The organism is Peribacillus sp. FSL E2-0218 (assembly GCF_037992945.1).
Classification (GTDB): domain Bacteria; phylum Bacillota; class Bacilli; order Bacillales; family DSM-1321; genus Peribacillus; species Peribacillus simplex_B.
In genome coordinates this window covers 3,317,999-3,375,669 of record NZ_CP150304.1, presented here as the reverse complement: position 1 = coordinate 3,375,669, position 57,671 = coordinate 3,317,999, and the positions used below count along the sequence as shown (strand labels likewise).

58 protein-coding genes, 1 pseudogene and 1 other annotated feature (1 of these 60 cut by a window edge) are annotated in these 57,671 nt (G+C 44.1%); of the genes and pseudogenes, 48 read left to right on the top strand and 11 right to left on the bottom strand.

The genetic code is table 11. The annotated features are described in order from the left end of the window. Positions 1–306 precede the first annotated feature (306 nt). Complete coding sequence (gene rpsT / locus MHI53_RS16255) at positions 307–573, bottom strand: 30S ribosomal protein S20 (RefSeq protein ID WP_061144543.1); 267 nt, start codon at positions 571–573, stop codon at positions 307–309. Between the two features lie 275 nt (positions 574–848). Between rpsT and gpr the strand changes: the two genes are divergently transcribed. The 3 genes from gpr to MHI53_RS16240 all read left to right on the top strand — a co-directional run bounded on the left by gpr (position 849) and on the right by MHI53_RS16240 (position 3,599). After that, the gene (gpr, locus tag MHI53_RS16250) at positions 849–1,967 is read left to right on the top strand and encodes a GPR endopeptidase (RefSeq protein WP_340371734.1); all 1,119 of its coding nucleotides are present in this window, start codon (positions 849–851) and stop codon (positions 1,965–1,967) included. 87 nt (positions 1,968–2,054) lie between these two features. Then, entirely contained in the window at positions 2,055–3,254 is a 1,200-nt protein-coding gene (locus tag MHI53_RS16245; RefSeq protein WP_340371733.1) for a stage II sporulation protein P, read from the top strand. A gap of 21 nt (positions 3,255–3,275) precedes the next feature. Continuing rightward, positions 3,276–3,599 carry a YqxA family protein gene (locus tag MHI53_RS16240; protein ID WP_061144546.1) on the top strand — a complete coding sequence of 108 codons (324 nt, stop codon included), beginning with the start codon at positions 3,276–3,278 and terminating at the stop codon, positions 3,597–3,599. Positions 3,600–3,762: 163 nt separating this feature from the next. Here MHI53_RS16240 and MHI53_RS16235 read toward each other — a convergent pair whose 3' ends face one another. Continuing rightward, positions 3,763–5,121 (bottom strand): IS1182 family transposase, encoded by a 1,359-nt coding sequence (locus MHI53_RS16235; protein WP_340371732.1) that lies wholly within the window; start codon positions 5,119–5,121, stop codon positions 3,763–3,765. Between the two features lie 398 nt (positions 5,122–5,519). Here MHI53_RS16235 and lepA point away from each other — a divergent pair, with 398 nt between their 5' ends. The 11 genes and pseudogenes from lepA (at position 5,520) to deoC (ending at position 19,452) form a co-directional block, all read left to right on the top strand. Further along, entirely contained in the window at positions 5,520–7,355 is a 1,836-nt protein-coding gene (gene lepA / locus MHI53_RS16230; protein WP_061144001.1) for a translation elongation factor 4, read from the top strand. 87 nt (positions 7,356–7,442) lie between these two features. Beyond that, complete coding sequence (gene hemW, locus MHI53_RS16225; RefSeq protein ID WP_340371731.1) at positions 7,443–8,594, top strand: radical SAM family heme chaperone HemW; 1,152 nt, start codon at positions 7,443–7,445, stop codon at positions 8,592–8,594. 125 nt (positions 8,595–8,719) lie between these two features. Continuing rightward, a pseudogene (hrcA, locus tag MHI53_RS16220) lies at positions 8,720–9,747 on the top strand (heat-inducible transcriptional repressor HrcA). Between the two features lie 99 nt (positions 9,748–9,846). Then, the gene (gene grpE / locus MHI53_RS16215) at positions 9,847–10,437 is read left to right on the top strand and encodes a nucleotide exchange factor GrpE (protein ID WP_061143998.1); all 591 of its coding nucleotides are present in this window, start codon (positions 9,847–9,849) and stop codon (positions 10,435–10,437) included. Positions 10,438–10,473: 36 nt separating this feature from the next. Continuing rightward, positions 10,474–12,309 (top strand): molecular chaperone DnaK, encoded by a 1,836-nt coding sequence (gene dnaK / locus MHI53_RS16210; RefSeq protein WP_061143997.1) that lies wholly within the window; start codon positions 10,474–10,476, stop codon positions 12,307–12,309. A 291-nt stretch (positions 12,310–12,600) separates the two neighbouring features. Next, entirely contained in the window at positions 12,601–13,722 is a 1,122-nt protein-coding gene (dnaJ, locus tag MHI53_RS16205) for a molecular chaperone DnaJ (protein WP_061143996.1), read from the top strand. Between the two features lie 36 nt (positions 13,723–13,758). Then, positions 13,759–14,700, top strand: a complete 942-nt coding sequence (prmA, locus tag MHI53_RS16200; protein ID WP_061143995.1) for a 50S ribosomal protein L11 methyltransferase — start codon at positions 13,759–13,761, stop codon at positions 14,698–14,700. Positions 14,701–14,838: 138 nt separating this feature from the next. Next, positions 14,839–15,591 carry a 16S rRNA (uracil(1498)-N(3))-methyltransferase gene (locus tag MHI53_RS16195; protein ID WP_340371730.1) on the top strand — a complete coding sequence of 251 codons (753 nt, stop codon included), beginning with the start codon at positions 14,839–14,841 and terminating at the stop codon, positions 15,589–15,591. Positions 15,592–15,597: 6 nt separating this feature from the next. Further along, complete coding sequence (gene mtaB / locus MHI53_RS16190; protein WP_061143993.1) at positions 15,598–16,935, top strand: tRNA (N(6)-L-threonylcarbamoyladenosine(37)-C(2))-methylthiotransferase MtaB; 1,338 nt, start codon at positions 15,598–15,600, stop codon at positions 16,933–16,935. A 293-nt stretch (positions 16,936–17,228) separates the two neighbouring features. After that, positions 17,229–18,587, top strand: a complete 1,359-nt coding sequence (locus tag MHI53_RS16185) for an IS1182 family transposase (protein WP_340371729.1) — start codon at positions 17,229–17,231, stop codon at positions 18,585–18,587. Between the two features lie 193 nt (positions 18,588–18,780). Next, on the top strand, positions 18,781–19,452 hold the full coding sequence (gene deoC / locus MHI53_RS16180; RefSeq protein ID WP_061140688.1) for a deoxyribose-phosphate aldolase: 672 nt from the start codon (positions 18,781–18,783) through the stop codon (positions 19,450–19,452). Positions 19,453–20,112: 660 nt separating this feature from the next. Here the strand turns inward: deoC and MHI53_RS16175 are convergent. Continuing rightward, complete coding sequence (locus tag MHI53_RS16175; RefSeq protein ID WP_340371728.1) at positions 20,113–21,045, bottom strand: Na/Pi symporter; 933 nt, start codon at positions 21,043–21,045, stop codon at positions 20,113–20,115. A 235-nt stretch (positions 21,046–21,280) separates the two neighbouring features. Here MHI53_RS16175 and rpsU point away from each other — a divergent pair, with 235 nt between their 5' ends. The 26 genes from rpsU (at position 21,281) to MHI53_RS16045 (ending at position 45,480) form a co-directional block, all read left to right on the top strand. Further along, a complete protein-coding gene (gene rpsU, locus MHI53_RS16170; RefSeq protein WP_028391853.1) occupies positions 21,281–21,454 on the top strand; it encodes a 30S ribosomal protein S21 in 174 nt (57 codons plus the stop codon). A 14-nt stretch (positions 21,455–21,468) separates the two neighbouring features. Then, on the top strand, positions 21,469–21,912 hold the full coding sequence (locus MHI53_RS16165) for a GatB/YqeY domain-containing protein (protein WP_061140686.1): 444 nt from the start codon (positions 21,469–21,471) through the stop codon (positions 21,910–21,912). Positions 21,913–22,263: 351 nt separating this feature from the next. Next, positions 22,264–23,538 carry a nodulation protein NfeD gene (locus MHI53_RS16160; protein ID WP_081092278.1) on the top strand — a complete coding sequence of 425 codons (1,275 nt, stop codon included), beginning with the start codon at positions 22,264–22,266 and terminating at the stop codon, positions 23,536–23,538. A gap of 21 nt (positions 23,539–23,559) precedes the next feature. Beyond that, the gene (gene floA, locus MHI53_RS16155) at positions 23,560–24,579 is read left to right on the top strand and encodes a flotillin-like protein FloA (protein ID WP_100530832.1); all 1,020 of its coding nucleotides are present in this window, start codon (positions 23,560–23,562) and stop codon (positions 24,577–24,579) included. Positions 24,580–24,601: 22 nt separating this feature from the next. Then, positions 24,602–25,102: a hypothetical protein gene (locus tag MHI53_RS16150; RefSeq protein WP_061140685.1), complete on the top strand. Its 501-nt coding sequence runs from the start codon at positions 24,602–24,604 to the stop codon at positions 25,100–25,102. 111 nt (positions 25,103–25,213) lie between these two features. Further along, positions 25,214–25,498, top strand: coding sequence for a sporulation protein YqfC (gene yqfC, locus MHI53_RS16145; RefSeq protein ID WP_061140684.1), 285 nt, complete (start codon positions 25,214–25,216; stop codon positions 25,496–25,498). Between the two features lie 15 nt (positions 25,499–25,513). After that, on the top strand, positions 25,514–26,701 hold the full coding sequence (gene yqfD, locus MHI53_RS16140) for a sporulation protein YqfD (RefSeq protein ID WP_061140683.1): 1,188 nt from the start codon (positions 25,514–25,516) through the stop codon (positions 26,699–26,701). A 3-nt stretch (positions 26,702–26,704) separates the two neighbouring features. Further along, positions 26,705–27,667 (top strand): PhoH family protein, encoded by a 963-nt coding sequence (locus tag MHI53_RS16135; protein ID WP_061140682.1) that lies wholly within the window; start codon positions 26,705–26,707, stop codon positions 27,665–27,667. Positions 27,668–27,858: 191 nt separating this feature from the next. After that, positions 27,859–30,033 (top strand): HD family phosphohydrolase, encoded by a 2,175-nt coding sequence (locus MHI53_RS16130; RefSeq protein WP_340371727.1) that lies wholly within the window; start codon positions 27,859–27,861, stop codon positions 30,031–30,033. Continuing rightward, positions 30,030–30,506, top strand: coding sequence for an rRNA maturation RNase YbeY (gene ybeY, locus MHI53_RS16125; RefSeq protein ID WP_061140680.1), 477 nt, complete (start codon positions 30,030–30,032; stop codon positions 30,504–30,506). The genes MHI53_RS16130 and ybeY overlap by 4 nt, the downstream gene beginning before the upstream one ends. After that, complete coding sequence (locus MHI53_RS16120; protein ID WP_061140679.1) at positions 30,484–30,861, top strand: diacylglycerol kinase family protein; 378 nt, start codon at positions 30,484–30,486, stop codon at positions 30,859–30,861. The genes ybeY and MHI53_RS16120 overlap by 23 nt, the downstream gene beginning before the upstream one ends. Positions 30,862–30,899: 38 nt before the next feature. Continuing rightward, positions 30,900–31,298, top strand: a complete 399-nt coding sequence (locus tag MHI53_RS16115; protein ID WP_061140678.1) for a cytidine deaminase — start codon at positions 30,900–30,902, stop codon at positions 31,296–31,298. Further along, a complete protein-coding gene (gene era, locus MHI53_RS16110; protein ID WP_061140677.1) occupies positions 31,291–32,220 on the top strand; it encodes a GTPase Era in 930 nt (309 codons plus the stop codon). Before MHI53_RS16115 ends, era begins: the two co-directional genes overlap by 8 nt. A gap of 99 nt (positions 32,221–32,319) precedes the next feature. After that, on the top strand, positions 32,320–32,463 hold the full coding sequence (locus MHI53_RS16105; protein WP_081092277.1) for a YqzL family protein: 144 nt from the start codon (positions 32,320–32,322) through the stop codon (positions 32,461–32,463). 33 nt (positions 32,464–32,496) lie between these two features. Next, the gene (gene recO, locus MHI53_RS16100) at positions 32,497–33,249 is read left to right on the top strand and encodes a DNA repair protein RecO (protein ID WP_061140676.1); all 753 of its coding nucleotides are present in this window, start codon (positions 32,497–32,499) and stop codon (positions 33,247–33,249) included. Positions 33,250–33,306: 57 nt separating this feature from the next. After that, positions 33,307–33,482, top strand: a binding site (T-box leader). Between the two features lie 101 nt (positions 33,483–33,583). Beyond that, positions 33,584–34,480 (top strand): glycine--tRNA ligase subunit alpha, encoded by an 897-nt coding sequence (glyQ, locus tag MHI53_RS16095; protein WP_061140675.1) that lies wholly within the window; start codon positions 33,584–33,586, stop codon positions 34,478–34,480. Beyond that, positions 34,467–36,533, top strand: a complete 2,067-nt coding sequence (gene glyS / locus MHI53_RS16090) for a glycine--tRNA ligase subunit beta (RefSeq protein WP_340371726.1) — start codon at positions 34,467–34,469, stop codon at positions 36,531–36,533. The genes glyQ and glyS overlap by 14 nt, the downstream gene beginning before the upstream one ends. 156 nt (positions 36,534–36,689) lie before the next feature. After that, positions 36,690–37,328 carry a helix-turn-helix transcriptional regulator gene (locus tag MHI53_RS16085; protein ID WP_061141029.1) on the top strand — a complete coding sequence of 213 codons (639 nt, stop codon included), beginning with the start codon at positions 36,690–36,692 and terminating at the stop codon, positions 37,326–37,328. A gap of 28 nt (positions 37,329–37,356) precedes the next feature. After that, a complete protein-coding gene (locus MHI53_RS16080; RefSeq protein WP_061141028.1) occupies positions 37,357–38,166 on the top strand; it encodes a pyruvate, water dikinase regulatory protein in 810 nt (269 codons plus the stop codon). Positions 38,167–38,670: 504 nt separating this feature from the next. After that, on the top strand, positions 38,671–39,126 hold the full coding sequence (locus MHI53_RS16075; protein ID WP_061141027.1) for a YaiI/YqxD family protein: 456 nt from the start codon (positions 38,671–38,673) through the stop codon (positions 39,124–39,126). Between the two features lie 51 nt (positions 39,127–39,177). Further along, positions 39,178–40,983, top strand: coding sequence for a DNA primase (dnaG, locus tag MHI53_RS16070; RefSeq protein ID WP_155645384.1), 1,806 nt, complete (start codon positions 39,178–39,180; stop codon positions 40,981–40,983). A gap of 35 nt (positions 40,984–41,018) precedes the next feature. Continuing rightward, on the top strand, positions 41,019–42,152 hold the full coding sequence (gene rpoD / locus MHI53_RS16065; RefSeq protein ID WP_061140672.1) for an RNA polymerase sigma factor RpoD: 1,134 nt from the start codon (positions 41,019–41,021) through the stop codon (positions 42,150–42,152). A 155-nt stretch (positions 42,153–42,307) separates the two neighbouring features. After that, positions 42,308–42,838: a hypothetical protein gene (locus MHI53_RS16060; RefSeq protein WP_185113013.1), complete on the top strand. Its 531-nt coding sequence runs from the start codon at positions 42,308–42,310 to the stop codon at positions 42,836–42,838. Positions 42,839–43,072: 234 nt separating this feature from the next. After that, positions 43,073–43,441: a cytochrome c550 gene (cccA, locus tag MHI53_RS16055; RefSeq protein ID WP_061140670.1), complete on the top strand. Its 369-nt coding sequence runs from the start codon at positions 43,073–43,075 to the stop codon at positions 43,439–43,441. Between the two features lie 216 nt (positions 43,442–43,657). Then, positions 43,658–44,365 carry a tRNA (adenine(22)-N(1))-methyltransferase TrmK gene (locus MHI53_RS16050; RefSeq protein ID WP_061140669.1) on the top strand — a complete coding sequence of 236 codons (708 nt, stop codon included), beginning with the start codon at positions 43,658–43,660 and terminating at the stop codon, positions 44,363–44,365. Then, entirely contained in the window at positions 44,362–45,480 is a 1,119-nt protein-coding gene (locus tag MHI53_RS16045; RefSeq protein WP_061140668.1) for a Nif3-like dinuclear metal center hexameric protein, read from the top strand. The genes MHI53_RS16050 and MHI53_RS16045 overlap by 4 nt, the downstream gene beginning before the upstream one ends. Before the next feature lie 47 nt (positions 45,481–45,527). On the opposite strand, the gene MHI53_RS16040 is transcribed toward MHI53_RS16045, so the two are convergent. Both MHI53_RS16040 and vrrA read right to left on the bottom strand, forming a co-directional pair. After that, positions 45,528–46,472, bottom strand: coding sequence for a 4-hydroxy-3-methylbut-2-enyl diphosphate reductase (locus MHI53_RS16040; protein WP_061140667.1), 945 nt, complete (start codon positions 46,470–46,472; stop codon positions 45,528–45,530). Between the two features lie 127 nt (positions 46,473–46,599). Next, the gene (gene vrrA, locus MHI53_RS16035; protein WP_061140666.1) at positions 46,600–47,286 is read right to left on the bottom strand and encodes a VrrA/YqfQ family protein; all 687 of its coding nucleotides are present in this window, start codon (positions 47,284–47,286) and stop codon (positions 46,600–46,602) included. A 457-nt stretch (positions 47,287–47,743) separates the two neighbouring features. Between vrrA and MHI53_RS16030 the strand changes: the two genes are divergently transcribed. After that, a complete protein-coding gene (locus MHI53_RS16030; RefSeq protein WP_061140665.1) occupies positions 47,744–49,057 on the top strand; it encodes a DEAD/DEAH box helicase in 1,314 nt (437 codons plus the stop codon). A gap of 12 nt (positions 49,058–49,069) precedes the next feature. Next, on the top strand, positions 49,070–49,963 hold the full coding sequence (locus MHI53_RS16025) for a deoxyribonuclease IV (RefSeq protein ID WP_340371725.1): 894 nt from the start codon (positions 49,070–49,072) through the stop codon (positions 49,961–49,963). A gap of 67 nt (positions 49,964–50,030) precedes the next feature. Here MHI53_RS16025 and MHI53_RS16020 read toward each other — a convergent pair whose 3' ends face one another. Next, positions 50,031–50,291 (bottom strand): DUF2624 family protein, encoded by a 261-nt coding sequence (locus tag MHI53_RS16020; RefSeq protein ID WP_061140663.1) that lies wholly within the window; start codon positions 50,289–50,291, stop codon positions 50,031–50,033. Positions 50,292–50,505: 214 nt separating this feature from the next. Here MHI53_RS16020 and MHI53_RS16015 point away from each other — a divergent pair, with 214 nt between their 5' ends. From MHI53_RS16015 to MHI53_RS16005, 3 genes are read left to right on the top strand one after another with little or no spacing between them, the layout of a single operon-like run. Then, positions 50,506–51,270: a metal ABC transporter ATP-binding protein gene (locus tag MHI53_RS16015; RefSeq protein ID WP_340371724.1), complete on the top strand. Its 765-nt coding sequence runs from the start codon at positions 50,506–50,508 to the stop codon at positions 51,268–51,270. Positions 51,271–51,291: 21 nt separating this feature from the next. Next, positions 51,292–52,125: a metal ABC transporter permease gene (locus MHI53_RS16010; RefSeq protein ID WP_061140661.1), complete on the top strand. Its 834-nt coding sequence runs from the start codon at positions 51,292–51,294 to the stop codon at positions 52,123–52,125. Positions 52,126–52,140: 15 nt separating this feature from the next. Next, positions 52,141–52,566: a Fur family transcriptional regulator gene (locus MHI53_RS16005; RefSeq protein WP_061140660.1), complete on the top strand. Its 426-nt coding sequence runs from the start codon at positions 52,141–52,143 to the stop codon at positions 52,564–52,566. Positions 52,567–52,601: 35 nt separating this feature from the next. On the opposite strand, the gene MHI53_RS16000 is transcribed toward MHI53_RS16005, so the two are convergent. Continuing rightward, positions 52,602–53,186: a hypothetical protein gene (locus MHI53_RS16000; RefSeq protein ID WP_061140659.1), complete on the bottom strand. Its 585-nt coding sequence runs from the start codon at positions 53,184–53,186 to the stop codon at positions 52,602–52,604. 169 nt (positions 53,187–53,355) lie between these two features. On the opposite strand from MHI53_RS16000, the gene MHI53_RS15995 reads away from it, so the two are divergent. Beyond that, positions 53,356–53,826 carry a DUF308 domain-containing protein gene (locus tag MHI53_RS15995; protein WP_260320091.1) on the top strand — a complete coding sequence of 157 codons (471 nt, stop codon included), beginning with the start codon at positions 53,356–53,358 and terminating at the stop codon, positions 53,824–53,826. 43 nt (positions 53,827–53,869) lie between these two features. On the opposite strand, the gene ispG is transcribed toward MHI53_RS15995, so the two are convergent. From ispG to MHI53_RS15975, 4 genes are all read right to left on the bottom strand, one after another. Continuing rightward, the gene (ispG, locus tag MHI53_RS15990; protein ID WP_185113029.1) at positions 53,870–54,982 is read right to left on the bottom strand and encodes a flavodoxin-dependent (E)-4-hydroxy-3-methylbut-2-enyl-diphosphate synthase; all 1,113 of its coding nucleotides are present in this window, start codon (positions 54,980–54,982) and stop codon (positions 53,870–53,872) included. Positions 54,983–55,185: 203 nt separating this feature from the next. After that, entirely contained in the window at positions 55,186–55,518 is a 333-nt protein-coding gene (locus MHI53_RS15985; protein WP_061140657.1) for a hypothetical protein, read from the bottom strand. Positions 55,519–55,600: 82 nt separating this feature from the next. Next, entirely contained in the window at positions 55,601–55,744 is a 144-nt protein-coding gene (locus tag MHI53_RS15980; protein ID WP_340371723.1) for an anti-repressor SinI family protein, read from the bottom strand. A 200-nt stretch (positions 55,745–55,944) separates the two neighbouring features. Continuing rightward, on the bottom strand, positions 55,945–56,712 hold the full coding sequence (locus tag MHI53_RS15975; RefSeq protein WP_185113012.1) for a DUF1189 domain-containing protein: 768 nt from the start codon (positions 56,710–56,712) through the stop codon (positions 55,945–55,947). Positions 56,713–56,873: 161 nt separating this feature from the next. On the opposite strand from MHI53_RS15975, the gene MHI53_RS15970 reads away from it, so the two are divergent. Together MHI53_RS15970 and MHI53_RS15965 are read left to right on the top strand one after the other, a co-directional pair. Next, positions 56,874–57,359: a DUF456 domain-containing protein gene (locus MHI53_RS15970; RefSeq protein ID WP_061141025.1), complete on the top strand. Its 486-nt coding sequence runs from the start codon at positions 56,874–56,876 to the stop codon at positions 57,357–57,359. 133 nt (positions 57,360–57,492) lie between these two features. Continuing rightward, a protein-coding gene (locus MHI53_RS15965) for a superoxide dismutase (protein WP_061140655.1) crosses the window boundary here: on the top strand, positions 57,493–57,671 show its beginning. 430 nt of this gene lie beyond the right edge of the window; only the first 179 of its 609 coding nucleotides appear in the window; its start codon is at positions 57,493–57,495; its stop codon lies beyond the right edge, outside the window.

The window sequence follows — 57,671 nt, the reverse complement described above, 5'->3', positions numbered from 1 at the left end:
CTTCTCTTTTCATGCCATTTTGAGTGAAAGGAAAGATGGATTTTCCATTGCTCCCAGTTTTGCAGGTTTGTATCCGTTCCATTCCCTGTAGGCACGGGGGAGAGGTGAATATACGAAGGGGGAAAGAAAATTGTTCGTAAATGAAAAAACAAGCGGAGGTAAGGACGTTCAATTGAAGGCAGCTGGACTGGGAGGAATGCTTCAAATCCGATGAAAAATAATGATGCCAAAGCGCCGCTGACTTATTTTTGTTCTAAAAATGGGCACAAAAAAAACGATCCGGTTGGATCGTTTAATTTTTTGTCATTATGCGTTAAGAGCGTTAAGTCTTTTCGCTAAACGAGATTTTTTACGGGCTGCCGCATTTTTATGGATTAATCCTTTAGATGCAGCTTTGTCTAATTTCACAGCAGCTGTTAAAAGAGCTTCTTTAGCAGCTTCAACGTTTTCACCAGCTAATGCAGCTTCAGCGTTTTTCACTGTAGTACGCATAGTAGATCGAACTGTAATGTTTTGTACGCGTTTTTTGTCGTTGATTTTCACACGTTTAATAGCAGATTTAATGTTTGGCATTCCGTTCACCTCCTACAAAGAAATCGAGATTATATGAACTCGACTTTTCAAATCCATATCAAATAGCACAAGTGATATTCTATCAGACTGCTCATAAATATGCAATACTTCAGATTGAGAATCGAAAAGGAATTATAATTTCAATAATAAATTCATCTCGTCATATTTCATTGTACCAAAAAAATGAATAATAAAAAAGCAAAAACGACAGAATGTTTAAGAGAGACTATGCAAATTACTAGATTGGATTACAATTCGAACAGCAGGAGGGCGCTATGGAAAATCATTTGGATCTTAGGGAATTTGGAATTCGGACAGATTTGGCAATTGAAGCGAAGGAAATTGCCCTTGAACATAAAGGTGTCGTTGAGGAAGTGGATGTCTCCCATATCGAAGGGGTCATCATTAAGGAAAAAGAAGTCGATGACCTCAAGGTATCCTTGGTAGAGGTCACGGCTGCGGGAGAAAAGGAGATTGGCAAAAAAGAGGGCAGCTATTTGACCATCGAGGTCCAGGGGATCAGACAACAGGATACCGATACGCAGCATCGGGTGGAAAAGGTGTTTGCCAATGAGCTGGCTTACTTCCTGCAACGGAATAAAATCACCAGGGAAAGCAGCTGCTTGGTCGTTGGGCTTGGCAATTGGAATGTTACACCCGATGCTTTGGGGCCTGCAGTCATTGAGAATCTTGTCGTCACGAGACATTTGTTCGAGTTGCAGCCAGGGTCAGTGAAGGAAGGATATCGGCCGGTCAGTGCGATTTCCCCAGGGGTCATGGGAATTACGGGAATCGAGACGAGTGACATCATAAAAGGGGTCATCGAGAAAAGTAAACCGGATTTCCTCATTGTGGTGGATGCCTTGGCTGCCCGTTCGATCGACCGCGTGAATTCAACGATACAAATCACCGATACCGGCATTCATCCGGGTTCTGGTGTCGGGAATAAACGAAAAGAACTGAGCCAGGATACATTGGGAGTACCTGTCATAGCGATAGGGATTCCGACGGTCGTCGATGCCGTATCCATTGCCAGCGATACGATCGATTATATCTTGAAGCATTTTGGCAAGGAATTGAATGAAGGTGACAGACCTTCACGTTCATTGGCACCTGCGGGATTCAGCTTTGGCAAGCGGACGAAGCTGACTGATGAGGATATGCCCGGGGAGAAGGAACGCCAAACCTTCATGGGGATGATAGGGGTCCTTCCTGATGAAGAGAAACGGAAATTGATCTATGAAGTGCTGTCACCACTCGGTCAAAATTTAATGGTTACACCGAAGGAAGTCGATGTTTTCATTGAAGATATGGCGAATTTGATCGCGAATGGGCTGAATGCTGCTTTGCATAAATCAATCAACCAAGATAATGCGGGATACTACACTCGCTAACACCATTTTTTGTGCCCAAAAATGGTGTTCTACCCTTTCTAGCAAAGTCATACGTATTAATAGACAAGCTATAGAGAGGGTGGAAGGATGAAAAGAAGAAATTCCCCAGGGATCATAACAGCTGTTCACGGATCTACGATCATAAAAACTTTTCTAGGTATTCTCGCCTTGCTTCTTTTTGTTTTTTCAATCAGTGGGGTCATGACTTCCTTGAGACCGGAGTATCGGATATCTTCGGATTCGGTGCATACTGTAGCCAACCAATTTTCAGGGAAAATGCTGTTCTCGATGATGGCCAATGAAAACCAATATTTTTTTAACGCACTGCCGGAGGGGAAACAAGAATCAGTGATCACGGATCAATTGATAAAAGTCTCAACCAACATATCATTGGAGGACCCGCGGAGTTTACTTGGCAGGGAACTTCCTGGATTCTCGATTTTCGATAATGAGATTCTCGTGGCAGGTGAAGGGACGAATTATACGAATATGCCGTATGAATCCTCGCCGCCAGTAGATGTCCTGAATGAAGAGCGGGATGCATCCCTGCAAAACCTGGATGAGATTGAAGAACCGGAAAAAGGGGATACGAACCAGCCTCATCAAACGACGAATGGGCGGAAAGTGGTCGAGATTTACCATAGTCACAACCGGGAATCTTATCTTCCCTATTTAAAAGGGGTGACCAATCCGGATCTAGCCTACCATTCTAAAATCAATATTACGAAACTCGGGGAACGAATGGTTGAGGACCTAGCTGATAAAGGTATTGGTTCCTCGCTCGATAAAACGGATATCATGGGCAATTTGAACAATAAAGGGTTGAATTACAACAAATCCTATCAAGAATCTCGAAGGTCTGTTCAGACGGCGATGGCCACTAACCAGGATCTCGAATATCTCATTGATATCCATCGGGATTCAAAACGAAAAAAACATACGACCATTACGATCAATGGTAAACAATATGCCAAAATCGCCTTCGTGATTGGCGGTAATAATCCCAACTTTGAAAAAAATGCCGCGCTTGCCAATAAACTTCATAAATCGTTGGAGAAAAAATACCCGGGCATTTCCCGCGGGGTTATGAAACAGGGCGGATCTGCCCATAATGGTATATATAATCAAGATTTATCAGGCAACGCCATGCTCATCGAGGTTGGCGGCGTCGACAATACTTTCGAAGAAATGTTTTTAACCGTGGATGCCTTTTCCGACGTTTTCAGCGAATTTTATTGGGATGCGAAAGCGGTGGACAAGACGGCCGGGGAATCGGAAGCGAAGTAATTTGGAAAGGAGACCTCCATCATGGTTAGATTTTGGTTGAAATGTACAGGGATTGTACTCGTATTATTTTTAGGCGTTCTGATTGGGATGCAGCAGGCGAACGATGGAATGAAGAAAATGAAGGGGTATGAAGATCCTTCTTTAAATAGTGCATTCATGATCAACCAATCAGGCCAAGGGGAGATGGAGGCTGATATCCTTGGACAAAAGGTGACAAGCCATGACTTGGAGACAAAAAAAGAAAAGCTGGAAGAAATGAAGGCCTTCAATTTTTTCTCCTCAATCGGCAGAACGCTAGGGGACACGATTTCAGGGGCATTTCAAGCGCTTATCGATATGATTTAGCTGTAGTGTCGTGAATAAACCAGCAAAAGGGCTGCATCCAATCCGATGCAGCCTCAGTTTGTAGACAAAAGGGGTTCGGAATTAAAAAATTCCGAACCCCTTTTGAAATTCCTTTGAAATTTTGACCAAAGGTTACGAGATTTGGGCTCTTCGAGCCACTATGTTAAGCCGTTTTAGGACCTTGCCATGTCCAAGTGGCCATCTTCTTTACATTCATGGCAGCGAAAGTAAGCATCGCCTGCATCGACAATTTTTTAAGTCCCCTTAAAGTAGTCCAACGCATACCATGCTTTTCTTTTGCATCTGCGAATACACGCTCAATCGTTTCTTTGCGTTTCGCATATATAGGTTTTACCTCTTGATGATGCCGCAGATGATCTGCTTCTTCCACATATGCTTGCCAGATATGCCGTGTCACTACTTTTTGATGGTCTTTGCTTTCCGTACACCGTGATAAAAATGAGCATGTTGCACAAATTTGTTTGGGCGATTTGTACTCGCGATAGCCCTCTTTATTTGTTGTTGAGTACTTTAAAGTTTCTCCCGAAGGGCAAAGGTAACAATCAAAGTGTTCATCGTAAACATAGTCATGTTTGCGAAAGAATCCTTCTTTTGTACGAGGACGTGTATAGGGTAAAGCAGGTGTGATTTCTTTGTTAAATAGGTAGCTTGTAATCGCTGGTGTTTTATAAGCTGCATCTGCGGCAACTGCTTCTGGTTTTCCAACTTTCTCAATCACTTGCTCAACAAGTGGCTCCAAAATATGACTGTCATGTGTATTACCAGGTGTTACAATCGTTCCCAATACAAAACCGTTGCCGTCTGCGGCCGCATGGAATGAATAGGCAAACTGTTTTGTTCGTTCATCTTTCACATAGTAGCCACTCTCAGGATCCGTAGTACTTTCTTTAATTGCTTTGGTTTCTTCCTTATCAAATTTATCTGGTGGAAAAGGCTTCTTTCCATGGTTTTCACGATCTTGATTGATTTCTTCTTGAAGACGTCCTTGATACGCTCGTGTTTCTTTACGAACGATTTTCTTTTCAAATTTCCGTTTATTCGCACTGGCTTTCACATGGGTGGAATCCACGAAAACGTGTTCTACACTTATTACCTTTTTATTAGCAGCTGTCATTAAAATGCGACAGAAAATCTGTTCAAACAGGTCTGTATCTTTAAAGCGTCGCTCATAATTTTTTCCGAACGTAGAGAAATGAGGTACTTTATCATGGAAACCATAGCCTAAGAACCAACGGTAAGCCATATTGGTTTCAACTTCTTCAATCGTTTTACGCATGGAACGAATACCGAAGGTATATTGAATGAAAGTCAGTTTAACTAAAATAACTGGATCAATACTTGGGCGTCCTACCTCTGAGTACATATCTTTCACCAAGTCATAAATGAAAGTGAAGTCAATGGCAGCCTCCATTTTACGAACCAAATGGTTCGGTGGCACCAGTTGATCTAAAGTAATCATTTCAAGTTGATCTCGCTGAATAGAATCATGTTTAGAAAGCATCCTCATCACCTCAAGTTTTAATCCTTCAATTTTAAAACAAAAATGACTCCAGTCAAAAGTGTTCTATCTAAAAGGTAAGACAAAGTTGATTGGAACGGAAGGTACGAGACTCCTGCGGGAAAAGCGCGTCTAGGGGAGACCCCGCAGGCAAAGCCGAGGAGGCTCCCCGACCGCCCGCGGAAAGCGAGTGCCTGGAGTGGAAATCAACGCATAAAAATAGACAAACTCGATTTTCATCGAGTTTGTCTACAGTCTGGGGCTGCATCCAATCCGATGCAGCCTTTTTTTATGCTTTACCTTACAATGATGCTTCTTTTGTAACTATTCTGTTGAATCTTGCATTTTCTATTGATATAATAAAAAATAGTGTATTGTGTCGACTAGTGGGAGTGAACGTCATGAATAGAGAAGAAAAATTAAAAAGACAATCAAAGATTCGTAACTTTTCCATCATCGCTCATATTGATCATGGTAAATCTACATTGGCGGATCGCATCATTGAAAAAACGAACGCCATGACTCAACGTGAAATGAAGAGTCAACTGCTGGATTCCATGGATCTGGAACGAGAGCGTGGAATTACGATTAAATTGAATGCAATCCAATTGAAATATAATGCGAAAGATGGCGAAGAGTATATTTTCCATCTGATTGACACACCGGGACATGTCGATTTCACGTACGAGGTTTCAAGAAGCCTGGCTGCGTGTGAAGGCGCTGTCCTTGTTGTCGATGCAGCTCAGGGCATTGAAGCCCAAACGCTGGCAAATGTGTATTTGGCTTTGGATAACAACCTGGAAATCATTCCGGTCATCAACAAAATCGACTTGCCAAGTGCTGACCCGGAAAGGGTGCGTGGTGAAATCGAGGAAGTGATCGGCTTGGATGCTTCCGATGCAGTCCTTGCTTCGGCTAAAGCCGGAATCGGAATCGAGGAGATTCTCGAGCAGGTGGTTGAATTGGTGCCGCCGCCACAGGGAGATCCGGATGCCCCTTTCAAGGCCCTCATTTTCGATTCACTGTTTGATGCCTATCGCGGTGTCGTTGCCTATATCCGTGTTGTCGAAGGTTCCATAAAAGTGGGCGACAAAATCAAAATGATGTCCACTGGCAAGGAATTCGATGTAACGGAATTGGGTGTCTTCAACCCAAAACCGCAGCTGCTGGGTGAGCTGAATGTCGGCGATGTAGGGTTCCTTACGGCTGCCATTAAAAATGTCAGCGATACGACGGTGGGTGATACGATCACAAGTGCCGTCAATAGTGCGACAGAGCCGCTTCCGGGTTACCGGAAGATGAATCCGATGGTGTATTGCGGGTTATACCCAATCGATGCATCGAAGTTCAATGACCTAAGGGATGCTTTGGAAAAATTGGAATTGAACGATTCTGCGCTTCAGTTCGAGGCGGAATCATCGCAAGCGTTAGGCTTCGGCTTCCGTTGCGGATTCCTTGGACTTCTTCATATGGAAATCATCCAGGAACGGATTGAACGTGAATTCAAAATTGATTTAATCACTACTGCACCAAGTGTTATTTACGATGTTGTCCAAACGGACGGAACGGTTCTGAAGGTTGATAACCCATCCAACATGCCTGATGCCCAAAAGATTGAACGCGTCGAGGAGCCATACGTAAAAGCGACGATGATGGCACCGACGGAATTCGTCGGGACGATCATGGAAATCTGTCAAAACAAACGCGGTAACTTCATTGACATGGAATATATCGATGAGACACGTGTGAGCATTCATTATGAGATACCGTTATCGGAAATCGTGTATGATTTCTTCGATCAATTGAAATCGAATACGAGAGGCTATGCTTCATTCGATTATGAGTTGATCGGTTACAAACCGTCCAAGCTTGTGAAGATGGATATCCTGCTCAATGGCGAAACCGTCGATGCGTTGAGCTTCATCGTTCATAAGGATTTTGCCTATGAACGCGGTAAAGTCATCGTTGAAAAGTTGAAGAAATTGATTCCGAGACAACAATTCGAAGTGCCGATCCAAGCAGCTATCGGACAGAAAATCGTGGCCCGTTCCTCAATTAGTGCCATGCGCAAAAACGTATTGGCTAAATGTTACGGCGGCGATATATCTCGTAAACGTAAGTTGCTCGAAAAACAGAAAGAAGGTAAAAAGCGGATGAAACAGGTAGGATCCGTTGAAGTGCCGCAAGAAGCTTTCATGGCTGTTTTGAAAATGGATGATACGACACCGAAGAAATAAATAAAATTAACGATAGAGGGGAAAAGAGGGTAGAGTGATTCTAGCCTCTTTTTCTATCGACTCATTCGATTAAAGGTTGTGAACACGATGATTAAAAGCGCCTATCTCCATATACCGTTCTGTGAACACATTTGTCACTATTGTGATTTTAATAAAGTATTCCTGCAAGGGCAGCCTGTCGACGAATATTTACAGATGATGAAAAGGGAAATGGCCCTGCAGCTTGCCAAATACCCGACGACAGGATTGGATACCGTTTTCGTCGGCGGAGGGACACCGACCTCATTAGATGAAAAACAGCTGACATTCCTATGTGAAGCAATCAATGAAACCTTGCCATTCGAACCGAACAAAGCCGAATATACATTCGAGGCCAATCCAGGGGATCTTTCGAGGGAAAAACTCGAAATCCTGTATCAATCGGGTGTCAATCGACTTAGCTTCGGTGTGCAAAGCTTCAATGACGAATTGTTGAAACGGATAGGACGGACTCATCGGGCTTCCGAAGTGTACGAAACGATCCACCTGGCTCAGGAGGTTGGCTTCACGAATATCAGCATTGATTTGATTTATGGATTGCCTGGTCAAACGATGGCCGATTTTCAGGATACGCTGGATAAAGCCCTTGCCCTGCAATTGCCGCACTATTCCAGTTACTCATTGATCGTTGAACCGAAGACGGTTTTTTACAATCAGATGCGAAAGGGTAAATTGAACCTGCCGCCGCAGGAACTCGAGGCTTCCATGTATGAGAAGCTCATGGAAGAAATGGAGAAGCAAGGTATCCACCAGTATGAGATCAGTAATTTTGCCCGGCCTGGTTTTGAAAGCCGTCATAATCTGACATATTGGGATAATGTGGAGTATTATGGCATTGGTGCCGGCGCACATGGCTATACTGGAGGAAGGCGAGTGGCTAACCATGGCCCCGTGAAGAAATATATCACCCCTTTATTAGCAAATCAGCTGCCGGTTTTGGAGGAACATCAGGTCCCGCTCCATGAACGGATGGAGGAAGAAATGTTTTTGGGCCTCCGGAAAACAGAAGGAGTTTCAATCGAGAACTTCATGAATAAATTTTCTGTTGAAATGACCGAGATTTTCCGGAAACCGCTTCAGGAAGAAGTGGCAAAGGGCCTTCTAATGGTTGAGGACGGCTTCGTCCGCTTGACTGAACAGGGGAAACTACTCGGAAATGAAGTGTTCCAATCATTTTTAGGTGTTGCCGATTCCGAGTAAAGGAAATCGCTTGTCATTTTAACGATGAATTACGGGTTTTCTTTGTTGACATCATTGGCTGCATTTGATAATTTATTAGTATATTAGCACTCAGAGAGACAGAGTGCTAACAGAGGTGATCATACATGCTAACTGATCGTCAATTATTGATTCTACAAGTGATAATCGAGGATTTTATCCATTCAGCCCAGCCAGTCGGGTCACGAAGCTTGTCGAAGAAAGATGAAATTACGTTCAGCTCTGCCACAATCCGCAATGAAATGTCTGATCTTGAAGAAATGGGATTTATAGAAAAAACCCATACATCTTCCGGCAGGATTCCTTCTGAAAAAGGGTATAGATATTATGTGGATCATTTACTTTCTCCTCAAGCTCCGAAAAAGAATGAAATGAAATTATTGAAATCCGTTTTTGTAGAACGAATTTATGAATTGGAAAAGATCGTTCAAAAGTCAGCGAAAATTCTTTCGGAACTGACGAATTATACGGCAATAGTGCTTGGGCCGAAAGTGAATGAACATAAGCTGAAGAAAATCCAAATCATTCCCTTGAGCGCTGAAACAGCGATTGCCATCATCATTACCGATACAGGTCATGTGGAGAACCGAATGATTTCCCTTCCTCCTTCTTTCGATATAAACGAAATCGAAAAGATGGTGAACATATTAAATGCCCGATTGGTCGACGTTCCGTTAGTTGATTTAAAGGATAAGATATATAAGGAAGTGGCTGTTCTGTTAAGCCGCCATATTCAAACTACGGATCGATGGTATCCGTCCTCGCGGATACCTTGACGGATACAAACCCCGAAAAAATATTTTTCGGCGGGAAAACGAATATGCTGAGGCAGCCGGAGTTCCATGATATCGCTAAGGTCAGCACGCTTTTATCCATGATTGAGCAGGAGCAGGGGTTTTATGATCTCATTACCCAAAACCCATCTGGCATCCACGTCAGGATCGGCCGCGAAAATCAAAACACAGTGCTTGATGATTGCAGCTTGATAACCGCAACTTATTCAATCGGACAGGAGCAAGTCGGCACATTAGCCATATTGGGTCCGACGAGGATGGAATATTCGAGGGTAATCAGTTTGCTTTCGTTTTTCTCGAAGGATTTGACTGCCCTCATGACAAAACTGTATCAAAAATAGGAGCAAAGGTAATATTGTTAAGGTGGCGGAGGGCAGCATCCCGTCGCCTGGCATAATACTTTAGCATAAATTGTATAACCCTTTTAGGGAGGTGAGATTGTGACAGATAATAAAAACGAAGAACAAACATTGGAAAATGAAACAATCGAAGAAAACGCTGCAGAAGCGGTTTTCGCTGAAGAAGAAATTCCAGCGGAGCAAAACCAGGATCCGGCTGAAAAGGATGAGCTTCAGTTGGCTCAGGAAAAGATTGCCGAGCTTCAGGCAAAAATCGAAGAAATGGATAACCGTTACCTTCGTCTGCAGGCCGATTTTGATAATTCAAGACGCCGTGCCAAGCTTGATATGGAGGCGGCTCAAAAATATAGAGTTCAAAGTATTGCTGGCGATTTAGTGGAAGCCCTTGATAATTTTGAAAGAGCTACAAAAATCGAAGCGGAAAATGAACAAACGAAATCCCTGCTTTCGGGCATGGAAATGGTTTACAAGACGATTACGGACGCATTGGCCAAAGAAGGCATCGAGCCGATCAGTTCGGTTGGTGAAGAGTTCGATCCTCGTTTGCATCAAGCGGTCATGCAAGTCCAAGATGAAAACTTCGGTTCCAACATCGTCGTGGAGGAATTCCAAAAAGGATACCTGCTTAAAGACCGAGTGATTCGACCTGCAATGGTGAAAGTGAACGAATAAGCATTTTACATATAATTACTGGGAGGTAGTGAAACTATGAGCAAGATTATTGGTATTGACTTAGGTACAACAAACTCTTGTGTATCTGTACTTGAAGGCGGGGAACCAAAAGTAATCCCGAATCCAGAAGGAAACCGTACAACTCCATCCGTAGTGGCATTCAAAAATGGAGAAAGACAAGTAGGGGAAGTGGCAAAACGCCAAGCGATCACAAACCCTAACACGATCATCTCCATCAAGCGTCATATGGGTACGAACCATAAAGAAGTAATCGAAGGAAAAGAGTATTCACCTCAGGAAGTTTCTGCAATCATCCTTCAATACTTGAAATCTTATGCTGAAGAGTATCTTGGTGAGAAGGTTACAAAAGCGGTCATCACCGTACCTGCTTACTTCAATGATGCAGAACGTCAGGCAACAAAGGACGCTGGACAAATTGCCGGTCTTGAAGTGGAACGTATCATCAACGAACCGACAGCTGCAGCACTTGCATACGGCTTGGATAAAACGGAAGAAGATCAAACGATCCTTGTATTCGACCTTGGCGGCGGAACATTCGACGTTTCTGTCATGGAACTTGGCGATGGCGTATTCGAGGTTAAATCCACAGCCGGCGACAACCGTCTAGGTGGAGATGATTTCGACCAAGTCATCATCGACTACTTAGTGGAAGCATTCAAGAAAGAAAACGGAATCGACCTTTCCAAAGACAAAATGGCTGTTCAACGTTTGAAAGATGCAGCTGAAAAAGCGAAAAAAGATCTTTCCGGTGTAACGTCTACACAAATTTCATTGCCATTCATCACGGCTGGGGATGCTGGCCCGCTTCACTTGGATGTAACCATGACTAGAGCTAAATTCGATGAGCTTTCTTCAGGCCTTGTAGAACGCACAATGGGACCTACTCGTCAAGCGATGAAAGATGCGGGCCTTTCTGCTTCTGAAATCGATAAAGTCATCCTTGTTGGTGGATCTACACGTATTCCTGCGGTTGTTGAAGCAATCAAAAAGGAAATCGGACAAGAGCCAAGCAAAGGCGTTAACCCTGATGAAGTAGTGGCCATGGGTGCTGCGATTCAAGGTGGCGTATTAACAGGAGATGTTAAAGACGTCGTTCTTCTTGACGTAACTCCACTTTCACTTGGAATTGAAACGATGGGCGGAGTGTTCACGAAATTGATCGACCGCAATACAACGATTCCAACAAGTAAATCCCAAGTATTCTCGACTGCGGCTGATAACCAAACGGCTGTTGATATCCACGTTCTTCAAGGTGAGCGTCCAATGTCAGCGGATAACAAAACGCTTGGCCGCTTCCAATTGAGTGACATTCCGCCGGCACCACGTGGAGTTCCTCAAGTTGAAGTAACATTCGATATCGATAAAAATGGTATCGTGAACGTTCGTGCGAAGGATCTTGGCACAAACAAGGAACAAGCGATCACGATCAAATCATCTTCAGGCCTTTCGGATGAAGAAATCGACCGCATGGTACGAGAAGCGGAAGAAAATGCTGACAGCGATAAGCAACGTAAGGAAGAAGTGGAGCTTCGCAATGAAGCGGATCAACTAGTCTTCCAAACGGAAAAAACGCTTAAAGATCTAGAAGGCAAAGTGGACGAAGCGGAAGTGACGAAAGCGAACGAAGCGAAGGATGAACTGAAAGCTGCCATCGAGAAAAACGAGCTTGAAGAAATCCGCGTGAAGAAAGATGCACTGAACGAAATCGTTCAAGCATTGACCATGAAGCTTTATGAAGAAGCGGCAAAAGCTCAGCAAGCTGGTGAAGCTGGAGCTGGCGAAGCTGGTGCAAAAGACGATAACGTCGTCGATGCAGAGTACACAGAAGTTAACGAAGAAGAGAAAAAATAAAAAGTGACCCATCCGGGAAGCTGATATATATGGCAGTGTTTTTGGCCTGTCATTGTAGAAAAGTCAAAGTCAGGTTATCTTGGCTTTGGCTTTTTTACAATGAATGGTTTTCTCCATACAAACGCAGCCTGGGGAAATATGTGATTATGAGAAAAAAAGTGTGCAATTCGGGGCTGACGTTATCATTTGCAAAAAAGTGTCAATGCAGTTTGTACTTTTCTAGTTGATTATTATCTTCGTTCAGTGATAATATTACCTTTATGTGAATCGAATCGGGAGTGGATTTTAGATATGAGTAAACGTGATTATTATGAGGTGTTAGGCCTTTCGAAGAGTGCTTCGAAGGATGAAATCAAAAAAGCGTATCGCAAGCTCTCCAAACAATATCACCCTGATATTAATAAAGCGGACGATGCTGCGGATAAGTTCAAGGAAATCAAGGAAGCTTATGAGGTATTGAGCGACGAACAAAAAAAGTCCCATTATGATCAATTCGGACATACCGACCCGAACCAAGGATTCGGCGGCGGTCAGGACTTCGGCGGTTTCGGCGGTTTTGAAGACATTTTCAGCAGTTTTTTCGGCGGCGGCGGACGCAGGAGAGATCCTAATGCACCGCGTCAAGGAGCGGACCTACAATATACGATGACGCTTTCGTTTGAAGAGGCGGCATTCGGAAAGGATACCGAAATTGAAATTCCTCGTGAAGAGGATTGTGATACATGTAAAGGGTCAGGTGCCAAACCAGGGACTAAAGTGGAAACTTGTTCACATTGCCATGGAACTGGTCAATTGAATGTAGAGCAAAATACTGCGTTCGGCAGAATTGTGAACCGGAGAGCATGTCATCATTGTCAAGGAACAGGGAAAATCATTCCCCAAAAATGTTCAACATGTGGCGGCGACGGAAAGGTTCAAAAACGCAAAAAAATCCAAGTCAAGGTGCCGGCCGGAATTGATGATGGCCAGCAGCTGCGGGTAACCGGTCAAGGGGAACCGGGAATCAACGGCGGACCTGCTGGGGACCTATATGTGGTCTTCCATGTACGCAGCCATGAATTCTTCGAGCGGGACGGCGATGATATCTATTGTGAAATGCCGGTCACGTTTGCCCAGGCAGCATTAGGGGATGAGATCGAGGTTCCTACCCTGCATGGAAAAGTGAAGCTGAAGATTCCAGCAGGTACACAAACAAGTACCCGTTTCCGTTTAAAAGGCAAGGGTGTCCCGAATGTCAGGGGATATGGCCAAGGAGATCAGCATGTTGTCGTGTTGGTGGTCACGCCTAAAAAATTAACGGAAAAACAAAAGGACCTGCTTCGTGAATTCAGCGATATCAGCGGACAACCAGGTATAGATGAGCAAGAGGATGGCTTTTTCTCAAAAGTGAAGCGTGCTTTTAAAGATAGGTGAATTAAAGTAAAAGAAGAAATTGGGAGTTGGTAGACTATGAAGTGGTCTGAATTTGCAATCCAAACAACGAATGAAGCGGTTGAACCTGTTTCGAATATTCTTCATGAGGCAGGTGCAAGCGGTGTTGTCATTGAGGATCCTCTAGAATTAGTCAAAGAACGTGAAAACGTTTTTGGCGAAATCTATCACTTGAACCCAGATGATTATCCGGATGAAGGTGTATTGATCAAGGCGTATTTGCCCGTAAACAGCTTCCTTGGCGAAACCGTCGATGCCATTAAGGAATCAATTAATAATCTCCTTCTTTTTGATATTGACCTTGGGAAGAATATCGTTTCGATCAGTGAAGTGAATGAAGAAGAGTGGGCAACCGCTTGGAAAAAATATTATAATCCCGTCAAGATTTCCGAACGTTTTACCATCGTTCCTACATGGGAGGATTACACTCCTGTCAGCAGCGACGAACTGATCATTGAACTTGATCCAGGCATGGCCTTCGGAACAGGCACACATCCAACGACGGTCATGTGCATCCAAGCACTGGAGCGTACAGTGAGGCCAGGCGACCTAGTAGTCGATGTAGGAACCGGGTCTGGCGTATTGAGCATTGCGGCCGCATTGCTCGATGCCAAGCAGATTCAGTCCCTTGATTTGGATGAAGTGGCTGTACAATCCGCTACGCAAAATGTGCAGCTTAATAATGTACAAGATAGAGTGTCTGTTTCGCAGGGCAACTTGCTGGATGGTGTGCATGAACAAGCCGATGTCGTCGTGGCCAATATTCTTGCCGAAGTCATCATGCGCTTTACCGATGATGTAGCAAAAGTGGTTAAGCCAGGCGGATATTTCATAGCATCCGGAATCATTCAGCCGAAGAAACAAGATGTCAAGGACGCGATCACGGCATCCGGATTCACCATTGAGGAAACGGTCTTGATGGAAGATTGGGTGGCCATAATCGCAAAAAGGAATGGTTAATTGGAAAAGTTACTCTGATTATCGGGTAGTTGGATAATCAGAGTACCTTTTTTTAGCTTGAATCTTTGCATGGCTTGCACTCGGGAAACGGGATTGTTAGCCTGTAGGTTTTTTAGACTAGACGGAGTGGGTGGCAGTGTGCAACGGTATTTTCTTAACGACGAAGACATCAAAGGAAGCACGGTAACGATTTCAGGCGATGACTTTCACCATATCGCCAGGGTGATGAGGATGGCTCCGGGAGAGCGAATCATTACCGTGAAGGAAAACGGTATGGCGGCTGTCACGGAAATTTCGGAAATGACGGATGATGCGGTTATAGGAACTGTCATTGAATGGAAGAATGAAGAGAAGGAACTTCCGGTGAGGGTGGTAATCGCGAGCGGTCTGCCTAAAGGGGATAAGTTGGAATATATCGTTCAGAAGGGGACCGAACTTGGCGCCGCTGAATTTATCCCTTTTATTGCTGCTCGTTCGGTGGTAAAATGGGACCACAAAAAGGTAGGAAAGAAATTGGAGCGGCTCCAGAAGATTTCAAAAGAAGCCGCTGAGCAATCACATCGAACGGTCATCCCTGAAGTCAAGGAGCCGATGACGGCTGACCAGCTAGCTTCGCACGCTGCCGGGTTCGATCATAAATTAATCGCTTTTGAAGAAGAAGCGAAACGGGGGGAAACTTCCGTCCTTGCGTCCGTCTTGAAAGATATCACCGCAGGACAATCGATTCTTTTCGTATTTGGTCCTGAAGGTGGCTTGGCAGACAAGGAAATCGAAAAACTGTCCGCTGCCGGCTTTGTAGCTTGCGGCCTTGGACCAAGAATATTAAGAACTGAAACAGCACCTTTATATGCACTTTCCGCTGTTTCTTATCATGTAGAACTTTTGAGGTGATGAAAAATGGCAACGGTCGCTTTCCATACATTAGGCTGTAAAGTGAATCATTATGAAACAGAAGCTATTTGGCAATTATTCAAAACCGGGGGATATGATCGTGTTGAGTTTGAACATGCATCGGATGTATATGTCATCAACACATGCACCGTGACCAACACGGGCGATAAGAAGAGTCGACAGGTCATCCGCCGCGCCATTCGTAAAAATCCGAATGCCGTCATCGCGGTAACCGGATGCTACGCCCAGACTTCGCCGGCGGAGATCATGGCCATACCAGGCGTGGATATTGTCGTTGGAACACAGGATAGGGTCAAACTTCTTGATTATATCGAGCAGTTCAAGGAAGAGCGTGAACCGATCAATGCTGTCGGCAATATCATGAAAAATCGTGTTTATGAGGAACTGGACGTACCTGCTTTTACAGATCGTACCCGCGCTTCGCTGAAGATCCAGGAAGGCTGCAATAACTTCTGCACTTTCTGCATCATACCTTGGGCGCGTGGCTTGATGCGTTCCCGCGATCCAAAGGAAGTCGTACACCAAGCTAAACAGCTTGTCGAGGCAGGATATAAGGAGCTAGTCTTGACCGGAATTCACACTGGTGGATACGGTGATGACTTGAAGGACTATAACCTGGCGATGCTTCTTCGTGACTTGGAACAGGTCGATGGGTTGAAGCGCATCCGCATTTCATCCATTGAAGCGAGCCAAATCACCGATGAGATCATCGAAGTGCTGACGAATTCGAAAAAAGTGGTGCGTCATTTGCATATTCCGATTCAATCGGGCTCCGATACGGTCCTGAAACGAATGAGGCGTAAATATACGATGGATTTCTTTGGCGATCGGATTGAAAAATTGAAAATTGCACTGCCCGGTCTTGCTGTTACATCAGATGTCATCGTCGGCTTCCCAGGGGAAACGGAAGAAGAATTCATGGAGACCTATAACTTTATCGAAAAATACAAATTCTCAGAGCTTCATGTTTTCCCTTATTCAAAACGGACAGGGACACCGGCGGCACGAATGGAAGATCAAGTGGATGAAGATGTCAAAAACGAACGCGTCCACCGTCTTATCGCGTTGTCCGATCAATTGGCCAAAGAGTATGCTTCCCGTTTCGAAGGGGAAGTCCTTGAAGTCATCCCTGAGACGAAGCTGGAAAATGGCCTTTATGAAGGCTACTCCGATAATTACATGAAAATCGTTTTCCCGGCTACGGAAGAAATGGTTGGAGAAATCGTAAAAGTGAAGATTACAAAATCTGGATACCCTCATAGTGAAGGTCAATTCGTGACGGTTATGAAAGATTTTCCATTGCAGCAAGCAGCAAATATATAAGACAGCGAATTACGCTGTCTTTCAGACTGTAGACAAACTCGATGAAAATCGAGTTTGTCTATTTTTATGGCCTGTACAATTTAGACGTTGATTTCCACTCCAGGCACTCGCTTTCCGCGGGCGGTCGGGGAGCCTCCTCGGCTTTGCCTGCGGGGTCTCCCCTAGACGCGCTTTTCCCGCAGGAGTCTCGAACACCCGCTCCAATCAACTTTGTCTTACCATTTAGATAGAACACTTTTGACTGGAGTCATTTTTGTTTTAAAATTGAAGGATTAAAACTTGAGGTGATGAGGATGCTTTCTAAACATGATTCTATTCAGCGAGATCAACTTGAAATGATTACTTTAGATCAACTGGTGCCACCGAACCATTTGGTTCGTAAAATGGAGGCTGCCATTGACTTCACTTTCATTTATGACTTGGTGAAAGATATGTACTCAGAGGTAGGACGCCCAAGTATTGATCCAGTTATTTTAGTTAAACTGACTTTCATTCAATATACCTTCGGTATTCGTTCCATGCGTAAAACGATTGAAGAAGTTGAAACCAATATGGCTTATCGTTGGTTCTTAGGCTATGGTTTCCATGATAAAGTGCCTCATTTCTCTACGTTCGGAAAAAATTATGAGCGACGCTTTAAAGATACAGACCTGTTTGAACAGATTTTCTGTCGCATTTTAATGACAGCTGCTAATAAAAAGTTAATAAGTGTAGAACACGTTTTCGTGGATTCCACACATGTGAAAGCCAGTGCGAATAAACGGAAATTTGAAAAGAAAATCGTTCGTAAAGAAACACGAGCGTATCAAGGACGTCTTCAAGAAGAAATCAATCAAGATCGTGAAAACCACGGAAAGAAGCCTTTTCCACCAGATAAATTTGATAAGGAAGAAACCAAAGCAATTAAAGAAAGTACTACGGATCCTGAGAGTGGCTACTATGTGAAAGATGAACGAACAAAACAGTTTGCCTATTCATTCCATGCTGCCGCAGACGGCAACGGTTTTGTATTGGGAACGATTGTAACACCTGGTAATACACATGACAGTCATATTTTGGAGCCACTTGTTGAGCAAGTGATTGAGAAAGTTGGAAAACCAGAAGCAGTTGCCGCAGATGCAGCTTATAAAACACCAGCGATTACAAGCTACCTATTTAACAAAGAAATCACACCTGCTTTACCCTATACACGTCCTCGTACAAAAGAAGGATTCTTTCGCAAACATGACTATGTTTACGATGAACACTTTGATTGTTACCTTTGCCCTTCGGGAGAAACTTTAAAGTACTCAACAACAAATAAAGAGGGCTATCGCGAGTACAAATCGCCCAAACAAATTTGTGCAACATGCTCATTTTTATCACGGTGTACGGAAAGCAAAGACCATCAAAAAGTAGTGACACGGCATATCTGGCAAGCATATGTGGAAGAAGCAGATCATCTGCGTCATCATCAAGAGGTAAAACCTATATATGCGAAACGCAAAGAAACGATTGAGCGTGTATTCGCAGATGCAAAAGAAAAGCATGGTATGCGTTGGACTACTTTAAGGGGACTTAAAAAATTGTCGATGCAGGCGATGCTTACTTTCGCTGCCATGAATGTAAAGAAGATGGCCACTTGGACATGGCAAGGTCCTAAAATGGCTTAACATAGTGGCTCGAAGAGCCCAAATCTCGTAACCTTTTGTCTACAAACTGTAAGACAGCGAATTACGCTGTCTTTTTTTATGTGTTTTCTTTGATCATTCGGGTAAAGACTATATATATCGTCAAATTGGACAAACTGTGATATCATGAGAGGTACGTACAACTAGTTACAATATGTTTTGAGGAGGATAATATATGTCACAAAATGTAGCAGGTTTAATAGACCACACGTTATTAAAAGCAGATGCAACGAAAGAGCAAATAAAGGTATTATGCGAAGAAGCGCGCGAGTACAAGTTTGCTTCCGTTTGCGTGAATCCGACATGGGTGAAATATGCAAGCGAACTATTGGAAGGTTCAGAAGTGAAAGTGTGTACGGTCATCGGGTTCCCTCTAGGGGCAACCACACCGGAAACGAAAGCGTTTGAAACGAAGGATGCGATCTCCAATGGCGCCCACGAAGTCGATATGGTGATCAATATCGGCGCCTTGAAGGACAAGGATGATGAATTGGTAGAGCGTGATATTCGTGCTGTAGTGGCTGCCTCTACGGGTAAGGCCCTATCAAAAGTGATCATCGAAACTTCATTATTGACTGAGGAAGAAAAAGTCCGCGCTTGCGAACTGGCTGTCAAAGCGGGAACGGATTACGTGAAAACTTCAACTGGTTTCTCGACCGGAGGAGCAACTGTCGAAGATATCGCTCTGATGAGAAAAACAGTTGGACCTGATATCGGTGTCAAAGCTTCTGGCGGAGTCCGCAACACGGCTGACGCTCAGAATGTAATCGAAGCTGGAGCCACAAGAATTGGCGCCAGCGCCGGCGTTTCCATCGTAAAAGGCTTAACGGCTGATTCCGATTATTGATTTTTAATAAGACTTATAAAAAAACAGGCGGAGAAAATGAATCATTTTTCTCCGCCTGTTTTTTATTGATGTTAAAAATAAATTTGATTGTGGTCTAAGAAATACCACTTGCCAATGTGGATTGCTTCCATGTAAAAAGAGGCCTGTATCATTTTTGAATTTGTATATTTCATTATTGGAACCCATGCATTCAAAAAAAAGCTTATTGTGTATTTAGAATGGATAGTAAGGGACAAGAGGGAGTAAACGTGTTGTACTAAATTCATCAAATGGGGGGAGGAATATGAAGAAACGAGCTGGTCATTTACTTTTATAAACAACGTTAGTTTTTTCTTTAATTAGCATTTCGACTGCTGTACCTAAAAAAGCTGATGCATGTTATCCTGCATACAAATGTATGTCCAGATCAATTTTACCCACAAATTATACATGAATGCTTAGCAATGAAGATAGAACAAAAGGGGCATTCATTGGTCCGTAATTCCCTGGAGTTGGGATACCTTCTTTCCTTTCAGCCACTGCATTAGGTGTGAAAGCATAAGACTAATTATAAAAAGATTAGCTAAAATCACTCCCCCCTTAATATCTATGCGTTTAGGTTAAGTCTATCTTATATAAGGCTGTCCAGTAGATAGTGCCATTGACTTTTAGGATGAGCCTTTATTCTTTCGAGCTTGGCCGATGCACCCAAAGGATGAGGTTGGAGAAGTGGCGTGCGACTGGCAAGACAGCCAGCGAAGTCAGGATATTGAAAAGGACGCTTGCGTGAGCGAGTTGGGTCGCTTTGTTTTCGGTGAAAAAGGCAGCCGTTCGTTCCAGGATATCGACAAAGGGCAGGAAAGCGGCAACCCCGAGGACATTAAGCCAAATATGGGCATAGGCTGTAAAGGCAGCTTGTCTGCCTGAACCGATGCTGGCCATGTATCCGGTGATGCATGTGCCAATATTGGAACCGAGCATGATGATGATGGCGGAAGAGACGGATAGTTCCCCGTTCATCAAGAAACTCATCGCGATCCCGATGGTTACCGAACTGGAGTGGATGAGTGCCGTTAATGTGATTCCCGCTACTAACGCAAAACTCATATGGCTTTCTATGTAACCGATGATCGTTTGGATGGATGGGTAAGCGGCAATAGGTGTCGAGAGCGTTTTGAATCCTCCCATCGCCGCAAAGATGGCTGAGATGCCGATGAGTGACATTCCCAAGCTTCTCGGCAAAACTTTGGGCATGAAGCAAAGGAGGGCTCCGCAGATGACGCCGGGAATGATCCATCGATCTAACGTGAAGCTCATGAACTCAGCCGTGAGAGTGGAGCCTATATTCGTTCCAAGAATAATCCCGATCGTTTGCGGGAAAGTTAAACTTCCTGCAGAAACGAGCCCGACCGTCATGACCATGACGGCTGAGCTGCTCTGAAGGATGCCGGTAAATACGGTTCCGGCGACAAACCCTTTCCATGGCTTATCCGTTACCTTTGCGAGGAAAGTCTTCAGTGCGGCGCCTGACATATTGAACAGTCCGATTCGCAAGACTGACATTCCTGCAAGAAACATCGCTATGTAGAATCCGAATAAAAATAGCTCATGCATGCTCTCACCCCCTCTTAAGCATATGGTCCAGTTGGGGGAGACATGCTTTAAAAAGGGTTCTTTTTAGTGGAATGATCGTTTAGGGAAAAAAATCCTATAAGAACATGAGAATAATTCAAAATAAGTTTGATTATATTGGTTGACCTGATAAAGATGATATATTATAATTGTTTAGTACATGTATAACATGTTGACAACTTGAGTTAGTGTGTTGTTTTCGGAGGGAGGGAAAGAGATGTCTAAAACCGTCGTTCGTAAAAACGAATCGCTTGAAGATGCTCTTCGTCGTTTCAAACGTACTGTATCTAAAGCAGGATCGCTTCAGGAAGCTAGGAAGCGTGAATTTTATGAAAAGCCAAGCGTAAAACGTAAGAAAAAGTCTGAAGCTGCAAGAAAACGTAAATTCTAAGAGAGGGTGGAAAGATGAGTCTTCTCGAGCGTTTAAATAATGATATGAAACAAGCGATGAAGAACAAGGAAAAGGACAAACTATCTGTTATTCGGATGCTGAAGGCTTCTATTCAAAACGAAGCTCTTAAGCTGAGACAAGATTTAACAGATAATGAAGAATTGACAGTGCTCTCTCGCGAATTAAAACAACGCAAAGACTCCCTCCAGGAGTTTGAAAACGCAGGTCGTTCCGATCTCGTGGATAAAGTCCGCACCGAACTAGTATACGTAGAGGCATATATGCCTGAGCAACTTTCAGAAGAAGAGATTTCTGACATCGTTCAACAGACGATCGAAGAAGTCAATGCAACATCCAAAGCAGATATGGGGAGAGTTATGGGAGCTTTAATGCCTAAAGTTAAAGGTAAAGCGGATGGTTCTCTAGTTAACAAATTAGTATTACAACATCTATCTTGAACTCGAAACTTAAAACTCGAAACCTAACCGCAGGCAAATTGCCTGTGGTTTTTGTGTATTTCACGAGGTTTTTATGCGTATATTATTGTAACGGAGCTCGATGGAGTGACGGCATTTACAAATTTATTTGCTTTTTTTTGAAACCTTTTTCATATACATACGTAATAACTAAAGAACAGAGTTAAGGGTAACTTCGGGTGCCCTTATCCCGATTTTAGTTACGAATTGAATTCAGGTAAGGATCCTTCTGGAATTTGGTGGGACTTACAGCGTTTAATTAAGGGGAAGGGGGCGTTCCGCCTGAAAATTTGGCGTTGTATATCTGTACTCCTATTAGGGTTGCTGTTCACCATGTCATCGTTTGGGGGATTGGCGGCTTCTGCACAGGAGAAACTCGTTTACCATGTTCCGATTGAAGAAACGGTGGAAAAGGGACTTTCGGCTTTTTTGGAGCGCGCGCTGAACACCGCTGAAGCTGCTGATGCAGATCTTGTCATTTTCGAGGTGAATACCCCTGGCGGTGCTGTCGATGCAGCTGGGGAAATTGCCAAGCTACTGTCGGATTCTCCGGTAAAAACCGTTGCCTATGTCAATAACAGGGCTTTATCTGCGGGTGCCTACATTGCCCTTAGTGCAGATGAAATCTACATGGTCCCAAGTGCTACGATGGGATCGGCGGCCGTGATTGATTCGGCGGGGAATGCTGCAAGCAAGAAGGCGCAGTCCTATTGGCTGGCTGCGATGAAGACGGCAGCGGAACAAAACGGACGGGATCCGAAGTTCGCCCAGGCGATGGCGGATGAAGACATCAACCTTCCCGAATACGGAGCAGGAAAAGGAAAACTGCTCACATTTACAGCTGAACAGGCTAGAAAGGCTGGATATAGTGAGGGGATCGTTTCGGGAAAGGCGGAGCTATACAGCAAACTTGGGGTCGAGGATGCCGAGATCCGAACGATCGAAGAAAGCTTTCCTGAAAAACTTGCCCGTTTCTTGACCAATCCGATTGTCGTTCCGATATTATTGACGATTGCGGGCATCGGGATTGTGATTGAATTGTTTTCGCCTGGCTTTGGCATTCCGGGAGTCATTGGAGTTTCCAGCCTTGTATTGTTCTTTTATGGTCATCTTGTCGCAGGCATCACCGGCTATGAATCGTTGGCGATGTTCATCATCGGGGTCATCCTCGTGCTGGCGGAATTTTTCATCCCAGGGGGAATTATCGGACTGCTTGGATTTACGGCGATCGTGGGGAGTTTGTTCCTCGCTTCGGATGATCCGGTTCATATGACGATATCCCTGCTTATTGCGGTTACCGTATCGATTTTGGCATTCATCCTACTTGTAAAGGTGTTTGGAAAACAAATGAAATTTTTCAGAAAAATGATTTTAACCGATGCAACAAAGACGGAGCAAGGGTATGTTAGCAATCCGAATCGAGTCGATTTATTAGGTGTAAAAGGGAAGGCCCTAACCGATTTACGGCCTTCGGGAACTGCTTTGATCAATGATGAGAGAGTGGATGTCGTGACCGAGGGAAGCTTCATTTCCAGAGGATCGTCTCTCACCATCGTGAAGGTTGAAGGATCTAGGGTAGTCGTCCGGGAAATTCCGGATGCGATTTAAAAATTAAAGGAAACAGGAAGGATGAATTCTTACGTGATAACATCAGGAACAGTTTTTATTGTACTGGCAGTGATTGCTGCCATCATCGTATTATCGGTATTTTTCACATTCGTGCCAGTCATGCTCTGGATTTCCGCTTTGGCGGCAGGAGTCAAAATCAGTATATTTACATTGGTGGGGATGAGACTTCGCCGTGTTATACCAAGCAGGGTCGTCAATCCCCTCATCAAGGCACATAAGGCAGGAATCAATGTTTCGACGAATCAATTGGAGAGCCATTACCTGGCAGGAGGTAATGTAGATCGCGTCGTGAATGCATTGATCGCTGCGGAACGTGCCAATATCGTGCTGCCTTTCGAGCGTGGGGCTGCCATTGACCTTGCCGGTCGTGATGTACTGCAAGCGGTTCAAATGAGTGTTAACCCTAAAGTAATCGAAACGCCCTTCATCTCCGGTGTGGCGATGAACGGGATCGAAGTGAAAGCGAAGGCAAGGATCACGGTTCGTGCCAATATTGAACGTCTAGTCGGTGGTGCCGGTGAAGAAACGATCATTGCCCGAGTGGGTGAAGGGATCGTATCGACGATCGGTGCTTCGAAAATGCATACGGATGTCCTTGAAAATCCCGATCTGATTTCCAGAACGGTATTATCAAAGGGATTGGATTCGGGAACGGCATTTGAAATCCTTTCCATCGATATCGCTGAAGTGGATATCGGGAAAAACATCGGGGCCATCCTACAAACGGACCAAGCCGAAGCCGATAAGAAAATTGCCCAGGCCAAGGCCGAAGAGCGCCGTGCGATGGCTGTTGCCCTTGAACAGGAAATGGTTGCGCGCGTTCAGGAAATGCGTGCGAAGGTTGTCCAATCCGAAGCGGAAGTACCGCTGGCCATGGCCGATGCGCTTAAAAGCGGGAACCTTGGTGTGATGGATTATATGAACATCCAAAATATAACCGCTGATACGGATATGCGCGGTTCGATCAGCAAAATCTCCGAAAATCCAAAAGATAATAACAATAACAACCATAACAACTAGGTTAGGGAAGGGAGGTCTTTAAATGGGAGATATCATTGATTTCTTTCTCGGGAACCCATTCCTAATCATTATCTTGATCGGCATTGTATCGTCCATGTTAGGAAGAAAAAAGCAGTCTCAGCAAAGTGATGCCCCTAACGGTCCTCCTAAAAAGAAGTGGCAGGATGTCATGAGGGAGCTTCAAGGTGAAGGGCAGGGGAACCAGCAGCAAGGTCCTGCCCCTGCACCTGTAAGGAAAGTCGAACAGCAGGCACCTCAGGCTGCCGAGATAATCGATGAGACGAAGAATGAAGCGAACCAAAGGATTGCCGAGCTTAGGCGGCTTCAGCAGAAGTACGATCAGGAACGTTTATATCAGAAGGCGAAGGCAGACAATATTGCCTCAGCCATATCCGATAATAGAAGTCCCGTTTATCGCAAAGGGCCTTCTTTCGGGAAAAAGCAGCTGATTGATGGCATCATCATGTCAGAAGTGCTGGGACCGCCAAGGGCGAAGCGAAGTCTCCAGAGGTCTAGAAAATAAGCGGACATCTCTCGTGACCGATTCATGAAAAAATACACTTTCATTCCCAGATAATTTTGTGCTAGAACCCCCTTTCACCTCATACATTGAGATGAAAGGGGGTTCTTTTTTATGGCTCGCAATTGGGGAAAAAAAATGAAACAGCTTATGACCAAAACAATGGACCTTCCGCAAGATGTCATGATGGACCTGCCGCGAATTACGATGATCGGACAATTACATATTTACATTGAAAACCATCGTGGCTTATTGGCTTTTACGGACAGTGAAGTACGATTGATGTTAAAAAATGGTCAGCTGCTGATAAAGGGAAGCTCCTTTGTCATAAAGACGATCTTGCCTGAAGAAATCATGCTTGAAGGCAAGATCGACAAAGTTTATTTTATTAATGAATGATCCCGGGAGGTCTCCATGAAAAACCAATGGACAAACTATTATACAGGCTATGTAAAAGTGAAGGCACATGGAAAAGGTGCAGAACGGCTTATCAATATGTTGACACGAAGGGGGCTTCATATCTGGGATGTGAAGCGCGTCGGTAGTGAGGCCCTGATTTTCCATATGGACTTCAGGGATATCCCGAAACTTCGGCAGGTCATGCGCAAAAGCGATTGCAAGGTATCGTTCATGCAGGGGAGGGGCTTTCCTTTCCTAGTGAAGAGAGTGATGAAAAACAGCGGGTTCCTGGTCGGTCTCATTGCGTTCCTGCTTTGCATTTTCGTGCTTTCCAATATGGTGTGGGGCATCGAGGTGAAAGATGCGAAGCCGGCAACCGAGCATGCCATCCGCAAAGAATTGGACAAGATGGGCGTGAAGATTGGCAAGGTGCAATTTTTCGTTGATGATGTGGATACCATCCAGCGTAAGCTTTCGGATCGGATCGGTGCATTGACGTGGGTTGGGGTCGAGCTCAAGGGAACGACGTACCATTTCCGTGTCGTTGAAAAACGGCAGCCGAAGGAAGTCGAGAAAACATCGCCGCAAAATTTGGTGGCCTCGAAAAAGGCGGTTATTGCTGATATGTATGTAAAAAAAGGGCAATCTATAGTAAATGTGAATGATTATGTCGGAAAGGGACAGCTTCTCGTTTCAGGTTTGATTGGCAAAGAAGATAAGCAGGAAATCGTATCGGCACAGGGAGTGATCAAAGGGAAGACCTGGTACAATGCGGAGGTGAAAATTCCATTGAAAACTAAATTTTCTGTTTTGAACGGAAATGAAACGAATAAGCACTATTTAAAAATGGGCGACTTTTCCCTGCCTGTATGGGGATTCAAGGATCCGAAATATGACAAACAGGAAAAGGAAACGACGGTCAGGCCTTTTCACTTCCTGCAATGGAAACTGCCGATCTCCTATAAACAGGTAACCTTAAGAAGCAAGGAGGATATCGTCCGGAGTTATACGAGGGAAGAGGCGGTGAAGGAAGGTAGGAAAATGGCTAAAGCCGAATTGAAAAAGCATTTGGATGAGGAAGATGAAATCATCGAAGAAAAAATTTTGCACGAAAGCATGGAGAATGGTAAAGTTAAATTGTCTATACATTACCAAGTTATTGAAGATATAGCGATTGGACAACCAATCATTCAAGGAGACTAACGAATGGCAGATGATGTGAAAGTAATTAAGCTTGAAATCGAGTCACCTAATGAAGCGATCGCTTTGTTGGGCAATGGAGATTCAAATGTTAAAGTGCTTGAAGAGGAGCTGGGCATTTCCGTCATTACCCGCGGTGAAGCCGTCAGCGTCGCTGGCGCCATCGATCGGGTAACGATGGGACAGGAAATCCTGAAAGCCCTATTGACAGTGATCAGAAAAGGAATTGCAATCAGTTCTAGAGATGTGCTTTATGCCATTGAATTGGCTAGAAAAGGAACCCTTGAGTATTTCGGTGAATTGTATGATGAGGAAGTCGCCAAGACGGCCAAGGGGAAATCGATTAAAGTCAAAACGATTGGGCAGAGATATTATATCCAGGCGATAAAGAAGCACGACCTCGTTTTTGGAATCGGGCCCGCCGGAACAGGGAAGACCTATCTCGCCGTAGTGATGGCGATCAATGCGCTAAAAAATGGACAGGTTAAGCGGATCATCCTGACAAGGCCTGCCGTGGAAGCTGGCGAAAGCCTCGGTTTTCTTCCAGGCGACCTGAAGGAAAAGGTAGATCCTTATCTGCGGCCGCTTTACGATGCTCTGCATGACCTCCTGGGGATGGAGCAGACCCAGAGGATGATAGAGCGAGGGACGATTGAAATCGCTCCCTTGGCTTATATGAGGGGCCGTACGCTTGAAGATGCCTTTGTCATTTTGGATGAAGCCCAAAATACGACGGAAGCCCAGATGAAAATGTTCCTGACCCGCCTTGGCTTCGGGTCGAAGATGGTCATTACCGGGGACCGGACCCAGATTGACCTTCCTAAGGGGATGAAGTCAGGATTGGTAAGGGTAGAGGAGATTTTGAAGAATGTCAAAGGCCTTTCCTTCGTTTACTTCGAACAAAGCGATGTTGTGCGACATCCGCTTGTTGCCAAAATCATCACTGCTTACGAACAGGCAAAGGTATAAGAACGAATCCGCCATTTCAATCGGCGGATTTTTCGTGATGTGCCCAAATGTCCCGCCTTTTTCTTGAAAAAGTGGAAATGGGGCGAGAGAAGCCTTACATTTATCTAATACGCAGGTGAAAAATGATATGAAAACTGTTATGATTTTACATATCTAGAATAATAACCATCAATTTTTTAGGAGGACCTTCCTTGAATCGTATCCAGAAATTCTTCGCTAAACTTAAAGGGCTATTGGTCCATCGTTTTTTTCAAGTGCTTTTGTTCATCATTCTTGGTGTATTTGCTTATGGGTTAATGTTTTCCAACGTTAAACCGGAAAGAGTCCAAGTGGAGCTTTTTAAGCCGGCGGAACAGACGATCCGTTCAACCAAGACTGTGGAAGATACTTATAAGACGGAACAGGAAAAAGAAGAGATAGCTAAACAGGTGGCGGATGTATATTCGTTGAAAAAAGAGTATGCCAAGAATAAAGTCGACCTGATTTCATCGATTTTCGATACGGCGATCGAGGTGAAAAAGGAAACCGATCCTGATAACGAACATATAAAGGATGGGGAGAAGGAGAATAAAAAGGAAACCTTGAAGACGGATGCCCAAAAGGTTTCCATTCTAAAAGAAAAATTGACTGATGAGGTCAATAAAAATATTGAGGAATCCGTTTTCCTTGCTTTAGTTCAGGCGGATGAAGATGAGCTGAAGATTGCGAGGGACTCCACCATCACTGCCGTGAATAATGTGATGAGCAACAGGATTGCAGCGAGTGATGTCGAAAATGCGAAGAAAAAGGTCGTAGAGGAACTGGGCTATATGAGTATCAGCAGTGATATGAAAAAAGCCTCTAATTCCTTGGCGCGCACGGCGATCATCCAAAATGTTTTCTTTGACAAGGATAAAACGGAGGAACAGCGGAGGAAAGCGATTGAAAGCGTGGAGCCGATCCGAATCCTCCAAGGGCAGATCATCGTTGAGGAAAATCAGTTAGTGGACAGGGACGTATATCGGCAGCTTGAACTGGCAGGTTTTGTGAATACCGAGTCGACCATTTACCCGTATATCGGGCTGCTGTTATTCATCGTGTTGACCTTTGCTGCCTTTTATTACTTTTTCACCTTTTCCATTTCCAAACAGGAGAACAAGTACAATCAATTATTGATTTTCAGTCTTGTCTTTATCCTTTCAATGGCCATGATGAAAACGATCAGCATTCTGGCGGACATGAAAAACTCGAATTTGGAATATATTTTTCCGGTTGCCATGTCTGCGATGCTCATCAAGATATTATTGAACGATAAGCTAGCGGTGGCGATGATCATTTTATTAGGTTCTTATGGAACGATCATATTCAATGGAGATACGCCTGGAAATCTCGATATTTCGATGGGGCTTTATATTATTTTCGGTGGATTGACGGCAATACTCATCTTATCGAGGCTTAATTTTAAATCAAAAGTGCTGGTGGCGGGTCTGTTGCTGTCTTTAATCAATATGGCCTTTGTATTTTCGCTTATCTTTATGATGGACGGACATTATACTAGAATGGAGTATTTGTATTATGCTGTTGCCGCCATAGGTTCCGGTGTGGGCTCGGCTGTATTGACGATGGGCCTGCTGCCATTTTTTGAGTCAGGTTTCGGGATCCTATCATCGATGAAGCTGATCGAACTGTCAAACCCGAATCACCCCTTATTGAGGAAGATCCTGATCGAGGCGCCAGGAACCTACCATCACAGTGTGATGGTCGCCAATTTGGCGGAATCCGCTTGCGAGGCGATCGGTTCGAATGGCCTGCTCGCAAGGGTCGGCAGTTATTATCATGATATCGGCAAAACGAAAATGCCGCATTTTTTCATCGAAAATCAGATGAACGGAGATAATCCGCATGATCGGCTGCAGCCTGAAACGAGCAGGGATATCATCATTGCCCATGCCGTGGATGGCGGGGAGATGCTGCGGAGCCATAAATTCCCTAAAGAAATCGTGGATATTGCGGAGCAGCATCATGGGACCACCTTGTTGAAATTTTTCTACCACAAGGCTAAGAAACAGGATGATGCCACGCTTGAAGATGCTTACCGATATCCTGGACCGAAGGCAATCATGAAGGAAGTGGCGGTCATCGGCATTGCCGACAGTGTAGAAGCTGCCGTGAGGTCGATGCAGCATCCGACTCCGGACAAGATAGAAGAACTGGTAAGTTTCATCATTCAGGAGAGGATCCAAGATGGTCAATTTGATGAATGTGACATTACTATGAGAGAATTAAGTATCGTGAAGCATTCCTTATGTGAATCGCTGAACGGTATCTTCCACTCCAGGATTGAATATCCGGAGCTGGATAAATTAGGACAGAAGGTGAAAGAATGATTTTAGCGATCGATTTAATGGATGAAACGAATGAAGTGACGGAAGAAGCGCAACAGCTTGTTGAAAGCATTTTGCAATTTGCGGCAAAAAAAGAAAAGATCGAAGAAGATACTGAGTTGTCAGTTACATTTGTGGACAATGAGAGAATTCGTGAAATCAATAAGGAGTACCGTCATAAAGATGCAGCCACTGATGTCATTTCCTTTGCACTTGAAGAAATGGGTGAAGATGAAGTCGAGATTATTGGAGGGGAAATGCCCCGCATGTTAGGCGATATCATCATTTCCATCGAGCGGACGAAAGAGCAGGCTGAAGAATATGGGCATTCTTTCGATCGGGAGCTTGGATTTTTGGCGCTTCATGGCTTCCTTCATTTATTGGGATTCGATCACATGAATGAAGAAGAGGAAAAAGTGATGTTCACAAAACAAAAGGAGATCTTGGAAGAATATGGACTTTCAAGAGAAGGATAAAAAAAGGTATCCTTTAATTAAAAGTTTCTCTTTTGCCTGTCAGGGAATTTTGGAGGCAGTTCGAACGGAGCGCAATATCAAGATACATTTTGCGCTAACGGCAATCATCCTATTCTTTGGCTGGTTTTTCTCCTTGAATGGGATGGAATGGCTCTTCATATTGGCAGCGATAGCGGGAACGATTGCATTGGAGCTCGTCAATTCAGCGATTGAAAGGGTAGTGGACCTGGTTACAGATCAATTCCATCCATTGGCCAAGCAGGCAAAAGATATTGCAGCCGGAGCTGTATTCATATATGCTATATTTTCTATCATTGTTGGATTGATTATTTTTTTGCCTAAGCTGGGCCTTTAGCTTTCAGTGAGGCACTCAATTTGAAAGGAAGATGAGAATTGAATACGAAAGAATTGATTGAGGAAGCTAAATTAGCAAGGGAAAAAGCATATGTGCCTTATTCCAAATTCAAAGTGGGCGCAGCCCTTTTAACCGTTGATGGCAAGGTCTACCATGGTTGTAATATAGAAAACGCCGCTTATAGCATGTGCAATTGTGCCGAGAGGACCGCTTTGTTCAGCGCATATGCACATAATGATAAGGCATTCACCAAACTTGCGGTCGTGGCAGATACAGACGGCCCCGTATCTCCATGCGGAGCGTGCAGGCAGGTTATATCTGAACTGTGTGATAAGGATATGCCGGTTGTTTTGACCAATTTAAATGGTGATATAAAAGAATTAACAGTACAGGAATTGCTTCCAGGAGCTTTTTCACCGGAGGATTTAAATGGATAAATTATTTCAAGATACACAAGAAAAAGGTTACAAATCAGGTTTCATCTCGATTATCGGCCGCCCCAACGTTGGAAAGAGTACGTTCTTGAACCGCGTCATTGGTCAAAAAATCGCCATAATGAGTGACAAACCGCAAACGACTAGAAATAAGGTGCAAGGTGTCCTTACGCAAAACGACTCACAAATGATATTCATCGATACGCCTGGAATCCATAAGCCGAAGCATAAGCTTGGTGATTTTATGATGAAAGTGGCAACGAATACATTGAAAGAGGTCGACTTGATTCTTTTCATGATCAATGCGACCGAAGGATATGGCCGCGGTGATGAGTTCATCATTGAAAAACTTCAAACCGTAAAAACGCCCGTTTTCCTAGTGGTTAACAAAATCGACGCGATGCATCCGGATGAGCTGCTGCCGATCATTGAAAAATATCAACAGCTTTATCCTTTCGCGGCAGTCGTTCCGATTTCTGCACTTGAAGGGAATAACGTCGATACACTGCTTGAGCAAATCAAGGAGCACCTGCCTGAAGGTCCCCAGTTTTATCCTGCTGACCAAGTGACCGACCACCCGGAGCGTTTCATCATTTCCGAATTGGTCCGTGAAAAGGTGCTGCACCTGACGCGTGAAGAAATTCCGCATTCGGTGGCCGTTGTCATCGATTCCATTAAAAAGATGGATAACAGTGATACCATTAATGTGATGGCGACCATCGTCGTCGAACGTGATTCCCAGAAAGGCATCGTCATCGGAAAGCAAGGGAAGATGCTCAAGGAAGTCGGAAGCCGTGCGCGCGTGGACATCGAAAACCTATTGGGCTCGAAGGTATTCTTGGAACTATGGGTCAAGGTACAGAAGGATTGGCGCAATAAAGCCAGTCAGCTTCGAGATTATGGTTTCAATGAAAGCGAATATTAATTAACAAATTTTACGCTTCATGAAAGTTTGGAAAACGGTCAAGCTAATTATATGGTCGGATATTCATATTGCTAGTTAAAAATGAAAGGTGGGCTTTATATGTTGGATTTTACCTGGGAATTATTTAGTGAAACAGGTAATGTGGACACCTATTTGCTGTTTAAGGAGATAGAAGTCGAAAGACAGGAAAGACCCTTGGTACTGAAAGAAGAGCTAGCAGAATTTGATTTTCCCGTTTCATAGGTTAGTCTTGACGAGTGTGGGTGGTGTCTTGGTGTGCTCCAAAAATGTGAAGGCATTGTCATAAGGCGAACGGCATATGGAGAAAATAACAAAATCATTACTATTTATACCCGTGAGCTAGGAAAAATTGGCGTTATGGCTAGAGGGGCCAGTAAACCTAACAGTAGGCTATCGGCCGTCACCCAGCTTTTTTGCTCCGGGTATTTTCTTGTAACCACATCAACCGGACTCGGAAGTCTTCAGCAAGGGGAAATGGTCGACTCGCTCCGGTTCATCAGGGAAGACCTTTTTGCCACTGCGTATGCTTCTTACATCGTGGAGTTGCTCGATAAAAGCGTCGAGGATAAAAAACCGAACCCATATTTGTATGAATTGCTTGCGCAAACCTTGCATTACATAAACGAAGAATATGACGCAGAGGTCTTGAAGTTCATTTTTGAAATGAAGATGCTGCCAGTCAATGGGATTAACCCAGTGCTTAATCAATGTGCTGTTTGCGGGGAAACGGAAGGGGAATTCTCCTTCTCGCTCCGGGAAGCGGGGTTCATTTGCCACCGCTGTCTAGGCAAAGATCCTTATCATTATAAAATTTCACCTGCAGCCGTCAAATTGCTGCGGATATTTTATTATTTGGATTTATCCAGGCTCGGAAACATTTCCGTCAAGCCGGAAACGAAAAAGGAACTGCAGAAAATCATTGATGCTTATTATGAGGAATATTCCGGTCTTCATTTGAAATCAAAAAAGTTCCTGAAACAGATTGATACGATGAAAGATATGTTTTAAGACCTGGCCTATTGACATTCCGTGATAGTTTGTATAAAATTCTAATCATTAAAATAGAAGATTGCGTTGATGGAAAAGAGTATCTGTCATTCTCCATAAAAAGCGAGCCCGGGACGGTGGAAGCCGGGATATGGATTTACAGGGAAGGGCGTTTCCGGAGCATGTTGCTTTGAAAAGAGGCCGTTTTATGACGGCAATTAGGGTGGAACCGCGGGTAAACTCTCGTCCCTATGCATAACGCATAGGGACGGGAGTTTTTTGTTTGCAAAAAACTGTTGATGAACTCCGGTCCTGAATGTACAAAGAGCCGTTTTAAATAATTTGGAGGTGTACAATGAATATTCAAAATATGATTTTAACGCTACAAAAGCATTGGTCTGAACAGGGCTGCATATTAATGAATGCTTATGATGTCGAGAAAGGGGCAGGGACGATGAGCCCTTACACGTTCCTAAGAGCGATTGGCCCTGAGCCGTGGAGCGTTGCTTATGTCGAGCCATCACGCCGCCCGGCAGACGGCCGGTACGGCGAGAATCCCAATCGCCTGTATCAGCATCATCAATTCCAGGTGATCATGAAGCCTTCACCTGACAATATCCAAGAGTTATATTTGGATTCACTGCGGGCGTTAGGCATAAATCCGCTTGAGCATGACATTCGCTTCGTCGAGGATAATTGGGAAAACCCATCACTTGGATGTGCAGGCCTAGGTTGGGAAGTATGGCTTGATGGGATGGAAATCACCCAATTTACATATTTCCAACAAGTGGGCGGCCTTGAGTGCAAGCCGGTTTCCGTTGAAATTACGTACGGAATCGAACGCCTCGCCTCCTACATTCAAGATAAGGAAAACGTATTTGACCTTGAATGGACAGAAGGATTCACTGTTCGCGATATATTTGGTCAGCCGGAATACGAGCATTCAAAATATACCTTTGAGACCTCGGACCTTGATATGCTGTTCCAACTGTTTACGATGTATGAAAAGGAAGCACATCGCCAAATGGAAGAAGGTCTTGTTCACCCAGCCTACGATTATGTTTTGAAATGTTCACATACATTTAACCTTTTGGATGCAAAAGGGGCCATCTCGGTTACGGAAAGAACCGGATACATTGCCCGATGCCGAAACTTAGCGCGTAAGGTTGCCAAAACCTTCTATGAAGAGCGGGAAAAATTAGGCTTCCCGATTCTGAAAGTGAAAGGGGAGAATACAAATGAGCAAGCGTGATTTGTTATTGGAAATTGGTTTGGAAGAGCTGCCGGCCCGGTTCGTGACAGCGTCGATGAACCAGCTGTCGGATAAAGTGCAGAAATGGCTGACGGAAAAAGCAATTGAATTCGGAACGGTTGAAGCTTTTTCAACACCAAGACGTTTGGCCGTATTGGTGAAAGATGTGGAAGAATCCCAAAAGGATATTGAAGAAGAAGCAAAAGGACCGGCAAAGAAAATCGCCTTGGATAGTGAAGGGAACTGGTCCAAAGCAGCTTTGGGATTCGTCAGGGGTCAAGGCATGACTTCCGAGGAGATTTATTTCAAGGAACTTAAGGGTGTTGAATATGCCCATGTGAATAAATTCATCAAGGGACAGCCGACTTTACAGCTTTTATCCGAGCTTGCTGAAATCATCAGCGGGATGACGTTTCCGAAAAATATGCGATGGGCCGATCAAGAGCTACGCTTCGCCCGTCCGATTAAGTGGCTGATTGCCCTATTCGGTCATGACGTCGTGCCATTTTCAATTGCGGACGTGCAGACGGGCCGTGAAACGAAAGGTCATCGTTTCTTGGGTGAAAAAGCAATCATCGAGAACCCGGACCAGTATGAAGGAACGTTGACGGAGCAATTTGTTATGGCCGATCCTGATAAACGCCGGCAAGTCATTTTAGATCAAATTAACGGACTTGAGCAGGAAAAAGGCTGGATCATCCCCGTTGATGAATCGTTGCTGGAAGAAGTCAATAATTTAATCGAGTATCCAACGGTCCTATTTGGTCAATTCGAGGAAGAGTTCCTTGAGCTTCCAGCGGAGGTCCTGATCACTTCGATGAAGGAGCATCAGCGCTATTTCCCTGTCAAGGACCAAGAAGGCAAATTACTTCCATACTTTGTAACCGTGCGTAACGGAGATGCCAAGCACTTGGATAAGGTTTCTAAAGGCAATGAAAAAGTATTGCGGGCCCGCTTATCCGATGCAGCATTTTTCTACAAGGAAGATCAGAAAAAAGAAATTTCAGATGCTTTGAAAAAGCTGGACAGCATCGTCTATCATGAAGAAATCGGTACATTAGCCGAAAAAACTGAGCGCGTGACGGAAGTGGCGGGCAAGCTCGCGGACGTCCTGAATTTAGGGAAAGAAAAAGAATGGGCCCTCCGTGCTGCTGAAATCGCCAAGTTCGATTTGGTGAGCCATATGGTTTATGAATTCCCGGAATTGCAAGGTTATATGGGCGAAAAATACGCGCTTCTAAAAGGCGAAGCCAAAGAAGTGGCTGCGGCCATCAACGAACACTATATGCCAAGACATGCGGATGACGATGTACCGCCGTCGGTGATAGGTGCGGTTGTAAGTTTAGCGGAAAAAATGGATACGCTCGCGTCTTTCTTTGCCATTGGCGTCATTCCGACAGGGTCCCAGGATCCATATGCTTTAAGGAGGCAGGCGAGCGGGGTCGTCCAGATCCTTGCCGAGAAGAAATGGAATGTTTCACTAGAGGAGCTCATCGCTTTAAGCCTTAAAGGTCTCGAAGCAAAGGGAATCTTAAAACGAGATGTAGCGGAAGTTAAAGCGGATATGTTCACTTTCTTCAAAGCAAGGATCAAGCATCTCCTGCAAGAAGAGCAAATCCGCTACGATATGATTGATGCAGTTCTTTTCAATAAAGTCGGGTATATCCATTCCATCGTCGAGCGTGCCCACGTCCTCGAGGCGAAAAAGGAAGAAGCGGGCTTTAAAGAAAGCATCGAGGCTTTAAGCCGGGTCATGAACATCGCCGGAAAATGTGATGAAAAAGTGACCGTCGATCCAAGCGCTTTTGAAAATGATCAAGAAAAAGCACTTTATGAAAAGTATCGGCAGGCAGCAAGGCAATATACCAAATCCCAAAATGAAGATGAGCGGTTTGAATTGCTTATTTCACTGCAAACCGAAATAGAGGCGTATTTCGAAAATACGATGGTCATGGCAGAGGATGAAGCCCTCCGCACTAACCGATTATCGCTCATGAAAGATATCAGTGATTGGGTGGGAAGCTTCGCGGCAATGAATAAAATCATCCTTTGATGAAGTGGGATGCAAGGCAAAGGGAAATCCTGTTTTTGAAATGGGTTTCCGCCTTTGCCAAAAGATAAATAGGACAAACATGCCTTTATTAAATAATTTAGTATATAATTATTAAATGAATAACTTTTGTTACTTTGCTCTGCGAAACGCAGTGGGGTGGTGATTACAATCCAATTAAATAAGCGTCAGGAAACTATTTTGCAAATTGTTAAAGAAAATGGACCGATCACTGGAGAACATATTGCAGATAGATTGAATCTTACAAGAGCTACACTTCGTCCCGACCTAGCGATTTTAACGATGGCAGGTTTCCTCGATGCCAGGCCGCGTGTGGGGTATTTTTATACAGGCAGGTCGGGTACACAGCTTTTGACGGACAGCCTGAACCATCTATATGTACGAGATTACCAATCGATCCCCGTCGTTGTGGATGAGGGCATCTCCGTTTATGATGCAATCGTCATGATGTTTTTAGAAGATGTCGGGACCATGTTTGTCGTCGATAAACATGCATTGCTTGTCGGCGTCTTATCCAGAAAGGACTTGTTGCGTGCCAGTATTGGCAAACAGGAGCTTAACTCCATTCCAGTCAATATCATCATGACCAGGATGCCCAATATTACGATGTGCTCAAAAGAAGACCTTCTGATAGATGTTGCCAAAAAATTGATAGATAAACAAATCGATTCATTACCGGTCGTCAAGGACACAGATAAAGGCTATGAAGTAATTGGAAGAATTACAAAAACCAATATAACCAAAGCATTCGTAGCTTTGGCTGATGAAGGGTATTAGGGGGCTTGCAAAAGGGATGACGGAGAATATGAAGGGTTCTATTATATATGTTGTATCGGATTCAGTAGGGGAGACGGCTGAACTGGTTACCAAAGCAGCAGCCAGCCAGTTTGCTGGGTCGGCTTTTTCCATAAAGCGAATTCCGTATATTGAAGACGAACAGAACGTGGATGAAGTGATTTCACTGGCTAAGCTAGATGGGGCGATCATTGCTTATACCCTTGTGAAGCCAGCTATCAGGGCGTATATGAAGGCACAGGTCGAACGTGAAAACCTGTCTGCTTATGACATTTTAGGACCGCTCATGGACATCCTCCAGGAAAGGGCGCCAAAAGGACCGCTCAATGAACCTGGTCTTGTAAGGAAGCTGGATGATGATTATTTCAAGCGTGTTGAAGCGATTGAATTTGCCGTGAAGTATGATGATGGCCGTGATCCTCGAGGCATTTTACGCGCAGATATCGTTCTTGTCGGCGTCTCTCGCACATCAAAAACGCCGCTCTCACAATATTTAGCCCACAAACGCTATAAAGTGGCGAATGTGCCATTAGTTCCTGAGGTGGAGCCGCCAGAAGAATTGTTCCTGGTCCCCCCGGAAAAATGCATTGGTTTAAAGATCAGTCCAGAAAAGCTGAACCATATCCGCAAAGAACGGTTGAAGTCACTCGGGCTGAATGATCATGCCATTTACGCAAATGTGGAGCGCATAAAAGAAGAGTTGACATACTTTGATAAGATCATCTCAAGGCTGAACTGTCCGATCATTGATGTAACCAATAAGGCAGTGGAAGAAACAGCCAATTTGATCATCAATATCCTGCAAAACAAAAATCGCTGATCGTTACACTTTCATAAATCGGGAAAAACCAAAATGTGAGCTGGACACTTGTAGTGTCAGCTCACATTTTAATGCTAAGCCTCCTTTAGGGGATTGTGAACAAAATTAGGATAAAATTACATATTTCACTTCTTCGATTGCATGAAAATATAAACGTAATTTAAATGTTGGCATCTTCCAAACAAATAGACTATAATAAAAAATTGTGAGAAAAAAGTAATCTTAAGGTTTAGACTTAATTAATAAGGAATAAACTAAAGGTTAGTGAGATGTCAAGGTTTTTATCATAAAAATAATTCGACATGTTCCGTATAATTTTAAATGGGCCCGCTCTGCTTTTAGCGCAATGTGCGGCACATCCACTTAAATTAGCAGGTATTCCTTGAAGAATAACGTTGGCTGATTTAGAGAAGGTACTCTGAACTAATGCCGAAACATTCACTATATCTTCATAAAGTTTAGGGGAGAAAAAGGATTATGCAGAAAGATGTAGAATTAAAAGGTATGAATGATAAACCTACGATACATGTCGATGCCGATGCATGCCCGGTGAAAGACGAGATCCTCCATTGTGCCCGTTTGCACGATATTGATGTCTGTTTTGTTGCATCATATAAGAATATGATGAATGACCCTGAAGGGAAATGGGTATATGTCGATGCAGACAAGGAAGCCGCGGATCTTTATATAGTAAACTCAGTAAAAAAGGGTGATATTGTCGTTACTGCCGATATCGGATTGGCCGGGACCCTGCTTCCTAAAGGTGTTTACGTTCTTTCTCCAAGGGGAAAGGAATACACGGACGAGAATATTTTCATGCTCCTGGATATGCGGTATCAGTCGGCTAAGCTGCGCAGGCAAGGTAAGCATACGAAAGGGCCGAAACCATTCACGAAGGAAGATCGCCTTAGCTTTACAAATAAACTTTTGAAAACTTTGTCGAACTTTGCAGGGAATTAGGAATCCGTATCGAATTAGAAACTATCACCGATATGGCAAGGTGGAAAAATGATAAATGGCCGTATAGAAGATGAGAAAATTAACCAAATTCGCGAAGCTGTGGACATTGTTGATCTAATTGGGGAGTATGTCCAGCTGAAGAAGCAAGGGCGCAATTACTTTGGCCTTTGTCCTTTCCATGGTGAAAACTCGCCCTCGTTTTCCGTTTCACCGGATAAACAAATCTTTCACTGTTTCGGATGCGGGGCGGGCGGAAACATTTTCACCTTCTTGATGGACATAGAAGGCTATAATTTTGTGGAATCGGCAAAAGCTTTAGCCGAAAAAGGAAATGTTCCTTTGGATGTTGAAGTTAATAAGGATTCCAAACGTTCCAACATGCCTGCCGGCTCGCAGCAAATGGTTGAAGCCCATGACCTGCTGCGGAAGTTCTATCATCATCTCCTCGTTAACACGAATGAGGGGCAGGAAGCCCTCGAATACTTGCTTAAGCGGGGTTTTACCGAAGAGACGATAGAAAAGTTCCAAATCGGCTACTCGCTGGATTCATGGGATTTCGTGTCCAAGTTTCTTTTGAAACGTGGATTTCCGGCGGAATATATGGAGCAGGCAGGGCTTATTATTTTCAGGGAAAAAGACGAGTCATATTTTGACCGTTTCAGAAATAGAGTCATGTTTCCAATTATGGATCATCAAGGAAATACGATTGCGTTTTCAGGGAGAGCGATGGGGGACGATGAGCCCAAATATTTGAATAGTCCCGAAACGCCAATCTTTAATAAAAGTAAAACTTTATATAATTTTCATCAAGCAAGACCACATATACGAAAGAAAGAACAAGTTGTTATCTTTGAGGGCTTCGCCGATTGCATTTCAGCTGTGCGTGCAGGGGTGGAGAATTCGGTCGCAACAATGGGTACTGCCCTGACGGAGCAGCATATCCAACTGCTTAAAAGGAATACCGATCAGATACTTATCTGCTACGATTCGGACTCTGCGGGTTTGAATGCTGCCAATCGTGCAGTGAATATGTTACAGGACCAAGACTTTTCAGTGAAGGTCGCTCTCATGCCTGATAACTTGGACCCCGATGACTACATAAAGGAATTCGGTGAAAAAAGCTTTGTTTCTGAAGTAATAGGGGCCAGTTTAACCTACATGGCATTCAAAATGCATTATTTGCGTCGAGGGAAAAATGTAAATAATGAAGGAGATCGAATTCAATATATCGAAGAAGTCCTTAAGGAAATTTCACGATTGCCCAATGCAGTGGAGAGGGATCATTATCTCCGGCAAATATCCTCTGAATTTTCCCTGTCATTGGATGCGCTGGAGCAGCAGCAGCGACAAGTGTTCTTTACCGAACGGAAGAAGGGGACTTTGCCGCAGCCAGCAGCCCAAAAGAAAATGGCCCTGCAATATGAGCATAAGTTAAAGCCTGCACATCATAATGCTGAAACGAAGTTGATTGCCCATATGCTTAAAAGCAGGGATATGAGTTTCAAAATTCAGCAGTTGCTTGGCCAAACATCCTTTCATGTAGATGAACATCAGGCAATCATCACCTATTTATATGCGTTCTATGAAGATGGACACGAACCGGATACAAGCTTTTTCCTAACGTATTTACCGGATCCAAACTTGAGAAGGATCGTTTCGGAAATAGAAATGATGTCAGTGAATGAGGAAGTTACCGATAAAGAGCTGACCGATTGTATAAATCAAGTGTTGAAATATGAAAAGTTGTTAAAGATAAAAGAAAAACAAGTTGAAGAAAAAGATGCAGTCAGACGAAGCGATTATGTCACCGCTGCACAAATAGCCATGGAAATCATTAAATTGCGTAAAATGTTGTAGTTGTTTAGGTGTAAGTCCTGGAAGGAGGGGAACTAATGGCTGAAAAACCAGCACGTTCCAAACAAGTTGATAATGAGTTTAGCCTTGAGCAGGTGAAAGAAAAATTATTAGAGCTAGGAAAAAAACGAGGCTCTTTGACTTTAGAAAAAATCGCTGAAATGATTGGCGGTTTTGAATTGGATTCCGATCAAATGGATGAGTTCTATGAGGTGTTGACTGAAAATGGCGTCGAAATCCTCACTGATGGCGAGGAAGACGATGATGAAGATGATCCAGATGAAAAGAAACTCGCAAAAGAAGAAGAGTTCGATCTGAATGATTTAAGTGTTCCTCCCGGCGTTAAGATTAATGACCCAGTCCGGATGTACTTGAAGGAAATTGGCCGGGTCGACCTATTATCCGCGGAGGAGGAAATCTCCTTGGCTACGCGAATCGAAGATGGGGATGAAGAAGCGAAACGCCGTTTGGCTGAAGCTAACCTACGTCTGGTTGTCTCCATTGCCAAACGCTATGTAGGACGCGGCATGCTTTTCCTTGATTTGATTCAGGAAGGGAATATGGGTCTGATCAAAGCGGTGGAGAAATTCGATTACCGCAAGGGATTCAAGTTCAGTACGTATGCAACATGGTGGATCCGCCAAGCCATTACCCGCGCCATTGCCGACCAAGCAAGAACGATCCGGATACCGGTGCATATGGTCGAAACCATCAATAAATTGATTCGTGTTCAAAGGCAGCTCCTTCAGGATCTAGGGCGTGAGCCTTCACCGGAGGAAATTGCGGAGGATATGGACTTGACGCCTGAAAAGGTTCGCGAAATCCTGAAAATAGCTCAGGAGCCGGTTTCCTTGGAAACGCCGATAGGTGAAGAAGATGATTCGCATTTAGGTGACTTCATTGAGGATCAGGATGCGACTTCGCCATCGGAGCATGCAGCATATGAATTATTGAAAGAACAGCTTGAGGACGTATTGGACACACTGACCGATCGTGAAGAAAACGTCTTGAGACTGCGCTTTGGACTTGATGATGGCCGTACACGGACGCTTGAAGAGGTAGGTAAGGTGTTTGGAGTTACCCGCGAGCGTATCCGCCAAATCGAAGCGAAAGCGTTACGTAAGCTAAGGCACCCAAGCCGCAGCAAACGTCTGAAAGATTTCTTGGAATAATATAGGTATGCCCTTCACAGAGCCCTCTTTGAATGCCCAGCGTTCGGGAGCGGCTTTTTTTTTGCCAATTCGCGATGAATGTAAATGCACACGGATTGCCAGCCGCGGCTAAAGGCCGTTTAATAAGAACTGATGGTCATGAGGATGTGAAATTCATGGATGAGATGAGAAAGAAAATCATCATTCAAGAAATAAATGCCTGGAAGGAAAGTCGCATGCTTCCGGAGCAATATTGTAATTACCTGCTTACATTATATTCTGAAGGCGAAAGGCCCCCAGCCAATTCGTATGAAAACCGGAAGGGAAAAAAAGATCTCTCTTCCATGCTGTGGATGGGAGCGCTTTTTGCATTTATTGTATTTTTGAATTATTTTACTGAAATACCCATAAGAATGCAAATGCTTCTGACAACTATTTCAATCATTGTCTTTGGGCTGATGGTCCGCCGCTTCATTGGCAGGAAGCTCGTATTTCAGATGGCCTTGATGGGTATGGCTCTATCCTTGCTTTTATTGTCGGTCGGCCTGGCTGATTTCATGGCACCTGGAAAAGTGGGGATTCTATGCTCGTTCTTGTTTTTGAATTGCGGATTCTGGATTGCACTCGGTGTTAAATTGAAATTGCTTCATTTCTCGATCGCAGGAGGCTTGGGCGCTGCCGTCACTATTTATTTTTTGCTGTTGTAATCCAAACGGGTTTTGGCGGTTTTATATGGTGAATTCAGGGTATTATGAAATATATGTAAGTTAAAGAGAAATGTTTGGAAATATACATAAATTTTTGACAATTTTAAGAAATTATATAATATCTTCTATTTTTGGGGTTTTACTTGAAACCCTTTTCAAGTAAAATAATATATAGTTGTTTGTATATAATATTAAATATGGTAAGTTTAGGTTCTACATAGGGGAGGAAAGACAATGAATCGCAATCCAGTAATGCCTTTTATTATTATCATGGTTTTTGGTATTGGACTTATGTTTTTACTTTCGTTTAAAGGTTTGGGTGATGCCAAAGATCTTGCCAAGGAAAAAGAGGGCGGCGCAAAGACTGAAGAATCTGACAGTGCCTCTGCTTCACCCGAGGACATCTATAAGAAAAACTGTATCTCCTGTCACGGTAATGCCTATCAGGGCGGTGTCGGACCAGCTCTTAAAGGCGTGGGTGACCGTCTTTCGGTAGACCAGGTGAAAGAAGTCATCACCAATGGGCGTGGCGCCATGCCAGCAGGCTTGGTAGAAGAACAGAACATTGACGCCATGGCCAAATATATTCATGGATTGAAATAATGCACGGAAACTGACTCGAAAAAATCGTTGGAAGGCGAGGCTTTGGGTCGGTTTTTTTGTATTTATGAAAAGGGAGCCACGTACAAGAAGGTATCCTTCTATCCAGTGATGGGAAGCTTCTTTTCTCTTTCTGTAATTTTTTCATGGAACTTGTTATAATCGAATGGGAAACTAATTATCTGTAAGACATTACTAGAATTAAGAGAGTTGATGAATATGAATCATGAAAGACTATCGATGAGACTGGAACGAGTTGCCATACATATCCCTAAAGGAAGCATCCTGGCCGATATAGGCTCCGACCACGCTTACTTGCCTTGCTATGCAGTGGGTAACGGGCTGTGCGACCGTGCCATTGCCGGCGAGGTTGTGGAAGGACCCTATCAGTCAGCCCGCAAGCAAGTGGCAATGACGGGGCTTGAGGACAAGATAGAGGTGCGTAAAGGAGACGGACTGGAAGTATTGAATCCCGATGAAGCGACTTGCATTACGATTTGCGGCATGGGAGGGACTTTAATATCCAGCATATTGGAAAGCGGGAAAGAAAAACTAGGCATTGCAAAAAGGCTGATCCTTCAGCCGAATGTCGGTGCAGCGAATGTGCGCAGCTGGCTGATCGATAACGGCTGGGAGCTAAGTGGCGAAGAAATCCTAGAAGAAGATGGGAAAATTTATGAAATCTTGATTGCCGAAAAAGGGGACCCGCTTCGGCCATATCGTGTAAACAAGCAAAATGGTCTCATGTTCGGTCCCTATTTAACAGAAGAATTCAGTCCCACCTTCATCAAGAAATGGCAGTTTGAAAAAAAGCATCTGGAAAGAATCATCGAACAGCTGGATGAAAGCGGACGCAGCGGACTGGAAACGAAGCGCCATGAACTAAAATCGCAAATATCGATAATTGAGGAGGTGCTTGAACGGTGAAGACGGTAAATGGTAACCAAATCATTGAGTTGTTTGAACAATTCTCCCCAAAGCAATATGCAATGGACGGAGACCCGATCGGGCTTCATGTCGGCCAGCTCAACAAGACCGTTACGAAGGTCATGATTGCCCTTGATGTGCTCGAAGAGGTCGTGGATGAAGCGATCGAACAAGGGGTCGAACTAATCATTGCCCACCATCCGCTTATTTATAGACCATTAAAACGAATCGATACGATGGCTGCCGGAGGGCGTATCATCGAAAAACTGATTAAACATGATATCGCCGTTTATGCGGCCCATACCAATTTGGATGTTGCCAAGGGCGGCGTGAATGATTTACTTGCCGAGGCGCTTCAATTACGGGAGACACAAGTGCTGGTGCCCACTCATGAGACGCGACTGAAGAAGCTTGCCGTTTATGTTCCAATGGCCGCTGAAGAAAAACTGAGGGACGCGCTAGGCAAGGCAGGTGCAGGAGCGATCGGAAATTACAGCCATTGTTCGTTTTCCTTGGAAGGGACAGGACGCTTCCTGCCAGGTGAAGGCAGTGAACCGGTAATTGGGTCTCAAGGAAGGCTCGAAGCCGTCGCTGAAATCCGGATTGAAACAGTATTCCCGGAGAATATCGAAAAGAAAGTGCTGGCAGCCATGTTGAAGGCCCATCCATATGAGGAGGTCGCTTACGATATATACCAACTTGAGAATCAGGGTGAGTCGCTTGGATTAGGGAAGATCGGTGTTCTCGCTGAAGAAATGACACTAGAACAGTTTGCCGACCATGTGAAAGTGACACTTGATGTTGATAGGGTTCGGGTCGTCGGTGATTGGCAAAGTCCGATAAAAAAGGTGGCTGTGCTTGGCGGAGACGGCAATAAATATATTACGGCTGCCAAATTCAAGGGCGCGGATGTGTATGTTACAGGCGATATGTATTACCACACGGCGCATGACGCGATGATGCTCGGATTGAATATTGTCGATCCAGGCCATAATGTCGAAAAAGTGATGAAAAAAGGCGTGGCACGGATACTTGGGGAAATGTGCCGCGATCGGAACTTCGATGTCGAATTCATTCCATCGCAGGTGAATACAGATCCATTCCGTTTCATCTGAAACAAATGAAACAAAAAAAGGGCAGCCATTGTGGCTGCCTTTTTTGTTTATTTCTTCACTTTAATCTTAGGTAGGATTTTATGCAACGGCGTTTTCTTTTCGGTATTCCAAGTCGATTCATCATTCGGTTCATATTGCTCCAAAAATGAGATGACTTCTTTTGTGATCGGGGTCGGTGTGGAGGCCCCGGAAGTGACAGCGACCGTTTGGGCATCTTTCAGCCATTCAAGCTTCAGTTCTGAAATATCGGCGATTCTATAGGCGGTCGTACTGGCAATTTCCTCGGATACCTGTGCAAGTCGGTTCGAGTTATTGCTCTTGGGATCACCGACGACGATTAAAACATCAGCTTTGCCAGCTTGCTGGGCAACGGCTTCTTGACGTACCTGTGTCGCTAAACAAATTTCCTTATGAACCTCGGCATGCGGGAATTTTTCCTTCACTTTATCCATGATATCCAATACATCCCATTGGCTCATCGTTGTTTGATTGGTCACGATGATCTTATCACTATTCAGTGTCAAAGCTTCAACATCTTCATCTTTTTGAACCAGGTGAACGACATCGGGAGCAACTCCGACTGCACCCTCAGGCTCAGGATGGCCCTTCTTGCCGATATAGATGATTTGATAGCCTTCCGCTTCTTTCTCGCGGATCAAGTCATGAGTTGCGGTAACATCCGGACATGTTGCATCAAGCGTCACCAGCCCTTTTTCTTTAGCGATCTTCCTGATCTCAGGGGAAACGCCGTGTGCAGTAAAGATGACGGTTCCGCTGTCCACTTGTTCGATGATATCGTTGCGGTTGCTACCGTCCAATGTGATGATGCCTTCTTCTTCAAATGCATCCGTAACATGTTTGTTATGCACAATCATGCCCAAAATGTAGATCGGACGTGGCAATGTTTTATCTAAAGCCGCATTACGGGCAATGACCATGGCATCGACAACACCATAACAATAGCCGCGCGGGGAAATTTTAATCACTTTCATCTATGTGTCCTCCTTCAAAGGCAAGAAACTCTCACTTTTTATACCTTTCTATTATATAAGACCATAGATGATATTACAAAACATCCTATTTGCATAAAATCAGGTATTGGTAAAATTTTATGGGAATTCATATATATAACTTGGGTCCGGACGTTCTTTCCCTTTGGCCGTCAGGACGAACCCGTGCGGTTGGTCCAGCCCCCAGCGGTTTCTCCTTTTTACTCGGCTCCGGGGTTTCCTCCACGTTTGTTTGTGTCACGGACTCAGGCTCGCCAGCCACGGATGTTTCCTGATTCTCGGTATCGCCAGCTGATGATATGCTCCGGAATACTTTCCACATGGACGGAAGGTTTTTAATCACGGGTCCGTATTGCTGCACCATGGGGGTGAACTGTTCGGCAGCCTGGAGCACCTTTTGCGTATTGGCCAGCATATTGTTCAAGGAATCCGGGTTTTTTAATGTTTCTAGAATTCCTCCTCCGCTGCTTCTGGATGAACTTTGGTTACTGGAAGCGGCAGGTGCGAATAAGTTTGGAGGAGCACCCTTTTGTTTGGACTTGCCAAGTATTTTCGACAGCAGGCCTTCCTTCTTTGCCTGCGGCATATCCTGGCGCTGCTGTTGGCCGAATGGTGCCCGGAACCCTTGTGGGCCTTGCTGGGCCTGAGGTCCATTCGGTGCAATTGGCCGCCGCATCGGCTGAAAAGCCTGAGGCATAGGAGTCGGCTGCCTGAATGGGACAGGCGGCTGCTGCATCCTCCGCCCGCGGGGTGGCCCGAAACCGGGTCCGGGTTGACGATTTCTATCTGGGAACATAAGTTTCACCTCCTCTGATTTTCTTTGCTGATGTTTTCTTCTCTATAAAATATGCAACTCGGCAAAAAAGGTTTGAGGAAAGAGTGACTGGGCTGTTGTGAAGTGGCCGGAAAGAAGGTAAGATGGTAACGGTAGTCTTTTAGCTCCATGTCTGCGGGGGATACGCTATGACCAGGACAGGGGCTTTTCGTTTGCAAGAGTCCATTTTAAGAGAACTAGCCCCAGCGCTTGCGCTTTTTGTGTACTACACCCAAGGTGCTTGCGCTTTTTGTGGAATCCAGCTCCAGCACTTAAGCTCGCTGAGAAAAAGATGATCGCCCTCATAAGGCAAAAAGCGCCTTCTGGGTCCATCCCTATTTTCATACGCGAGCTGACCAAGGTGCTTGCGCTTTTTGTGTGAAATTTATTATAATAACAGGACATGTCTAATGACTGACAAGGATAAAGGAGTTTTTTGATGAAACAAAACCAATTTGAACGATTTAATTTGAAAAGCTACATTCTAGATGCGGTTCGTACTTTAGGGTTCGATAAGCCGACGGAGATTCAGGAACGTGTGCTTCCGTCGCTTTTAAAGGGAACTAGCTTAATTGGGCAGTCTCAGACAGGTACAGGAAAGACACATTCCTATTTGCTGCCGATTATGAATAGGCTTGATGCAGGCAAGAATGAAGTTCAAGCGATTATTTCCGCACCAACCCGTGAGTTAGCGAACCAAATCTACAAAGAAGCTTTGAAAATTGCTGACCATTTCCCTGAGGATGAGCAGATTTCCGTTCGTTGTTTTATCGGTGGCACGGATAAACAGCGGATGATTGATAAGTTGAAGACACAGCCACAGCTAGTGATCGGAACGCCAGGCCGGATCAAGGATCTTGTTGAGGCCCAGGCGCTTCAGGTTTACACGGCTAAAATGCTTGTAGTCGATGAAGCGGACCTAATGCTGGACATGGGATTCATTGAAGATGTCGATTTATTCGCATCGCGTATGGCTGAAAAAATTCAGATGCTTGTCTTCTCGGCTACCATTCCTGAAAAATTAAAGCCGTTTTTGAATAAATATATGGAAAATCCGAAGTATGTTCAAGTCAATCCGAAGCAGGCGACTGCCGCGAAGATTGAGCATGTTTTGGTACCGCTGCGCCACCGTAACAGAGAGCAGCTTCTTCATGATATCATCGTCCGTTATAATCCATATTTGGCGATCGTATTCACGAACACCAAGAAAATGGCGGATCATGTGGCTAATTCCTTGATTGAAAAAGGGCTGAATGTCGGGCGTATTCATGGGGATTTAACCCCTCGTGAGCGTAAAAAAATGATGAAGCAAATCAATGATCTGGAGTACCAGTTCATCGTTGCGACAGATTTGGCTTCCCGTGGAATTGATATTGAAGGCGTCAGTCATATCATTAACTATGAATTGCCTTCAGATCTTGATTTTTATATCCATAGGACGGGAAGGACGGCTCGTGCTGGATATTCAGGCATTGCCACTACCATTTATGATACATCGGATGAAGACTCATTGAATCGTTTGGAAAAAATGGGCATTGAATTTCGTGATGCCGATATCCAGAACGGTGAGTGGGTTGATATAGAAGAACGTAATAAAAGGAAAAACCGTAAGAAACAGAAATCTGATATCGATGTTAAAGCGAGCAGGCATGTGAAGAAGCCTACGAAAGTCAAGCCAGGTTACAAGAAGAAAATTCAACGTGATGTGGAAAACTTCAAAAAACGCGAACGTCGTATACAGAGAAAGAAATAGGGGAGTAATCAGATGCTGAAGATTGGATCACATGTTTCAATGAGCGGGAAAAACATGCTGCTTGCTGCAAGTCAAGAAGCGGTTTCATATGGCTCCAACACATTCATGATCTATACCGGAGCCCCGCAAAATACAAGACGTAAAAAAATCGAGGATTTAAATATCGAAGCTGGAAGATTGCATATGGAGGAAAATGGCATAACCGACATCGTCGTCCATGCTCCCTATATCATTAACATCGGAAATACGACCAATCCAGCCACATACGAACTGGGTGTCAGCTTCCTGCGAAGCGAAATCGATCGGACAGAAGCGATTTGTGCAAGGCAAATCGTCCTTCATCCGGGTGCGCACGTTGGGGCAGGCAGTGAACTGGGGATCAAAAGGATCATCGAAGGTTTGAATGAAGTGCTGTCAGCGGATGACAAAGTTCAGATCGCCCTGGAAACGATGGCTGGCAAAGGTACGGAATGCGGCAGGTCTTTCGAGGAGCTGGCGATGATCATCGATGGTGTTACCCATAATGAAAAATTATCGGTTTGTTTCGATACTTGCCATACTCATGATGCCGGGTATAATATCATTGAAGATTTCGATGGTGTCCTGAATGAATTCGATAAATTGGTCGGAATCGACCGCATCAAGGTGCTGCACATCAATGACAGCAAAAATGAACGCGGCATGCGCAAGGATCGCCATGAAAACATTGGATTCGGCCATATCGGGTTCAAAGCGTTGAATGATATTGTCCATCATCCACAGTTAAGTGCCGTTCCGAAAATACTGGAAACCCCTTATGTAGGGGAAGATAAAAAAGACAAAAAGGCTCCTTATAAATTTGAGATCGATATGTTTAAGGGCAGTCAATTTGACGAAGACTTACTGGAAAAGATTAAAGGCCAATAATATTATAACTAGTAAAGGGACGGTTCATCATTGGAGATGAATCGTCCTTTCATTATGGAAATGCTTGTTAAAAGTTGGAGGTGAGCGTGTTGAAGAGGGATTCTATTTCCCTGGCTGTGCTTGCCCCGGCTACTTTGTTGATTTGTCCCAATACGTTTTGCCTTTGGCGTATATCAAAAATATTGATATTTTTACCTGCTAGAAGTGCAGTGATATCCTGTGCTTGTTTTTGTGTAAGTGCAACCTTATGCTGCTTGGCAAGGGAAAGCAGTTCATCGGGGCGAATATTATTGATTTTATGATTGACCATCATTTCGAATAATTTCAAACGATCTCCTCCTTTTTTAAAACATATGAGGGAGGACGGCGTATGTGAACATGAAACTTCGTTTGATTCACCGGAATTTGCCGGGGCTGATCATTTTTGGTGATTCACGGTGGAGAGGCATATATCCTGAGGCCCTGTTTCTTTACATCTGCCCTTCTTTGTTTTATACTAACGATTGTTAATCGTAATGATTCTTAAAAAATAGGTGATCTCTTTGGATAATGTAGTAAACCCAATAGTTAAAATAGAAGATGTATCTTACAAATATACAAAAGATCTGGTGCTTGAACATGTTTCGCTTGAAATTCCCAAGGGGGCATTCCTGGCAATCGTCGGGCCGAATGGCTCCGGAAAGTCGACATTATTGAAGCTGCTGCTCGGACTGTTCAAACTCCAAAAAGGTAAAATTGAAATATTCGGGGAAGACATACGACGCTTTAAAGCTTGGCAAAAGGTTGGGTTCGTTTCCCAAAAGGCGAACTCCTTCAACTCTGGATTCCCTGCGACCGTATTTGAAGTGGTGCAAAGCGGCTTGACCAAGAAAATCGGATTATTCAAGTTTGCAAGCAAAGAGGATAAAAGAAGGGTGAAGAAGGCTCTGGAATCCGTCGACATGCTCGGATATCAGAACCGCAATATCGGAGAATTGTCCGGAGGGCAGCAACAGAGGGTATTCATTGCGCGTTCACTGGTCAGTGAGCCGGAATTGATGATCTTGGATGAGCCTACGGTCGGAGTCGATTCAAAGAATGTCCATCAATTTTATGAAATGCTGGAGATGCTGAACAAAAAGTTGGGGATAACCTTGATTTTGGTAACCCATGATGTCGGCACCGTGACCGATAAAGTCACACATGTTGCCTGCTTGAATAAAAAGCTTCATTTTCACGGAGATGCCGGTGAATATAATGAACTGGATGAAAGCGAACTTTCATCCATTTATGGGCATGGCGTCCAATTGTTAAATCATGATCATTAAAAAGTTTTGGAGGATAGCCCAATGATATCGGGGATATTGCAATTTGAATTTTTGCAGAACGCATTCTTGACGGGAATCATAATCGGAGCGATTGCGCCATTAGTGGGCGTTTTTGTTGTGGTGAGGCGGATGTCGATGATTTCTGATGCGCTCAGTCATGTAGCGCTTGCTGGCATAGCGTTCAGTTTATTGCTGCAGAAGAGTTTTCTTTCACTGGCTGGATTGAATCCACTCTATATGGGGATGGCCTTTTCGGTTGGCGGTTCATTATTCATTGAAAAATTAAGAGGGGTTTATAAGCATTACCAAGAGCTTGCAATCCCGATCATTATGTCTGGCGGCATGGGTCTAAGCGTCATTTTCATATCGATTGCAGACGGCTTCAATACGGATTTATATGGATATTTATTCGGCAGTGTCAGTGCAGTCAGCCGGACGGACTTGTATGTCATCTTGGCAGTGGGGATCGTCGTTGTCTTGACCCTCACACTATTGTATAAAGAATTATTTCTGTTATCATTTGATGAAGAGCATGCCAAGGCTTCAGGAATTCCATATAAGGCCATCCATTTTATTTTTATCGTGATGGTAGCCCTGGTCATCGCCGCTTCCATGAAAATCATTGGCATATTGCTGGTTTCTTCGCTCATGACGCTTCCTGTGGCGGCTAGTCTCCGCTTTGCCAAGGGGTTTAAGCAAATGATCGGGTTCTCAATTTTATTCGGTGAGGTTTCAGTTGTTGGCGGTTTGTTTTTATCATACAATCTTGATCTCGCTCCTGGCGGCACGATTGTCATAATCGCTGTGCTAATTCTCATCTTGTCAATTTTGTTTGATAAGTGGAAAAATCGATAGATGGGGTGATGTTTTATGAACGTTTCTACGGCCATGCAATTACTAAAAGATAAAGGCTTTAAACATACTGGGAAGAGGGAAGAGATGCTTCAGCTTTTCTCTTCCAGCGATAAGTATTTAACAGCAAAAGATGTGCTGGAGAATATGAAACAGGATTATCCTGGATTGAGCTTTGATACGATTTACCGGAACCTTTCTTTGTTCGTTGAATTGGGGATATTTGAAACGACCGAGTTGGAAGGGGAAAAGCATTTCCGTTTTACATGCGGCCATTCTTCCCACCACCATCACTTCATTTGCTTGAATTGCGGTAAAACGAAAGAAATCGAAGTGTGCCCGATGCAGGAGCTGGAGGATAGCTTGAAGGACTACGACGTCTCGGGTCATAAATTTGAAATATACGGCCGCTGTCCCGCATGCAGTGTATCTGTAGAGGCCTAAAAAACCATTGACTTTTTAGTCAATGGTTTTTTTGTTTATTTGATGGTAACAGGCTTTTCTGCCAACCAGTTGGTCACCCAGAAAGAGGCCTCCTGCCAATTGTTGACCCGAATGACACGTTCCGGCACAGGGTCTTGGTTGTAGGGAGTATTGAATAAAATCACCGGTATTTTGCATTCTTCCGAAATGGCCACCGCATTATCATGCTTGTCCTCTAAAAAGAGATCGACTGCGAATTTCTTGGCTGCCGCCACTTTGTCGTGTGAGCCTACAAGCTCAATATGGTTATAAAGAACTTCATTCGTAGTGAACCAATCCTTCGTCACATCTAATAAACGGTTGCTCCTGGCACTGATGAAATAAAGGTCGGCCTGTTTTGCCCATTTTTCCAAAACATCCTTCGCCCCTTCAGCCAATAAAGACTCGGCATAGATGAGCGGCTCTGTCTCGAAGAACCATTTGGTGAAATCCTCCTTTGGAACGTTGACGAATGGGAGTAGATCATACTCCGTAATGTCTTCATAAGCTAAGTTCAGCTGAAAAGCTTTATTTAAAAAGGGGACCATCGAATCAGGTCTTGTGACAGTCCCGTCTATGTCGATGCCAAATCGTTTTTTCATGATGAATCTCTCCTCATCTAAAAGTACTTGTAATAGTGTAACATATACAATCATGGCTTTGGTAAAATCGCTAATTTATTTCCAAGACAAGAAACCATTATCACGTTGGATCGCCTGGCTTTTACATATACTATAACTGCTCCTACAAACGAAAGTGAGGGATGCACGAATGGAAAAAGATCCATACTCCAGTGTTGACGATGATATACGATTGAGCAAAGAAGACAGGGAACCGACTATTGTCGATGATCCGCATCATGAGCGGTATTATAATGAAGACGAACCTGCCGATGATCGCCGTTATGAAAATCGAGGGTCCGTGACCAATTTGGATAACCGTTATCACGAAGAAGCGTCAGCCGAGATTTCAACGATGCCTCGGAGAAGCAGGTCATATAAGGATGAGTCTGTAGTAGGGGCTGATGATTCCGGGGACGTCGCATCAAGAGGAAAAGTCATTGGTGTCGTAGCCTTGATCATTTCCATTTTATCGTTATTCATGATGCCTTTCCTTCTGGGGATTGCAGGGATCATTGTCGGGATAGTGGCCCGAAGCCGTGGATCGAACTTGGGTACATGGGCGATCGGCATTGGTGCCCTCTCCATCATCGTCGGCATATTCATTTTGCCGTTCTTTTAAAGAGAAAGCAAAAAACCCCGATGATGATTATCGGGGTTTTGCTTTATTTATTCAATAAAGCTGCAGCGGCAGCTTCCGCTCTTTGTTTTTCATAATACTCTTCAGCAATTTTGTCAATTTCCTTTTTCAGTTCCTCGACCATCGTTTCTTCAGGCACTTTCCGTACGATTTGCCCTTTTCTGAACAACAATCCTTCACCGCGGGCACCGGCTATGCCGATATCAGCTTCACGGGCCTCACCAGGACCGTTTACCGCACAACCAAGCACAGATACCTTAATCGGAGCTTTAATCGTCTGGATGTACTCTTCAACCTCATTCGCGATGGAGATTAAATCGATCTCGATGCGACCGCAAGTCGGACAGGAGATCAAAGTGGCCATGTTGGAAGCAAGTCCGAATACTTTCAGGAGCTCCCTAGCTACCTTCACTTCTTCGACTGGATCCGCGCTAAGGGAAACACGCACCGTGCTTCCGATGCCCTGGCTTAGGATCGCACCTAGACCGGCGGCGCTTTTTACCGTTCCGGAGAACAAGGTACCCGATTCGGTGATTCCCAAGTGTAGCGGGTAATCGAATGCTTTTGAAGCTTTTACATATGCCTCGATGGCTAAATTCACATCAGAGGCCTTCATGGACACGATGATGTCATGAAAATCGAGATCTTCCAGGATCTTGATATGGTGCAGGGCACTTTCGATCATTCCATCTGCCGTTGGGTAGCCATATTTATCGAGGATCTTCTTCTCAAGGGAACCGGCATTGACCCCGATCCGGATTGGAATGCCTTTCGCTTTGGCCGCTTTAACGACTGCTTCGACCTTTTCGCGGCGTCCGATGTTACCAGGATTGATCCTGATTTTATCGGCTCCGCCTTCAATGGCCTTCAGTGCCAGCTTATAATCGAAATGTATATCGACTACAAGCGGAATGTTTATCCGTTTTTTTATTTCAGGGATTGCATCGGCAGCCCTTTCGTCAGGACAGGCGACGCGGACGATTTGACATCCCGCCTCTTCAAGACGAAGGATTTCTGCTACAGTTGCTTCAACATCATGTGTTTTAGTAGTTGTCATGCTTTGTACGATAACTTCATTATTGCCGCCAATCGTTAAGTTTCCGACTTTAATTGGCCGCGTCTTGGTGCGATGTATGATTTCACTCAAGTGGAATTCTCTCCTTTAGGAAAAAATCAGTTTTGATTTTTAATTTGTTTCTCTGAAATATTGTATCAATGTACTTACCGTATGACAAGGAAATAGGATGCAATATCTTTTTTAATAAGAAGTATTTGATACTCCATGCTTAATCCCGATGTCTTCCAGAGCTTTTGAAAACGTGCAGGTCCCCCATGTTCAGGCTATTTATAAACAGGAATCTTATAGGTTTTGCCAATCTGCATATTTTCAGGCTTCATGCCTTCATTCAAACTCTGGAAATCGGAAATGATCGTTTCCATAGGCTTATTGTCCCCGCCTTTTTGCGTTTCAACGATGGAGAGTAAAGTATCTCCTGGTTTCATGGTAATTTCTTTGAAAGCTGCAGTCGGGGCAGGTTGCTGCTGACTTGCCGGGACGGCTGGCTGGACTGTGGAAGCTGGTGGTTGTGGAGTCGGCAGGGTGCCAGTAGTCAAATCGAAATAAATAATAAATAATGTGAAGCAAAATGAAATAAAAAGCAGTAGCCTTTTCAAATTTCCACCCTCCCAAGCTTGTCTTTACTTAAATATACTTGAAAGGGACTGATAGTATGCCTAAAAATGGGCATTTTCAACGTCAAGTATTTTTTGGGGGGTGGGCAACATCCTGTTTATTTGAGCAGGAGTCAAGAAAGATACTGATTTCCTTAGGAGTCAGACCTATTTCTTTTGCCTCCATGATGAGTGACAACCACTGCAAATCAAGGTAACTTGTCTTCACGTTTATCACCTCTTATAACCTAATTCATTTATCAACATCAGTATAGGTAAAACTAGCCGAGTATTTTGTCGAATTAAGGAGATATAAAAAAATGATGACTGCAGTCATATGAAAGAAAAGGGAATTGATGATCCTCTCAAAAGCAAAAAAACACAAAGATCGGATAGTCCTAAGTGACTTGATCTTTGTGCTGTTCTTGGTCAATCCATGGAGGCATCGGCCGAAGTTTCTTTAATGGATAAATAAAGCATCATCAATGTGACGAACCAGCTGATGAACGAAGCGAATGGGACCGTGGCGTGAAACGAATCCATGACGGTGAAGAAAATGGTCGAAAGTGTAATGCTGTATGCAGCGATTCTCCAAAGATGCCTATATGAAAGCGGCCGGCCAAGGGCATTTTTGAAAAGGAGACCGAAAGCGGCTACGATTGTCACTTTTATGAAGATTCCACTGGCAGTGAACAGGTATAATATAAGGAGCAGCAACGGGAGGATGATCGGCAGTACAGACTCGACGGAATCAAGCCAAGCTGAAATTTCCTGATTATCTCCTTCCAGTACAGAATAGGGGGAAGATTGCACGTTGCCCCCGGATACGAAAACAAGGTCGGATTTTAAAAGGGCCACAGCCTCGTCAGCTTTTTCAGCCACATCTTCCGGGGTCATAGTTCCGGTTCCATCCACGAAAATTTGATATCCATCTTTATTCAAGCTAAATGGCTCATCATTTTTTGTCGTCAATGTACCATTTTGGATCTTGAATTCCGGTAAGTCCTCCGAGACTGTTTCGTGCATGGCATCTATCCCATCAACGATCATTGTACCGAAATAAAAGGCAGAGGGAAGAAAGGCAAGGAGACTTACAAAAAATACGTATAAAATCGTTTTGCCGATCCCTTGGTTTTGAAAGGAAGCGATATCTTTAGGGGAATATAAGCTTACCCAAATTTGTTTGAATATGTTCAATTTTTTCAGCACCTAACTTTATAAGATTCCTAACCAATTTTAACTATATGGGGAAAATAAAACAACCTGTATGAAGAGTCATTGGTTTCAACTAACAATAAAGAGGCAATTATGGAGAGATAGAGGCAAACTTAAATGAAATGAGAAGGGGCGTTTTGATTGTGGATACACTATTTTGGATAATTATTGTCCTTATGTTCATAATGGGCTTTGTCGGTCTGATTTTTCCAATCATACCAAGCGTTTTATTCATATTTGGCGGAATCGTGCTTTATGGTCTTTTTTATTCCTTTGCCCCGTTTGGCTGGTTTTTCTGGACCGTCCAAATTTTATTCGTCATCCTTTTGTTCGCGGCGGATTATATCGCAAACATGGTTGGTGTCAAAAAATACGGCGGCACGAAAGCTGGTATTTGGGGCAGTACGATCGGACTTCTTGTCGGCCCGTTCGTGATTCCATTCCTCGGCATCCTGATCGGCCCCTTCATCGGTGCCTTTCTGGCAGAGATCCTTGTCCATAGAAAAGATCCGGTCACTGCATCTAAAATCGGACTCGGCTCTGTCGTTGGTTTTATTAGCAGTGTGATCACGAAAGGCATCATCCAACTACTGATGATTGGATATTTCCTATTCGTGGTATTCTCATAGGAAATAAAATCGCAAAACGAGGCATAAGGTTTGAAACGTTTACAAAAATTTGATACTCTAATGCTAGCGAGCTTCAGTATCTTATCTGAAGCCCTCAAAAAAAAAAACAGCTTACATAGGGAGGAATTTTATTATGGCTTTTGAACTTCCACAATTACCGTACGCATATGATGCATTGGAACCACACATCGACAAAGAAACAATGAACATTCACCACACAAAACATCACAACACATATGTGACAAACTTGAACAATGCTCTTGAAGGCAACGAAGAGCTTCTAAGCAAAAGCGTTGAAGAAATCGTCGCTAA

Excerpts from the sequence above, each read along its gene's own strand:
- MHI53_RS16160 (WP_081092278.1), top strand. The coding sequence starts at position 22,264 with ATGTCATCGTTTGGGGGATTGGCGGCTTCTGCACAGGAGAAACTCGTT.
- yqfC (WP_061140684.1), top strand. The coding sequence starts at position 25,214 with ATGGCTCGCAATTGGGGAAAAAAAATGAAACAGCTTATGACCAAAACA.
- MHI53_RS16135 (WP_061140682.1), top strand. The coding sequence starts at position 26,705 with ATGGCAGATGATGTGAAAGTAATTAAGCTTGAAATCGAGTCACCTAAT.
- MHI53_RS16010 (WP_061140661.1), top strand. The coding sequence starts at position 51,292 with ATGATATCGGGGATATTGCAATTTGAATTTTTGCAGAACGCATTCTTG.
- hemW (WP_340371731.1), top strand. The coding sequence starts at position 7,443 with ATGATTAAAAGCGCCTATCTCCATATACCGTTCTGTGAACACATTTGT.
- MHI53_RS16245 (WP_340371733.1), top strand. The coding sequence starts at position 2,055 with ATGAAAAGAAGAAATTCCCCAGGGATCATAACAGCTGTTCACGGATCT.
- dnaJ (WP_061143996.1), top strand. The coding sequence starts at position 12,601 with ATGAGTAAACGTGATTATTATGAGGTGTTAGGCCTTTCGAAGAGTGCT.
- MHI53_RS16175 (WP_340371728.1), bottom strand. The coding sequence starts at position 21,045 with ATGCATGAGCTATTTTTATTCGGATTCTACATAGCGATGTTTCTTGCA.
- MHI53_RS16240 (WP_061144546.1), top strand. The coding sequence starts at position 3,276 with ATGGTTAGATTTTGGTTGAAATGTACAGGGATTGTACTCGTATTATTT.
- floA (WP_100530832.1), top strand. The coding sequence starts at position 23,560 with ATGAATTCTTACGTGATAACATCAGGAACAGTTTTTATTGTACTGGCA.
- gpr (WP_340371734.1), top strand. The coding sequence starts at position 849 with ATGGAAAATCATTTGGATCTTAGGGAATTTGGAATTCGGACAGATTTG.
- MHI53_RS16235 (WP_340371732.1), bottom strand. The coding sequence starts at position 5,121 with ATGCTTTCTAAACATGATTCTATTCAGCGAGATCAACTTGAAATGATT.
- dnaK (WP_061143997.1), top strand. The coding sequence starts at position 10,474 with ATGAGCAAGATTATTGGTATTGACTTAGGTACAACAAACTCTTGTGTA.
- rpoD (WP_061140672.1), top strand. The coding sequence starts at position 41,019 with ATGGCTGAAAAACCAGCACGTTCCAAACAAGTTGATAATGAGTTTAGC.
- MHI53_RS16005 (WP_061140660.1), top strand. The coding sequence starts at position 52,141 with ATGAACGTTTCTACGGCCATGCAATTACTAAAAGATAAAGGCTTTAAA.
- MHI53_RS15995 (WP_260320091.1), top strand. The coding sequence starts at position 53,356 with ATGGAAAAAGATCCATACTCCAGTGTTGACGATGATATACGATTGAGC.
- yqfD (WP_061140683.1), top strand. The coding sequence starts at position 25,514 with ATGAAAAACCAATGGACAAACTATTATACAGGCTATGTAAAAGTGAAG.
- MHI53_RS16050 (WP_061140669.1), top strand. The coding sequence starts at position 43,658 with ATGAATCATGAAAGACTATCGATGAGACTGGAACGAGTTGCCATACAT.
- vrrA (WP_061140666.1), bottom strand. The coding sequence starts at position 47,286 with ATGTTCCCAGATAGAAATCGTCAACCCGGACCCGGTTTCGGGCCACCC.
- MHI53_RS16025 (WP_340371725.1), top strand. The coding sequence starts at position 49,070 with ATGCTGAAGATTGGATCACATGTTTCAATGAGCGGGAAAAACATGCTG.
- prmA (WP_061143995.1), top strand. The coding sequence starts at position 13,759 with ATGAAGTGGTCTGAATTTGCAATCCAAACAACGAATGAAGCGGTTGAA.
- mtaB (WP_061143993.1), top strand. The coding sequence starts at position 15,598 with ATGGCAACGGTCGCTTTCCATACATTAGGCTGTAAAGTGAATCATTAT.
- MHI53_RS16000 (WP_061140659.1), bottom strand. The coding sequence starts at position 53,186 with ATGAAAAAACGATTTGGCATCGACATAGACGGGACTGTCACAAGACCT.
- rpsU (WP_028391853.1), top strand. The coding sequence starts at position 21,281 with ATGTCTAAAACCGTCGTTCGTAAAAACGAATCGCTTGAAGATGCTCTT.
- ybeY (WP_061140680.1), top strand. The coding sequence starts at position 30,030 with ATGATTTTAGCGATCGATTTAATGGATGAAACGAATGAAGTGACGGAA.
- MHI53_RS16080 (WP_061141028.1), top strand. The coding sequence starts at position 37,357 with ATGAAGGGTTCTATTATATATGTTGTATCGGATTCAGTAGGGGAGACG.
- MHI53_RS16060 (WP_185113013.1), top strand. The coding sequence starts at position 42,308 with ATGGATGAGATGAGAAAGAAAATCATCATTCAAGAAATAAATGCCTGG.
- MHI53_RS16165 (WP_061140686.1), top strand. The coding sequence starts at position 21,469 with ATGAGTCTTCTCGAGCGTTTAAATAATGATATGAAACAAGCGATGAAG.
- cccA (WP_061140670.1), top strand. The coding sequence starts at position 43,073 with ATGAATCGCAATCCAGTAATGCCTTTTATTATTATCATGGTTTTTGGT.
- glyS (WP_340371726.1), top strand. The coding sequence starts at position 34,467 with ATGAGCAAGCGTGATTTGTTATTGGAAATTGGTTTGGAAGAGCTGCCG.
- MHI53_RS16030 (WP_061140665.1), top strand. The coding sequence starts at position 47,744 with ATGAAACAAAACCAATTTGAACGATTTAATTTGAAAAGCTACATTCTA.
- rpsT (WP_061144543.1), bottom strand. The coding sequence starts at position 573 with ATGCCAAACATTAAATCTGCTATTAAACGTGTGAAAATCAACGACAAA.
- MHI53_RS16040 (WP_061140667.1), bottom strand. The coding sequence starts at position 46,472 with ATGAAAGTGATTAAAATTTCCCCGCGCGGCTATTGTTATGGTGTTGTC.
- era (WP_061140677.1), top strand. The coding sequence starts at position 31,291 with ATGGATAAATTATTTCAAGATACACAAGAAAAAGGTTACAAATCAGGT.
- MHI53_RS16150 (WP_061140685.1), top strand. The coding sequence starts at position 24,602 with ATGGGAGATATCATTGATTTCTTTCTCGGGAACCCATTCCTAATCATT.
- lepA (WP_061144001.1), top strand. The coding sequence starts at position 5,520 with ATGAATAGAGAAGAAAAATTAAAAAGACAATCAAAGATTCGTAACTTT.
- glyQ (WP_061140675.1), top strand. The coding sequence starts at position 33,584 with ATGAATATTCAAAATATGATTTTAACGCTACAAAAGCATTGGTCTGAA.
- MHI53_RS16105 (WP_081092277.1), top strand. The coding sequence starts at position 32,320 with ATGTTGGATTTTACCTGGGAATTATTTAGTGAAACAGGTAATGTGGAC.
- deoC (WP_061140688.1), top strand. The coding sequence starts at position 18,781 with ATGTCACAAAATGTAGCAGGTTTAATAGACCACACGTTATTAAAAGCA.
- MHI53_RS16075 (WP_061141027.1), top strand. The coding sequence starts at position 38,671 with ATGAATGATAAACCTACGATACATGTCGATGCCGATGCATGCCCGGTG.
- MHI53_RS16185 (WP_340371729.1), top strand. The coding sequence starts at position 17,229 with ATGCTTTCTAAACATGATTCTATTCAGCGAGATCAACTTGAAATGATT.
- MHI53_RS16120 (WP_061140679.1), top strand. The coding sequence starts at position 30,484 with ATGGACTTTCAAGAGAAGGATAAAAAAAGGTATCCTTTAATTAAAAGT.